We start from the raw sequence: 57671 nt of genomic DNA, 5'->3' as shown, positions 1-57671 counted from the left end.
CCTGTTCCGCTCGTATCACTGACATAGTCCGCATCGACGACGATATGCCCTTGGTTTACCTTGAGATAGCCAAAAGGCGGCTCATACGGGGTGCCGACCCATTCTGCGCCTTTGTGTGTGGACAAAACCTCGTAGTCTTCCTGGAAGACTTTCTCCGCGAGATTTTTTGCTACGACGTACACTTCATCCTTGTGCTTCACCCGCACGTAATCGAGCTCTTTGTTAACAGCCAAAGCCACGTTGGCTGGAAGTGTCCATGGCGTCGTCGTCCACGCGAGGAAGATGTCATCGCTTGTCTTGCTTTTGAATTTGACCGTTGCGCTCAAGTCCTTCACGTCTTCATAGCCTTGCGCCACTTCATGGGAGCTGAGTGTCGTCTGGCAATCCGGGCAATACGGACTGACACGATGCCCTTTGTACAGCAGTTCTTTTTTATGAATGTCAGAAAGGATGTGCCAGACGCTTTCGATGTAGTCGTTGGTCAAGGTGACGTACGGATGCTCCATATCTGTCCAGTACGCGATGCCTTCCGTCAGCTCGCGCCATTGTTTTTCGTACTCGAAGACGCTGTTTTTGCACTCCTCGACGAACTTGGCCACCCCGTAGTTTTCGATTTCCTGCTTGCCGGAAATGCCAAGTCGCTTTTCGACCCCAAGCTCTACCGGGAGACCATGTGTATCCCAGCCTGCTTTGCGGACGACACGGTAGCCAGACATCGTTTTGTAGCGTCCGATAAAATCCTTGATGACCCGTCCGAGCACGTGACCGATATGCGGCTGTCCGTTGGCGGTCGGAGGTCCTTCATAAAAGACGAAATTAGGCTTTCCCAGCCGATTGTCCATCGACTTGCGAAATGTGTCGTCTTCCCTCCACTGATTCAGGACGCGCAACTCTCGTGTCCTTGCTTTTTCTTTTACGTCTACTTTCCTCATCATGTACACTCCTTCTTCTGTAGTTTGCGTAGAAGTGTAGGTTCATAGAACGCAAAAAAATCCCGCCCCCTAAGGGACGAGATTTGATCTCGCGATACCACCCTTGTTCCGAAATCTTCATGCAAGCATGTCAATTCGGCACCTCTACTACGTACCATCATACGCGTCCCTCGTAACGGTGGGATTCCGGGTCAGCTTACTCCAAATGCTTCAGCTTTCCTTCTCGGAGAGGATTTTCGGCTAAGTCTTGAACGTTGGCTTTCAGCACTAGGTCCAACTCTCTGGGGAACAAGGGGATTAGCTTACTCTTTCTCGTCAATGAATTTGTTGGTGTTCGATTCGTATACTCTTTTTACACTGGTTTCAAGAAAATGTCAAGGAAGCGACTTTCCCTCAAGGTTTTTTAGCGTTTGCGTCTCGAACCCCTTGTTGTCCTTCCTCAATAACTTCACGCCACTCCTGATTGCCATTGTCAACGGAATCTCTCCAAAGCCCATTGCCTGTATCCACCGCATATCGCCATATTTCCTGCTTCCGGTCGATAATGGCGCTATCGGTATCCATAATTCCGCCTTTTCCGTTAAATCTCTTTTTCAAATATTCCCTGGCATCCAGCAATCTTTGTTTTTCTTCCTCCACCAACGCTTTTACTTTTTCCTTGGTGTCTTCCGCGAGTTTTTTCTTCGCTTCTTTTTGACTGAGTGCGTCTTCTTTGGCATTTTCCTTCCACGCGTACCAAGCCTGCTTGAGCTTGTCGTATTCGCCCTGAAGGTGCTTTTTCAAGGCCTCTTCATCCTGCACGGTTATGTATGTCCCCGCTCCCGCATCCGCCACTTGCTTGAGCATACGCTGCCCTTCGTTATCAACGTCAAATCCGATAATGTTCACTACGGTCTTTATGCTCGACTTGTTCAGTGCTTTGGCTGCTTCTACGGGATTTCCTCCGCATGTTTCGATCCCGTCGCTCACCACGTACACGAATGTTTCGTTTGTCCCGGCTGGAATATCTTCTTGCACGGCTTGCAGCGCTTTTGCAATCGGTGTCCAGCCTGCTGGCTGTACTTTGCCCAATGCTTGTTGAAACGATTCCTTCTGATAGCCCGTCTCCGAATAAAAGGTCTCTGTACTTGCGCATGATAACGCTTTGTCTTGGTCACTGCCGCTTCCTTTATGCCCATATACTCGTAAAGAAATCGTCGCGTTTTTGGGAAGGACAGACGCGAATTGGTCAATTGCCTCTCTCGCTGCCTCCATCTTCGTTTTTTTGCCGACTTTTCCTTTCATGCTGCCACTCGCATCAATCAGCAAGGCAAAATGCGTTTTTTGCGTTTCCGGCAAGGTAATCTCCTCTGTCGGACGCTGCAAGTGAACGTCTACACTGGAATCAAAATTCGCAAACGTAAGAACAAACGGGCGATAATCCTCTCCGAGTAATTTCAGCAGCTCCTCGAGATATTGCTCCGATGTGAGTGTAGCTGGGAGCTTATCCAATTCTTTTTTGACCTTCTCTTCATCGTAATTCCCGCCAGCATAGGTCCCTACCACCTGGTTTGCCAATGCGAGCTCAAATGCCGTCAACTCGCGCTTGACAGGCGGCAATGGCTCTCTAGCCTGCGTTTGTGTGGATGTATCTGAAGTTGTCTGATCAGGCGTTTTCGTCTGCTCCTGTAGGTTTGCGGTTTGTTGTGTCGCAGAAGTGTCTTTTTGCGCAGGATCAGAGTCCGTACAGCCCGTCATCACTAGCATAAGAAACACAATAAACGATGCCCATTTCTTCAAAAAGCTTCCCCCTCCTCTTGCTCCACCCTACATTATGCTAAATCATTCCAATTTAAACAAATTATAAAAGATGTAGGCCGTTTTTCCTATAACGCAAAAAAGAGCAACACAAAGCGTTTCCACACTTTGGCTGCTCTTTTCCATTTACAAAACTTCTTAGGCCACTGCCCGTTTCACGCTGCGACGGCTTTCCACCTGCGACAAGAACAAGCTGAGAACCAGGATAATCGCGCCGAACAAATACGGTGCATTCAAATGAACCCCGTACAGCGTACCTGCCACTGCTGGGCCAAAAATATTTCCTAGACTCATGTAGGCATTGTTCATTCCTGCTACGAAGCCCTGCTCATCCCCCGCTCGCTTGGAGATCAGCGTGTTGATTGCTGGACGCATAATCGACGTCAGGGTAAAGAAGATAACCGTCAAAATCAGCATATACCAGAAGTTACCGGACAATAGCATCATCACCATCGATACAGCAGACAAGAAGAACGTCCAGTTAATGAGCTTCTTCTCGCCAAAACGAGTAATGAGCTTGCCGATCAGCGCTGCCTGCACAATCGTACCGGCAAGAGCACCCACTGTGATAATGATGGAAATATCGCGCGGAGTATAAGCGAATTTCGCGTCGACGAACAGCGGGAAGATAACTTCGAAGTTCGCCAAGCCAAACGTCATCGTAAAGACCAGCACCAGCATGATGAAGTACGACGATTGAAACGACTTGCCGAGTTGTACGAAGATGTTTTCCTGTTTGTCTTTGGCGTTTCGTGCCACAAGCTGTTTTTCCTTAGGAAGGGATTCTGACAAGAAGAAGATGGAACCGAGTGTGGCTACCGCACCAACTGCCGCGGAAATGTAGAACGGCATACGCAAGCCAAGCTCTGCCAAAAATCCGCCAATACCAGGCCCGATAACAAAACCGAGCGACATGGCAGCTCCGAGCATCCCCAGTCCTTTTCCACGTTTATCCTCTGTTGTGATATCCGCTACATACGCCAGCATGGACGGAATCATCGCTGCTGCCCCAATCCCCCCGATCAGACGAGAAAGGTAGAGCACCCAGGTCTGTTCAGCCAAGGCAAAGACCAGGTTGGAGACCGTAAACAGGACGAGTCCCATTACAATCATGATTTTTCGACCGTACTTATCCGACCATTCCCCTGCAATTGGAGAAAAAAGAAATTGTGTTACACCAAAGGCCGCCACCAAGTATCCAGCCGTCTCCCCACCCGCGCCGAACTCTTTGAGAAATTCGGGCAAAATCGGAATAATCAAGCCAATTCCCAGCATGGCGATAAACATGTTGATCATCAGGAAGAGAATCGGTCGCTGACTATTCTCTTGTGTATTCATATTCATTTATCCATTCCTATCCTATAGATTTTTCTCTTTAGCCTTGCAGCTTCGCTTTCACACTCTCGATCACTGTGCGCCAAATAGCAGGGTCTGTAGATATCTTTTGCTTGAAGTTGCGGTACAACTCCTTTTGCTTTTCCTCAAAATCTGGAGCGTCTGCAGCCGGCAAGCCTGCACGGGCAGTCGTAATCATTTCCTGTACTTCTGGAGAACGCGGTCCCCACACTCTTGCCTCGTAACCCTCCTGGTCGAGGAAAATAAAGATCGGGATTGCACGTGCTGTGCCATTGGTCAGGTATTGATCCATCAGCTCCAAATTTTCGTCACGGATGAGAAAGCGCAATTCAATGTTGCTTTCCTCAGCAATTCGCTGAATGACAGGAACGCACAAGGAAGCATCCCCACACCAGTCTGCGGTTAGAACGACCCCTTTCCAATTGCGCTGGGAGAGCTCCTTCCAGACAGCCAGATCCTCTTCCGTAAATGTGAGCTGATCGTACACGCGAGACAGCTCTTCTTTGTTGACGTTCATGCTTTCTTTGTACGCAGCAAAGCTCATTCCCTTTTCAAACCAACTGTTCTGATTCACGTTAGACATACTCCGTACTCCTCCTGTATTGTGAAAAATTATTGCTCCCAAATAGCAGAAGTTCCCAAGCGATTGCGAATGGAAGAGCTTCTTGTTTTGCGGGCTTCTTTCCCTGACGTCTGTTTCATGGTGCTTGCCTTAGCAGTCAGGTCCATAAACCACTCTCTATCTTTGGTTGCGAGAGCGAGGTCGATCAAATCATGCATATGCTCTTCATCATCAAAAGAGCCTACTGGAATGCGTTCCATCCACTGTCTCGGAATCACCACCAGCTTGCCGATCGTCTCTTCGTTGTCGCATTGAACCACATAAACTTTCGCGGTACCTCGCAATGAATCATCTGTTTCGACGAAGCCTTGAACTAACTCGCCGAATTTGGTCTTGCCCAATACCCATTCACCGACTTCCAATAACTCATCTCGATTCATTTTCGTGCACCTCCTAATTGTAACGGAAATCATTACAGTTTCCATGTTAAAAATTTGTATGGTTACTGTCGCGAATTCTCCTGACATCCATGACGGACTTTATCTAATACAGTCTGGATCGTAATTTGTTCCAAATACTTCGTGAAGTACATCTCTGCTTCGGTAAAAATCTGATCCATGACTCCGTGCATATTCGCAGAAACCTGACACGCTTCTTGCGGATCTCCCGAACACCAGTGCGGCTTCAGTGTACCATTCGAAATCGAACGATATATCTCAGCCAAGGTGACCTCATTCGGATCGCACGCGAGGATATAACCGCCGCCAATTCCCTCTTTGGTCTTCACAAACCCGTTCTTACGCAGAATGCTCATGATTTTGCGAATTCTGGCAGGATTCGTACATACATTTTTTGCGATGAGCTCACTGCTTGCCATATGCTCTGGGATATGAGCCAACAAAGCCAAGCTGTGAACAGCAATGGTAAATTCACTATTCACGTCACAGACGGCCTCCTTGCGAAGAGTACTGTAATAATAATTCGTACAGTTACGAATGTCAACAATTGTGTGGGGGCAAACTTTTTAAAACCGGAGGTTGTCAATCTGCGGTTGTTGGAGGGAAGCGAAGGCACATGTTTTCCAGTCGCCTTTTTCCTCTCTTCGTTCGGGCGGTCTCCTTCCAAACATGTGCCTTCGCTTTTCGGACAGCTATTGCTTCTGCGGGGCTTTTTTAAATAAGTTTTTTTATAAAAAGGATTTCATCGCGGATTGGGATGCCATTTGCTGCGATTAGGGGGATTTCCGGTTTGATTTGGCGGGCTTTGTCCACAGCATTGATGTACAGCTCGTGAAGCTGATAACCTCTTTTTTGGTAAAATCCCATGGCGTGCAGGTTATCGTTGGTGGTGACGAGCTTCATGCGGTGGCAGCCTTTTTCTTTGGCGGTCTGCTCTACTTGCTTGAGAAGTGCGGTCCCGATTCCTTTGTGTTCAATCACACTGTCCAAGGAAATGATTTCACATTCCTGATCTTCGATTACATAGGAAATAAATCCCTGGATTGCTCCATCTTCCCCCTTTACTGCGTAGCCATCCAGCGCATCGCATTGGAAGACGCCACTGGAGATGACCATTTGCGGACTTCCCCAGTGTGTGATGAAAAATTCAGTGATAACGTTTTTGTCCAGTTCGCTTGTAGAAATTATCTGCATAGCATTCACCTCTCCAAAATGATAAAGCGAAAACCCTTGCTTGTGAGTCAGCAAGGGCTCCAAATCGTTACGAACGCACATCCAGCAGTACTTTTCCCGTACTCGCCCTGCTCTCTACCCACGCATGGGCGCTCGCTGCTTCTTCCAATGCAAAATGCTTGCCGATCTTGATGTTCAGCTGTCCATTCGCCAAATAGTCCAAAACTTGCTTGGCTGGATCCTGCAACAAGTGTGGGCGCAGCTTGCGTGTCGTACCAAAGCTGAAGCCTAATACAGAGCGGCAGCTTGCGTGCAAATCGATTGTTTTGATCTGACCGATTTCGCCGCTGGCATTGCCAAAATGGACGAGTCGGCCGTACCAGGCGAGGCACTCAAGACTACGCTCGCTCACCGCTCCGGAAATCGAGTCCAAAATAACATCGGCTCCCGCACCATCCGTCAACTCACGTACCTTTTCCACAAAATCTTCGCGATCATTGCAAATCACATGATCGGCACCGGCTGACAAGGCAATTTCCGCCTTTGCTTCATTACCGACTGTGCCGATGACACGACCTGCTCCGAGCAGCTTGGCTAATTGAATCGCCGTCGTCCCGATTCCGCCTGCCGCAGCGTGAATCAGTACGGTTTCCCCTTTGGCAATACGGGCTACCTTCGCCAATAGCTGGTACGAAGTAAATGACACGACTGGGCAAGCGGCTGCTGTTTCCGTGCTAATTTGATCTGGCAGCGCAAAGGTCAAGCTCTCATCCGCCACGATATACTCGGCGTATGATCCGTCGGCCGGAAATGCGATGACTCGTTGTCCCACCTTCAGGCTTTGCACCTCTGCCCCCACCTGTTCGATCACGCCAGTTGCATCGAGTCCCGGGATAAACGGCAGCTTGGCTGCTCCCTTTTTTCCATATCTGGATTTGATATCGGCAAAATTGACACTGGTCATCTCGACGCGGATCAGCACCTGTGCAGGTGACATGATCGGCATCTCGACTTCCGCATATTTCATCGTCTCCGGTCCGCCTAATTCCGTTACCAAGATCGCTTTCATGAGAACCCTCCAGACAAGAGTGGAATAGAATGTCAGTTTTGCAGAATGTTCATGATCGCAGCTTTTTTCGCTGCGAACTCCTCGTCGGAAAGCACAGGGGTAAACCCAGCTCGCGGAATATCCACTAAGAGATCATGCCAAGATTTGCAGCCTTGATAAGCAGCGTCAATCGGGATTTCTACCGGCTGCTCTAATCGATACATCCGCACGAACAAAATGTGCAGCGGCTGTTTTTTCTTCCAATGCAAGCGCACATCTGCGAAATTGTCCGTCCAGATGTGGAAGGGCGAAAGCGCGCGCAGCTTGGCTTCGTCCATCAACTCAACATCGTCGGTTACTTCGGCAAAATATTCGATCGTTACGGTCTTCTTGTCCATTGTCCAGCCTTCGAGGGTCGCGTCTAACAGGTGTTGGTAGTCTGCCTTAACCATGTCGCGCTTCTGGTGCTCATAGGTCGGATACAAATAAAATTGATTGTTTTCCAAGCGGAATTCTCGTGTTTCTTCGTATAACCCACCCTTGCGGATCGTGATGATCTGCTCACCTTCTCCAAGCGCTTTGACGGCGACAGCCCATTCCTTCAAGCTAAGGGGGGATAGCGGCTGTGCGATCGACTGCATGCAGCACGGCTCCCTTCTACTGTCAGAATCGTTTGATAACTTTAGTCTAGCCCAATTCCCGCTCGTTGAGAAGTCGTCTTCAACAGTTGATCGACATGCTGCATCGCTCCTTGCAGTCTCTCGGCATAATTTCCTCGCAGTGTCACGTACGTAATTCCCCGCTCATCCAGCATCTGGCGCAGCTTTTCATGATTGTGCAGGCGCACTTGCTCTTCTCCGTGCACACGCAGTCCATCATCTACCCATGCGACATCTGGCTCCATGAACAGCCACAAATCATATTTTTGCTCTTCGGCAATCTGGTCGAGAACAGAGAAGGTTTGCCCAGTGTACAGCTCAGAGTAAAATTGGGTGACAATCGCTTCGGTATCGATGAACAAGAGCTTGTTGGCTTTCTGGAGCGCTTCGTACTCTTTCATTTTGTGCCCATACGCGATATGCGGGAAATACTCCGGTGTCAAAATCGTATCGCAGCCCCCAACCTCTTCGCAGATTGTGCGTCCATACTCCTCGACAAACACGGTGTTGTAGATTTTCGCAAGATAACGGGTCAAGGTCGATTTCCCGCAGCTCTCTGTTCCTACGACCACTACCTTTTTGACGAAATAGGGCTGAACAACAGTCGGGATGTGCTGCCAATGGGTGTAGACCCCTTCGTTGCGAATTTGGGTAGCGGATATCGGCACTTGGCTACGCGATTCATCGAGAATGATATGCGCTGCCTCCGGGTATAAACGGCGAAAAATCGGATCATAGGCGGACTCGGAGCTGAAAACCAGATCGATTTTTTTCCCGATCTTGCGCTGGATGTCCGCTGCTCCCGCCTCCCAATCGTAGCTCTCGTCGCTATCCGCATGATCCTCGACTGCAAGCACACGGACATTTTCCATGTCCTTAACGAGCGTGGACAGCCATCTCAACCGTACTTCATAGGGCATGGGCTTGATCCCTGCCTCCTCACACAGTTTTCGGTCGCGAGTAGGGCTGTGCGAGAGAATGACGTACAGCTCGTCGCAGCGGCAGGCCGCCTGTGTAATCGCGTATACATGTCCCTGATGCAGTGGCAAAAATTTGCCGCCAATGAAGCCTACGCCCCCCATGTCTGCTCCTCCCTTTGCTTGCGGTACTGTCGAACCCAGTTCATCAATCCGTAGATGGCATTCACTAAATAAGCGGACCACATGACAAGCATCGAGATATCGCTTCCGTCCTTCAAAAATGCTACCAGCCACATGTAGATCGTGAACAAATCAATGATGATCCAGACCACCCACTGCTCGACCAAGCGCTTCACCATAAAGAGCATCGCGATGACGGAGAGAACAGCCGTCAAGGAATCGACAAAAGGCAAGGCCCCGCCCATTTGCTTCAATACAAACCCGTAGGCAACTGTTGCGATGATGCTCAAGATCGTCCACCAGATACGTGCTCGGTTGGACAAAACCGTAATCTTAACGTCATTTTGTTTCACTTCGGACACGCGGTTTTTGCGCCATAGGTAGAGTCCTATGAATTGCATCGGCAAAAAATAGAGAAGATTCAGCATGACTTCCCCATAATACTTTTGCCCATAAGCGACGAACGCGTACAAAACTACATTGATGATACCCGGGTAGTAGCTCCACGTCTTTCCTTTGGCAACAAGCACGACACTCAACATCCCTGTTAAGGAGGCAATCAAGCCGATTAATGTATCATCCAGTGCGAAATACAAATAGAGGGTTACCAGTGTAAACGAGATGAGCCATATTTTTTCAAACCAATTCCAGTCTGCTAACAAGCTGGTGCTTTTCGCATTCATGCGAATCTCTCCTTGAACGCTCGCAGGTTTTCCTGGCGCGCAGAATTGTCGTAGATGGCAAAAACGATGTGGTCAAAAAACTGTGCATACTGCTCCTCGATCAAAACAGACGCAAAGTAATCTGCTACGTCCTCCGCTTTGTTGCGGAATACTCCGCAGCCGTACGCTCCCAAAATGATCGTCCGGTGGTTATGAATAACTGCTGCCCGCAAAATTTTTCGGATGCGCTCCTTCATGACAGGGCCAATCTTCGCGATATTTTCCGGCTCTCGCTCACGAACAACCCCTGCATTCACAGCAGGCGCCGTAATAAAAGACAAGAGGTATGGCTCATGCAAAAGCTGATCGCTTTGGTCGCGAAGTACAGGGACCCGCGGTGAATAAATCATGTAATCGGAATAAAAGCAGGTTTTCAATTGGCGATGATAGGTGTACATTTCCTGCATTTGCACGATGCAAGGATACAGACCGGAGGAACGCGCCAAGCTCTCTTCTTGCGCCTGGCTTCCCCCTAGGAATCCTCCGCCCGGATTTTTGGCGGAAGCAAAATTCAAGCATATGGCATCTGCTCGTTTCTCGGAGACGACGAGGCGCTTGGCTGCATCCAGGCTGGATTCCGAGGTTACCTCGACCTTGGCACGCAGTTGTGCTGCCGTTGTTTGATGAGATGGATGTTGTACTGTTTCTGCAGCCAAATCATTTGGACGATACAAGACGGACTGGCTGATGGCAGCAGTGAGATCCTCCGTTATGGTCTTCTTTTCTCCCGCTTTGTTCACGTAGTAGCCCTGCTCTATGATTTGCAGCGTCTCTTGCGCGATTCGTACGCGCCCGCTTCGATTGTGTCCCTGATTCATTGTGATTTCCTCCCTGGTGCGGGGCTACGTCTGATCCATCCATTCCGGGTTAAAGCGGAAATACTTGGATGGTCGGTGCCCGGCATGTTTTCGATATTGATTCGTTTCCAGCACTTTGTCGGCTACCTTCCTGCGAAACGCCGCAGCCAACAGCTCACGTCCCAAAATCACTTCGTACACCTGTTGCAAATCACTTAGCGTAAACAGCTCCGGCATTAAGGCAAAGGCGATGTCCGTGTATTCAATCTTATTACGCAATCGCTCCAGCGCGTATTGAATGATTTTGGCGTGATCAAATGCGATATTGTTCGTCTCCACAATTTCGCGGGTCTCACGTACGGTGCGGCCCGTTACTGTTTTGGTAATTTTAATCGTGGCAGACAGTTCCTCTCTCTCGTGGACCAGTCGCAATTCCAGCCAGCTTTCAGTAATGGAGCCGTCCGTAGTCGCTGTCTTTGTTTCTTTCAGCCACCTGTCCTCGATGCGGTACCACTCCGCTTCCTCTGCATCCTCCCCTGCCTGCAGCTGTAAGGACGAGCTGTCTACCAAGGCCATGTACGACGTGCTGATAACCCAAGTCCGCGGATCTCTGCCCGCATCACCCCAGGTATAGAGCTGCTCCAAGTAAATATCGTCTACGTTTGTTTCCGTACGCAGCTCGCGTCTGGCTGCCTCCTCCAGACTCTCCCCAGGTGTAACAAACCCACCCGGCAACGCCCATTGGCCGATATACGGATGCTCACCACGCTTCACAAGCAATATTTTCAAAGACTTGGGCGAGAGCTTGCGGTAATTCTCCTCCAGCTCATCCATTACGGTGAATACCAGCATATCGACTGTCACAGACGGCCGCTCGAATTGGCTGACATCATAAGCTTCCAAGTACTCCTTTTCGGTTTGACCTTGTTTATTGACATGTGATTTTTCTTTCATCCAATCGCCTCTTTTAGCTGCTGAAATGTTGTTGCTTTTTTGTTATTAACAAAATGTTATTATCAAGTTGTTGGTATCATATTACTCTTTCCTGTTTTTGGTGTCAATAAAAAAATACCCAACTCGAGGAAGGGTATTTTAACCGATGTCACTTAATGAATTACAAAGTACATGAATGCCCATGTAACAATAGAAGGTACGCCTGCTATAAATGTATAAAGAGCCCAATTCATCTCTTTACTATTTGCCTTTTGTATTCGCTCATTATTATCATCTGCAACGAAGTTTCTCTTCACGTCTGGAGTAGCCATGGTTATCCGATCAACGCCAAGTGAAGATCCGAACATAAAAATGGAAATCACAATTAGTCCGAACCCCGTATAGCTTGAAAAAGTCAGTAAAGTGCTCGTTCCACGATCCCCCAAGAATGCATACAAAATCAAAAGCCCAAGAAGACCAAATCCAAAAATCAATGCTTTGATCATTTTTAATCAGCCCCCTGTCACCATCATTATAAAACGAACACCAATCATTTTGCATGTTGGCGTTCGTTCTACAAGTAATAAACTGTAGCTGAAAATTCTTATGTCCAAGTCGAAGATTTACGTTTCAAAGTATCCTTAGTGCTTACTCTGATTACACTTGCAATGTCTGTCACTGGTTTGCGAGAGGAAGGGGCATTTTATGAAAGGAATTAATTCTTAAAAAATGCATCACATACAAAAACGATTAAAGATTTTTGGGTTTGAAGCGCTACCGCCACTTTTCCACGCAATGCAAAAAAGCCCCCTGCCAGTTAAATTCACTGACAGGAGGCTTCTTACAAACCATTAATAGCTTAGATTAAGCAGCGCTTGGATCGGCTTTTACTGCCTGAACATAATTGTCTGCTTTCTTTTGATCGAACTGACCTTCCCAACGAGAGATCACGATTGCTGCCAACGCATTACCTACTACGTTAACAACTGTACGAGCCATATCCATCAAACGGTCTACGCCGGCGATGAAAGCAAGACCTTCTACTGGGAGACCTACAGAGCCGAGCGTAGCCAACAGTACTACGAACGATACTCCCGGTACACCAGCGATCCCTTTGGACGTAACCATCAGTACGAGCATAAGCGTGATCTGTGTGCTGATTGGCATGTGAATCCCATACATTTGCGCAATGAACAGAGCAGCCAGTGCCTGGTACAGTGTGGAACCATCCAGGTTGAAGGAGTAGCCTGTCGGAATAACAAAGGACGCGATCGCCTTCGGACAGCCCATCTTCTCCATTTTTTCCATGATTTTAGGCAGTACAGTCTCGGAGCTGGAGGTGGAGTAAGCCAACAACAGCTCGTCCTTCAGTACACGCAGGATGGAAGTGATTTTGACTCCGCTGATACGTGCGATGATGCCCAATACCACCAAGATGAAGAACACCATGGCAACGTGAACCAAAATAACCAGTTTCCCCAATGGAATCAAGGAAGACAAACCAAATTTGGAAACGGTAACACCAATCAGTGCAAAAACACCAAACGGAGCGAATCGCATGATGGTGTTCACAACCCAGAACATGGCGTCCGCGACTCCATTGAAGAAGTTGAGAACCGGCCTTCCTTTCTCTCCTGCTGCTGCGACACCAAGTCCAAACAGAACGGAGAAGAAGATAATCGCTAACATATCACCACGAGCAAGAGAATCAAAGATATTCGTTGGTACAATCTTAACGAATGTTTCCACCATACCGTGGCTCTGTGTTGATTCAGCCGTGTCTACATACTTGTGGATATCGGTCTTGGTAAGGACTGTTCGATCCACACCGACACCCGGTTGAAAGATATTGGCCGCCAAAAGACCAATGATAATGGCAATCGTGGTAACGATTTCAAAATACAGAATTGTCTTACCACCGATTTTGCCTAACTTCTTCATGTCACCTACGCCTGCTACGCCTACAATAAGCGTGGCAACAACGATCGGAACGACAATCATTTTAATCAATCGGAGAAAAATATCACCGATAGGTTGTAAATAGGTCGCCACTGCCGGGTTGCCGTAAAAAATAGCACCCACCAGGATACCCAGAATGAGACCGACGACAATTTGCATCGCTAATCCAAACCGCTTCATCCTGACACCTCGCTATGAAAGATTAAGATGTGACTCTCAAGTCGATATGCTGATACGCATCAAACTTGAGTGGTATATAGGTGAGCATCATATCATGACTTTTTGTGTTTTCCCCTTTTTTGTATTCTTTTCATTTATTTATTTTTTCTGATAATATCTATCGATTTCTTGCTATGATTGGGCTCATTGTGTTCGCTTCTGGAAAAATGATAGAATAAGGGAATCAATTTTCAGCGATTTTTTCATTCAGAATGGAGCGCAGTCATGACGATTCGGAAAATGATCATCCTGCTACTAGTTCTTGCAGTCGGGTTGTTTCTTTTACCTTACTCCGTCCCCTTTTTGCTAGCACTGTTAACAGCAATTCTGGTTGAGCCGCTCGTCTTGTTTCTTACCAAAAGGCTACGAATGAATCGGATGAGTGCGGTGATCGCATCCTTTTTCCTCTTCCTCATTTCATTTGGGATCGTACTGTACTGGATCGGTACGCAGATTGTGGTTCAGGGAATTGTTTTGGCTCAGAGATTACCGGCCTTTTCACAGCATATTTTTGAGTTGGTCGAGTCCTATTTGATGAGCTGGGAAACTTACTATGCGTCGTTACCTGCCGAAACCGTATCAGAAATCCAGAGTGTCTTCGCTGGGCTTAAAAACTGGGCGCTTACTTCAGCCTCCACGGTTGCCAAAGGTATTCTTGGTGTGGCAGCCATCGTTCCTGGCTTTTTGATCTCCACGATCATTTACTTGGTTGCCTTGTTTTTGATCAGTCTCGATTTGCCGAAATTGCGTGCGGGCTTCATGAGAATGTTCACGGTGTCTGCCCGTGAAAAGGTCGAAGTGGTCATCTCTCAATTGAACCGTGCCACCGTTGGGTTTTTACGTGCCCAGATCATCTTGAGCCTGATGACGTTCACGCTATCCTTTTTGGGATTACTTATCTTGCAGGTCAAGTATGCAGCCGTCATTTCGCTCATGATCGTGTTCGTCGATATTCTCCCTATCTTGGGCGCAGGCTCGTTCCTCGTCCCATGGGCTATTTACAACTTCTTGATGGGCAACTCTTATTTGGCGATCGGCCTGATCGTCATCTTCCTCGTGATTACGGTCGTCCGCCGTATTATTGAGCCCAAGGTACTCGCATCTAATCTGGGAATTAGCGCTCTAGCCGCTCTTGTCAGCATGTTCCTCGGATTTCAGGTGATTGGATTTTTCGGGCTGATACTCGGTCCAGCGCTCGTCATCATCTACGAGGCGCTGCGAAAAGCTGGATTCTTGAATTTCAAAATAGATTTTTGATGGGCACAAAAGATAGGCAGTACTGCGGCCGTTTTTTCCGGTAATGAATCGGAAAAGCGGCCCTTGATATAGAAAGAGCTGGGGGAGCGCTTATGTGTGCATACAAAGAACAGACCATCTCACAACGAACGATCATGACGCCGGGGCCCGTCGAGGCTGAGCCTAGTGTTCTTCGCGTGATGGGTTCACCCATATTGGGACAATTCGATCCAGAATTCACGAACATCATGAACGAAACAATGGAAATGCTTCGGAATTTGTTTCAGACATCCAATCATTGGGCTTTCCCTATAGACGGAACTTCCCGGGCGGGTATCGAGGCCGTTTTGTGTAGCATAATCGAACCAGGAGATCGGGTGCTTGTACCCATTTATGGACGATTCGGGCACTTGCTCACGGAGATTGCGGAAAGGTACGGCGCAGATGTGATTACGATGGAAACGCGCTGGGGAAGCATCTTTGAGCCGCAGGACGTGATTGCCGAAATCGAACGAATTCAGCCCAAAATCGTAGCAATGGTCCACGGCGAAACATCCACTGGCTGTGTTCAGCCTTTGAAAGAAATCGGAGAAGCTTGCCGCCGGATGGATGTCCTATTTGTCGTCGATGCTGTCGCTTCGATCGGCGGGACAGAAGTGAAGGTAGACGATTGGTATATCGACGCTTGTATTGGCGGCACGCAAAAATGCTTGTCTGTCCCCTCTGGGATCGCTCCTATCACGTTTAATTCTCGTTTAGAAGCACTCTTGCTCCAACGAAAAAAAATTGAGCGTGGACTCGCTGATCCCTCTGCTCCGAAATCTACGCAAACCCGAACGATCCGCAGCAACTATTTTGACTTGAGCCAGCTCATGGACTACTGGGGACCCGCACGGCTGAACCACCATACGGAGGCGACAACGATGCTGTACGCCTTGCGCGAGGGTGTGCGCATCGCCCTTACGGAAGGTCTGGAGGCGAGATTCGCCAGACATCGCTTGCATGAACAAGCATTGGTCGCTGGTGTGTTGGCGATGGGATTGCAGCTCTACGGCGATCCGGCTTGCAAGCTTCCCGTCGTGACCTGTATCAAAATTCCTGACGGGCTGGACGGAGAGTCAGTCCGAGATATGCTGCTCGAAGATTTTCATATTGAAATTGCCAGTTCCTTTGGGCCGTTAAAAGGGAAAATCTGGCGGATTGGCACAATGGGCTACAGCTGCCGGAAGAAAAATATTTTGCATGTGTTAGGTGCGCTGGAAGCGGTTCTCATCCGGCATGGAGCCCGTGTACACGCAGGGCGCGCCGTTCAAGCTGCGTTGGATATCTACGATCAGGAAAAAGTACAAAACAGCTAGCCCCTCTTAAACGGAAAAAGCCTTTGTCATCCCCACTCACTCAGGGATAGACAAGGGCTTTTCTTTTTGCTGCACACGCGCCAATAAATCGACGATGTGCACGGCTTCCATCTTTCCTTCCAGTCCCGCTCGATGAATGCCTGCTTTCATTTGCAACAGACAGCCCGGATTCGAGGTCACGAGAATGTCTGCTTGGGTAGCCGCTACATGATCCATTTTTTCATCCAAAAGGCTCCCGGCCATCTCAGACTGCACCAGATTGTAAATACCCGCAGAGCCGCAGCAGCGATCTCCTTCGCGAAGCTGTACGTATGTAGCTCCCGGAATGGCTTGCAGGAGGCTCACTGGCTCTTTTGTCACCTTCATCCCGTTGCGCAGGTGACAGGAGGATTGATAGGTGATTCGTTGCGGCAATGACTGCCACTCTTTTGGTTCGACGAGAAGTGCAAGTATCTCGCTAATATCCTTCACGCGTGAAGCGAACCAGTGTGCTTTCTCCTTCCATTCGGCATCTTTCTCCAGCAAATGGTTGTATTCTAGAAGCATCGCTCCGCAACCACCTGCATTGGATACAATGATATCCACATCAGCCTTGTGAAAAGCAGCCACATTTTTTCGCGCCAGATTGCGAGCCTGTTCACGCTCACCGCTATGTGCATGGAGAGCGCCGCAGCAAACCTGGTCTGGAGCGATGATGACCTCACAGCCTGCCTCACTCAAAAGCCGAACAGTGTTGCGATTCGTCTCATTGAATAGGACATCCATGATGCAGCCGTGAAACATGCCTACACGATACTTGCGCTCACCTACGGCTGGAATAACCGTGCCACCGAAAAAGTCCACGATACCTCTTCCAGATGCTTCAGGCATGATCGCTTCCATTTCCCGCATTTGTTTTGGCAGAATGGACAGCACCCCCAGCTTGCGAAGGACTTTTTGCACACCTGAGCGTTGATAGAAGCGCAAGAGACCGCCGAGCCGGTACATGTGCTTCTGATGAGGAAACAAGTGGAAAAACGCGAGCTTGCGGACGGCTTTGACCCACCATGGATGCTCCTGCACCTCTTCGATCGCTTCTCGCGTCTGCTCGATCAGTTGACCGTACGGCACACCTGCCGGGCATACCGGCTCACATGCCCGGCAGCCTAGACAGAGATTCATTTGATCGATGAAATCTTTGTCCGGCTCCATGACACCGTCTGCTACGGCTTTCATCAAGGCGATGCGACCTCGTGGAGAAGCCGCCTCATAGCCTGTTTCCCGAAAGGTCGGACATGCTGGCTGACAGAAGCCACAGCGCATACAATTGGACAGTTCATCGTAATCGAGTTTCTTTACCAAGGCCTCTTTAAGCACGCTGGACCACCACTCTGTTCCTGGACTGTTTGGCAAACATCTTGTCAGGGTTCAGGAGATTGTGAGGATCGAAAGCGTGCTTGATGCCTTTCATGATCTCCATACCTGCGGCCCCTACCTTCCACTCCAAATACGGTGCCTTGACGATTCCTACACCATGCTCTCCCGTAATCGTTCCGCCCAAATCGATTGCCGCCGCGAAAATTTCCTCGAAGGCATGCTCGACACGCTCGATCTCTTCCGTGTTGCGAGCGTCTGTCATGCAGGTCGGATGCAAATTGCCGTCTCCTGCATGCCCGAAGGTGCAAATTTGCAGTCCGTATCGCTCTGTAATCTCTTGGATCGCAGCGACCATCGGCGCAATTGCGGCGCGGGGAACGGTTGCGTCTTCCAAAATGGTCGTAGGACGCATCCGTGACAACGCGGCGAGGGCACTGCGTCTGGCCGTCATCACCTCATCAGCTTCCTCCGCTGTCGTCGCTACCTTGATTTGGACGGCTTCATTCTTCTCGCAAATCGCAGCGATCTGCTCCATGTCCCGATCGACCGTCTGTGGTTCTCCATCCTGACCGATCAGGAGGATCGCCGCCGCATCTGTCGGAAGCCCGATCTGTTTGAAATCCTCGACAACACGGATCGTGCCCTGATCGAGAAATTCCAGCGTGCCAGGGATAATCCGATTGGCAATGATATCGGAAACCGACCTCGCTGCCTGTGCCATATCTGCAAACATAGCGAGCATAACCCGCTGTGTTTGCGGCCTCGGAATCAGCTTGAGAATCGCCTCGGTAATGATCGCCAATGTGCCCTCGCTGCCGACCAAGAGCTTGGTCAGATCATAGCCCGCCACATCCTTCATCAGCTTGCCCCCGGTACGGATGACCTCTCCGTTCGGCAACACAGCTTCGAGACCCAGCACGTAATCCTTGGTAGTTCCGTACTTCAACCCGCGCAGTCCACCCGAATTAAGCGCAATATTCCCGCCAATCGTGGAGATGACCATACTGCCTGGATCGGGTGGGTAAAACAAACCAAGCGCCTCTACCGCCTGATGGATGTCGACCGTTCGGACCCCCGGCTGCACTGTTATCGTCAAATTTTGTTCGTCAATCTCTACGATCTGATTCATCCGACTCAACACCAAGACAATTCCGCCCCCGACTGGTATCGTTCCGCCGCATAGATTGGAGCCAGCCCCACGCGTCACAATCGGAATGTGGTGTCGTGCTGCAACTCGCATAACCTGTTGGATTTCGGCTGTGCTCTTCGGCATGACGACCACATCCGGCAATGCTTGCTGCATCGGCGTCGCGTCATACGAATAAGCGACTAATGCTTCCTGTTTGTCGAGACAGTTTTTCTCTCCGACGATAGCACGCAGCTCTTCGCGAATAGATTCTGGCAACATGGAATCTCTCCACCCTTTCCCGAAAACTTAGTCCAACTGCGAAATAGCTTCCCTGATTCTTCCATTGGTAACATTCAACATACGAGTGGCTTCTTCCCTGCTCGTTTCGGTTAGCTTCATGATAATGGCGGTCTTCGCATCACCGCCTGCCTGATCAGCCAGTTGCTCCGCTTCCTCGTAACTCGCTCCAGTTACTTCCATGATGATCCGCTTTACCCGTTCCTTCAGCTTGAGGTTGGTCGCCTGCACACTGACCATCAGATTTCCGTACACTTTGCCCAAGCGAATCATCGTCGCTGTTGTCAGCATGTTCAGCACCAGCTTTTGGGCTGTACCTGCCTTGAGCCTCGTCGATCCGGTCAATACTTCTGGTCCTACGACGACATTAATTGCTACATCTACACCTTCATTGATGTACGAAGGTTTGTTGCAAGAGACAGCAATCGTCTTGGCCTCGATCTTTTGTGCCTCCGCCAATACACCGCGTATATACGGGGTCCGTCCACTGGCTGCGATTCCTACTACCACATCATTTTTGGTCACACCGTATTTATGCACATCTTCTTGACCTAATTCAAAAGAATCCTCTGCTCCTTCTACCGCGCGTACCATCGCGGGTGGTCCGCCTGCAATCACACCCTGAACGAGCTCAGGCGGGGTACCAAAGGTCGGCGGGCACTCAGACGCATCCAAAATTCCTAAACGTCCACTCGTTCCAGCACCAAAGTAAAACAGTCTTCCGCCCTTTTCCAATGCGCGTGTGATAACCTCTACCGCATCAGAGACTTGATCGAGGACGCGCTCTACCGCATAAGGAACCTTCTTGTCCTCATCGTTCATCATTTGTACGATGCCTCGGACACTCAATTGATCCAAATTACTGCTGCTCTCGTTTTTTCCTTCAGTCGTCAATGCTTGCAAGTTCTCCAGCTTCATGCTCTTTCGAGGTTGATGCATAGTCAAAAACCCCCATTTATTAATTGACCGAAAATTCACTCCTATCATCACCCTCATTATATGCAGTAAAATTACACAAATCAATTTACATTAAGTAAATTTTATTTCATGATAAAACATTCAATAATTTCGTCCACAAACGCAAACAAGCCGAACCTCTTTCCCAAAGGCTCGGCTTGACTTCCTATTTAAGGATCGTATTATGCAAACAAACTGATCAGGTTCCCATCCGGATCTTTCACGATGGCATACCGTTGGCCCCAGAATGCATCCCATGGCTCACGGTGACTCTCGTAGCCTTGGGAAACGATTTTCGTGTACAACCCATCAAGCGCCGCAGCATTCTCACACAAAAAAGCCAGCTCAATTCGATGCCCGACAGGTGCTTCCCATCCTCCATACACACCCTTGGCAACTTCCATTGTATCAAAGGCGAGACGAACACCGTCCTGCGCAACCTCCACATGCGGCTCTTCATTTGCTCCCTCGGGAATATCGAATCCGAGTACCCGGTAGAAGTCCAACGCTTTTTTCATGTCCTGGACGACAATCCCTACCATATCAAGCTTGATTCCCACACCACTCACTCCTGTTCGCTCTTGATTTCTTGCTGGACGCGCTTGGGCAGTTTTTGGAGCACCGTTTCGTACGCATGCTCGATCATCCTTTCCCATAAGCCTTCGGGAATGTCAGCGTCCAAGTATACCGAATTCCAATGGGATTTATTCATGTGATAGCCGGGTACGATCCCTTCGTAGGTCTCGCGCAACTCCTCCGCACGCATCGGGTCGCATTTCAAGGTGAGGATGCGAACACCTTTGGAGTCGCCTCCGATCATGGCAAATATTTTGCCTCCAACATGGTAACGATCGCATTCCCAATCCATCTGATAGTCGTGGGTGGCACCGGGCTGCTTCCGGCAGTATGTATCTAATGTTTGTTCATTCACATGAATTCACCATCCTTTCATTAGGATAACGCGTCTCGCCAAAAGAAGATTGTAAAAAACGGACAACATTTCGAGACTATCAATTCGCACGATCTGGCGAGACAATTTTACTTGGAGCTACACCGTAAAAAGTGTGAAAGCTCTTGATCAAGTGCGACTGGTCGTAATAGCCACATTGGAGAGCGGCATCTGTAAACGAAGTGCGCGTTCCCTTCGCCAGCATTTGCAGCAGTCCTTGAAATTGAATAATTCGCCCCAGTTCCTTCGGGCTCATACCCAACTGCTGTTGAAACGTCCTGCGCAAGCTTCTCTCGCTGTAATTCACTTTCTCGGCGAGCGCGGCAACGGAAAGATTTCCTCTGTATTCATACAAATAGTTCATGCTTGTCAAAAGCAACTGATCTGCTGGGTTATCCATCCACAAGCGTTTGATAAGCTCCCGCTCCAAAAAAGCGAGCCGCTCCGCCGTATCGGAAGCTTCGAGCAAGCCTTCTATCACCTCATTTGCCTCTTTACCCCAGATGTCTTCCAGATTGGGATGATGTCCGTTGATCATGGCGATGGGGTAGCGCAAAAAGCGAGCCGCTCCCTCAGCGTAAAAACGAATACCGATCAAGGATTGTGGTTCGGTCAATGGGATTACCTCGTACGTCCTCATCAGTCCCGTTAGAAATGCCCCCGTCTGATAGGAAGTGGCACCAAGATTGAAAATGATATCGACGCATCCATCGGGTATGACTCGGCTTGCAGGTGCTATCCCTTTGCCGTCGTACTCTGAGGTCCAGTAGCAGGCGATATCGTTCACCAGACATTTGCTAGGCATGTACTCTTGGTAGTGATAGGCATTTTGGGCGCTCGCTCGTTGCAGAGTCGGAGGTTGCACCGGACGGAATTGCCGCATGATTTTCGCCATCCTTCTCTTATAATTAGAACATATATTCCCCCACAATCTCTTAACTCCTTCTCAGTCCTTGGCAATTTTTGAAAAACGCCCCTTGTCAAAATGAAAACGGTCGCGAACACTCCTGCATATGCTGGGACGAATGGATTTTTCGTAAAGTGAGGTGCGTGATGTGATCTCCTCCTCCAAGTGGAGCCTTCATCAGTTCTTTTCAAAAAGTCCTTACATTCGTCCTTACCTGCCGCCAACTGCTTTATATCAGCCCTCAAGCTTGGACTCGTATGTAGCGAAGTATTCTACCGTCTATATCAAACCGACGAGAACCCATATGGGGAAGGGCATTATTCGTGTCTGGAAAACGGATAGCGGGGGCTATCAATTTGTGAAGGAGCGCGGAGAGCCTATGCAGGCAGTTTCTTTAGCTGACTTGAAGCAGCGACTTGCCGCGCTGTGCACAGAAAAAAATTATGTCATACAAAAAGGGCTGGATTTAGCTGAGATTGACGGTCGTCCCTTTGACATTCGCGTCATGATGATGCGCAATGGCTTAGGCAAATGGCAGTATGCCGGCATGCTAGCCAAGGTAGCTGGTGCCGACAGCATTATTACTAATGTCGCTCGCGGCGGCGGATATGCCGTCACAGTCCCGCATGCCTTGAAAAAGTCGGGAGCTGTTACGCCCGACAAAATAAAAAGTATCGTCTCTCAGTTGATCCAAGTTAGTCACCGTGTTTGTGCCCACTTTAATAAATATCGGCACAGTGCTCAAATCGGCGTCGATTTTGCCATTGAGAAAGCAGGAAACCTCTCCATTATTGAGGTCAATTACGATTTTCCTTCCCACGGGCTGTTTGCCAAGCTCAAAGACAAGACCTATTACCATAAAATTAAAAGACTTCACTACCAGTATAAAAACCGCGTGAAACGAAAACAGAGGAAGGCATAATCGCCCTCCTCTGTTCGTTTGATTCCTGGATATGTCTTATTCGTGTGCCAGTGCTGTTCCTTTTGTATCCAGCATGGAGGTGCAGTTCGGGCAGCGCGTAGCCTTGATTGGAATAGCCGAGATGCAATGCGGGCACTCTTTTGTCGTTTCAGGTGCTTTCACCACTTCTTGCTTACGTTTGAAACGGTTGAGCTGCTTGATGACGATAAAAATAGAAAAGGCAATAATGACAAAATCAATCACGGAATTGAGGAACAACCCGTAGTTTAGTGTGGCAGCATTAGCTGTTTTTGCTTCGGCGATCGTCTTATAAGGAACTCCACTCAAATTGATGAACAGGCCGGAGAAATCCACCTTGCCCAGAAGCAATCCGATCAATGGGGTAATAATATCATTAACGAGTGAGGTAACAATTTTACCGAAAGCCCCACCAATAACGACACCGACAGCGAGATCCATTACATTTCCTTTTAACGCAAACTCTTTAAACTCTTTTAACATAATGATTTCCTCCTTACCTACCTAAAACATATTGTAAAAAATGACTGACAAAGCGCTCATGATCAACCTGCAAGCACACGTCCACATTCGGGGGCTGCGCTGGATGTTCCCGTCTGTCCCCAATCGTACGGGCATCACTCGCTCCCCCGGACGTATCTACGGCAACATGCATCGGGACTGACTTCACAAACGTCGGATCAATGACGACACCTACCGCCAACGGATCATGCAGACCGCAGCCGCGCAAATTGCCCACTGTCACGTAGGCATTCATGTACACCTCGCACATATCCGCAAAAACATGGCTCAAGCGTGTATCCTTCGTTCTCCATTCCTGCAGGTGTTCGCGGGTAAGCAGCGTTTGCATCGTCACATCCAGGCCTACCAGCGTCACGGGAATACCAGACTGGAAGACATACGCTGCGGCTTCTGGATCTGCACAAATATTCGCCTCTGCTACAGGTGTGCGATTCCCCGGCACCGTTACAGCTCCCCCCATCACGACCACTCGTTTGACAAGGGATACGATTTCTGGAGCAGCCATAATCGCCCGTGCCAAATTGGTCATGCTTCCGACGGTCACGAGTGTCAATTGGTGAGGATTTTCCTTAATCGTAGAGATGAGATATTGAGTGGCACACTGTGGCTGAGCCGTTGTCGATGGCTCTGGAAGGACGACATTTCCTAGCCCGTTTTCACCGTGGAACAGCCTTGCTTTTCCTGTAAGATCGCGAACAATCGGCTTCGATGCTCCCTGATAGACAGGAATCCCAGAAGCACCCAGCAGCTCTAGCACCTGTAAGGTATTGCGTGTTGCTTCCTCCACCGTAATATTGCCAAAAGTCGTGGTAATCCCACACACTTCAAGAGCAGGCGAGTGAACGGCATAAGCAATCGCCAGCGCATCATCAATCCCGGTATCTACATCCAAAATGATTTTTTCCATGCGCTTATACCCCTCCCTGATCCAAAACAGTTTGCAGCCAGCGCTCTGCCTCTGCCATCTCAACCTCAACACATACGACCGTATCGGTTCCTACACTCGGTTTCGCCCGTAGATCGGCTAGAATGGCACCGCGTGATAATTCACTCTTGCAATCGACGGAGAGCTTCATCTGCTCCGTCCGCATCTCATCAGGCGAGAGAGCCGCGAGCATCGCTACCCATGCATGGAGCGCACCAGCAGAAGCGGCGAACTGCACATCTGACATCGTCGTTCGATCGATTAGGCCAACTGCTTGTGCCAGACTCCCCAGCGTATGTACTTGTTCTTCCTTCAAACGAAACGTACTGGTTGTATCTAATGGAACGAGCACAAGTGGCAAGCGGGCTGCCAAAACGAGCGCAGCTGCTTCCGGATCACCATGCATGTTTGTTTCGGCAATAGCCGTTACGTCTCCTGGTACGCGTATCGCTCCACCCTGCACCACGATTCGCGTGAATTTACGCGCCAACAGTGGGTCACGCGCGACAGCCAAAGCTAGCGTCGTCAATCGGTCGAACGTCACGAGTGTCAAGTCACTTTCCTCATCCTGCGTATTTTCCACAAGGAGTCGTACACCTTCCGAGGTGGTCGTATCTACCGTTCCTGAGAAAAGCGGCTGCTTGGCACCTGTTACGATTGGAATTTCATAGCCTGGCTGTGCAAAATCAATCAACTTGCTAGCCAAGCTTGACTGCGATTCTCTGCAAATGATCCCTGCCACTTGAACATCAGGCGACCCCAATGCATACAGCAAGGCCAGCCCTTGACCAAATCCACCGCAAAACTCGATGATCAACCGGTGTTTTTTTGCCACAATCTCATCTCCCGCTTCTCGCTATTGCCATTTGTCAAAACCGCTTTTCCTATGCTATCCAAATCAGAAGCAACCGTCAAATATCCAAATGCTCATCTCTACCTTCTCTTCTCTTGCATCGAACGGATAACTATTTTACACTTATTCATAACTTCGACAAAAATCGCCATCACACAAGACTAATGCGCCAAGCCATGCAAAAGGAGTATAACGGTCATGCCTTCGTTGAACCGCTCAAACATGGATGCTATTTCTCTCGTGAAAAACCAACTGATCCAAGCGATTGTGCTGCACCAAACGAAGCCTTATCTGCCTGTTTGGGGAGAACTCTTTACAGCGTTGCGGGAAATCCAAAAGGCAGGCCAGCATTCACAGAAAAATATACACGTCTATTCCATTGAGCCGACAGGCGATCTCTGGTATTTGTACCGAGAAAATGTTTTTTCTGTCGATTTGCCTGGAATGGGCATCACGATTTCTCTCACACAGGAGCAATTTATTGATGCCTTGCTAAAAGGAAGCTTTCAACCTACCCTTTCGATAACAAAGCCGTCATGAGAAACGGCTTTTTTTCATGCATTTTGGACAAAAAAAAGCCCCAAGATCAAATCTTGGGAGAGAGTAGTACGTTATATTCACGTGAATAAGCTTATTTTATATCCCACTACTCACTCATTCTAGCTGTATATTCAGGTAATTGTACCTATTATATCCTATGCGCAAAAAAAAGAGGCGGCCCTTCTGCACGGATTGGGTGCCGCCATCCCGAACTTCCCCAAGTTCGTTCATATTCGAATTGTACTATGAAACAGCCCTATCGAAAAGTGTCAGGTTTTGTTTTCCTGTGAATTATTGCAAATCCCTGACGCCTGCTCGGGCCATCAGGGATCATTCTATTTGCTATCGTTGTTGAGCACATCAGCAGCTCTTGGTCCAAAAATGATATACAAATAGACATATTGGCTGACGCTAACTCGAGGAAAGACGAACGCCACACTGGTCTTGCCCTCTTGCTGTCTGACAAAATAACGCAATTTGCTTGTTTTGATCCTTTTCACAATGCGTGTCGCTTCTCGCCATGGTACGGAAAATTGAACGCTTTTTTCCATCAGCACCAACACCTCTCACGGCTAGTATGCCCGGATTGGTAAAATTACACACTCACTCATACCGCAGTGCGTCAATTGGTTTGAGCTGTGCTGCTTTTCTCGCCGGGTACACACCAAAAATAACACCAACCAATGTAGAGGTCAGAAACGCGTACATGATCGGCGACAGACTGATTGAGGTTGCCATCTGACTGAGCTTGCTAACCAAAAACGCAGCCCCTACCCCTAAGGCAATGCCAATCACTCCGCCAATCAGGCTAAGCGTAACCGCTTCGATCAAAAACTGACGGAGAATATCTCCCCGCTTGGCTCCGATCGCCTTGCGAATCCCGATCTCCCGTGTCCGCTCCGTGACGGATACAAGCATAATGTTCATCACGCCGATCCCGCCAACAATCAGAGAGATGGCGGCAATGCCAGATAAAAGCGCGGTCATCGAGCTGGATACTGACTGTGCCGTGCTTAATATGTCGGACTGGGACGTAATGCGAAAATCATCGGCAGCTTGTGGCCGTAGTTTGTGATTGGCACGAAGGGCTTGCTGAATATCTTGTTGAGCCTTCTCCATCAAGTCCGACGAAGCTGCCGAGACGTAGATCGAGCCCACGTTTTTGCCTCCAGTCAACCTGTTCATCGCAGTGGTAATCGGAATGATGATCCGATCGTCGTTGTTTGTCATGCCTGAACTTCCCTGGCTCTGTAATACGCCGATGATCGTAAACGGCATCCGGTTGATCTGAACGGTTTGCCCTACTGGATTCGCTCCTTTAAACAGGTTGCTGACCACCTCAGTCCCTACGACAGCCACGTTGTATTGCATTTTCACTTCAAAGTTGCTAAAGAAACGCCCTTGTCCTACTTCTACATTCCTCACCTGAGGGAAATCGGCTGACGTCCCCTCGAGCATACTCGAATAGTTATTGCTGCCCCAGACAATCTGCCCCCGCGCATTGACGCTGGGAGCGACACCCGAAATGGACTCTTTTTGCATCAAGGCTTCTGCATCTGCCATCGTCAGCGTATTCAGAGAGCCAGCCCCAAGGCTTACCCTGCCTTGTGTCGCCTGACCAGGTGTGACAATCAGCAGGTTGCTCCCTAAACCATTGATCTGCGAAGCAACAGACGTGGAAGTCCCTTCTCCGATCGCCACCATCGCGATAACAGCAGCCACACCGATGATGATTCCCAGCATTGTGAGAACGGAGCGCAAGCCATTTGCCCTGATGCTGCGAAATGAAATGCGTACACATTCAAGAAAGCTCATCTGCTCTACCCTCCATCGACACCCTCCTGCGATCCTCCACCACTTCATCCGAGATGATTTGCCCATCACGAAACCGGACAATCCTCTTGGCATACTCCGCAATATCAGGTTCATGCGTCACCAAAATAACTGTTTTGCCCGCATCGTTCAGCTTTTGAAAGATTCCCATGATCTCTTCACTCGTCTTCGTGTCCAGCGCTCCTGTCGGCTCGTCTGCCAGTAGAATGACGGGATCATTGACGAGAGCTCGCGCGATCGACACGCGTTGCTGCTGTCCGCCTGACAGCTCATTGGGCTTGTTGTTCAATCGCTCTGCCAGTCCGACACTCGTTAATGCCCGGATGGCTTTTTCTCTTCGCTCCCGTGCAGGCGTGCCTCCATATAACAGAGGCAGCTCGACATTTTCAACTGCGGTCGTACGCGGCAACAGATTGAAATTTTGAAAAACAAAGCCGATTTTCTGATTGCGGATGACTGCCAATTCATCATCATGTGCTTGTGATACAGGATAGCCGTCCAAAAAAAATTCTCCCGAGGTAGGCTTATCCAGACAGCCAATCACATTCATCATCGAAGACTTGCCTGAACCGGAGGGCCCCATGATTGCCACGAAATCCCCTACCTCAATCGACAAGCTGACACCCCTGAGCGCATATATCTCCTGGTCTCCGATGACGTACTGCTTTCTCAGCTCTTCTATTTGAATGACCGGTTTCATCTGCCTACCGTCCCCTTATCTGGACGCCCATTCCGCCGAATCCCGGCATACCGCCGCCCATTCGATTTCCATTTTGACTCGTTCCAGATGAAGTCTGAGTATTCACGAGGATGACGACACGCTCTCCTTCGGTAAGCCCCTCTGTCACCTCTACCTGATCGGCAGTGAAGTACCCCATTTTGATCGGAACAAATCGATACGGCATATTCGCTCTGCCCTCTTTGGCTCCACTGCGGTTGTTTGCTTGCTTCGCCTCAGCCTGATTCCCTTCAGTTCCTTCTCCAGCTTGTTGTGCAGCAGCATCCTTTAGTACATACACGCCATCCTTGCCATTTTGCGTTTGCAGCGCTTGCGCAGGTACCAGGAGCACATTTTTATGGGTTCCTCGTTCGATCGCGACATTCATCGTCATCCCGATCTTCAATTTGTTATCCTGGTTTGCCACAGACAAAAGCACATCGTAAGTGGTGACCCCAGCATCGGTTTTCGCTTCCGGATAAATCAGCTTTACTTTTCCACGGAACGTCTCGTCTGCATAAGAGCTCGTCGTAAATGTCACAGGCAAGCCTTCCTGCACTTTTCCGATGTCGCTCTGGCTGATCTGGGCCAACACCTCTAAATCTCCGCTATTCGAATTATCCATGATAATGAAATCATTGCCGGGTATTTCGCCTACATTGCCATTCACCTGGACGATCACTCCATCCATCGGCGCTTTCAAGGTGACAGCCCTCAATGCCTTCTGTGCTTGTTGCAGCCCCGCTTTTGCCTGTTCCACTGCTGCTTTGGCTGATAATACTGTGGCGGCATCCGGACCTTCATTGGCTTCCTGTAACGCTTCTTGCGCTGTTTGATACGCAGCCAATGCTTGCTCTACCTTCACACTCGCCTGTCCTGTCGTCTGTCCGGCTGTCAGCACGGCCGAGTTGTAATCGCGTTGGGCTTGATCCAAAGAGGCCTGAGCACTGTCGAATTCACTCTTGGCAATCGCACCTGCCGCGAACAAGGCCTGCTGGGAAGTGTACGTCTTCTTAGCACTCTCCAGGTTTGCCTTTGCCTTCGCTACGTCATTCGCCGCTTTTTTCCCGTCAATGTTTTGCTTTGCCAGCTCCCATTCGTTCTTGGTCTGATTGACGGCAGCTTGTAAAGAAGTGATTTCAGCAGGACTCTTGCGCTTTTGTGCCTCCTCTAGCTTGGCTTGCGCCGACAATAAATTCGCTTCCGCATTGGTTACCTGGATTCTCGCTACGGAATCGTCCATCGTCGCCAGAATTTGCCCTGCCTTCACCGCATCACCAACGCCGACCTGAATGGTAGAGATGGCATCCTTGGCTTCTTCGGCATCAGAAAACGAGAGAGACGAGCGCTTGGAAGCCTGGACAGTGCCTGATGCCATCACGACTTCTGAGATGTCTCCCCTTTTTACCGTCTCTACTTGAAAAGCGGCCTGCGCCGTTTGTGGGGTAAGAAACGACTGGTAGCCGAATACCCCACCTGAAACGATCACGGCCCCGACAGCCAAAACCCCAACGATCCACCTTTTCTTGTTGCTTCCTGCCTTTGAAAACAACTCTCTCTTTTTCTCCTTGTGAGTCACACTCAGTCCTCCTACCGTCTACTTGATTGAAGACTTGTCTTTTTGGTTGCGACCACTATACGGAATGAATACGTCAGGGAAAAGTCAGATGAAGACACAAAAAAACGACCTGAGAGAACCAGGTCGCTTTTTGATCATGCATGGATTATTTGCGTAAAATCAACGTGAAAGTGCTGCCTGACGCCGTACTCTCCGTCAGAATCAACATACCTCCTAATGCTTGGGCAATCATTCTGCTATAAGACAAACCAAGCCCCAGCCCACGGACGATGTGCTTCTTGTCCTCGCCACGGTAGAATCGCTCGAAAATCAAAGACTGTTCTTCTATCGGTATCCCGCGTCCATTGTCCTTCACGTCAATGCGAATTTCATCCGCTGATGCAGATAGTGACACGACGATCCGCCCCTCCGATTCCATCGCTTGTGCTGCATTGTTTAGGAGATTGTACATGATTTGCTGCACACGCAACGGGTCAGTATCAATCATGACCGGATCAGAGGTATTTTCGAGGTGCAGGCTGAGCTTCTCTTCTTCCTGCGCAATTTTCCATTGGTGCGTAATTTCTCGAATCAGCTCCTGCATGTTTTGAGGTTGCCTGCGAATGCGAATGTCACCGACTGCAAAAGAGTTAAAATCGAGCAAATCCTCTACCATTTTTTGCAGACGTGTCGTTTCCTTCGTACAAATATCCAAAAACTCCTTGGCTTCCTCACCGCTGACAACCTCTTCCCTCACGGCTTGCACCAGCCCACTGATGGACGTAACAGGTGTTTTGAGTTCGTGGGTTACCCCTGCCAATAACTCGGTACGCATCATTTCCAGCTGCTTCAATCGCTCTGCCATTTCTCCAAAGGAATGGATCAGTTCATACACTTCTTGTTCGCGCTTGTTTTTATCCAATTGAATCTCGTAGTTTCCCAGCACGATTTGCTTGGCTGCATCCGCCACATCCTTAATCGGCTGAGACAGCTTTTTCGTCAGCAAATAAATGACGAGCCACCCAAGCAAACCGAGCCCCAGAAGCATGGTCACGAGCAATTGGAATTCGGTCATGCTGCGTATCACCTGTTTTTGCGGGGTGAACAGCATGACCCATCCAACCACCCGCTCATCAACCTTAATGCTTTCCTTCACGAAAAGCACTTCGTCGCCCCGCGCAAGCTCAAACTGTGACAGGCTGTCATCCGCTTCCACCAAATCAGGCGCGATGCGCTTCAGTTCCCCAGAAAAAGGACCGGGTACGCCAAATACTGGTTGCTTGTGTTCATCTAAGATCATCATAATTGGCTTGTAATTGACTCCGAGTGACTCCTGGCGACTGTCCACAATACGAAACAAGAACGGAGCCATTTTTACCTTGCCTTCCACATCAACGACCCGATCTGCTATTTCCGCTGCCATCAGTCTCATAAAATCAAGGCGTTTTTGAGTCTCGCTATAAGAAATCCAGTAGCTGGATGCAATCCCGATCACGAAAAGGCCGATACACAAGATGATCAAGTATCGCGTCGTCCAGTACCGAAACAAAGAGGTGCGTTTTTTCTCACTCATATACGCACAGTTTGTAGCCCAAGCCACGATAGGTACGGATTTCCCCTTCGGATGTCGGCCAATTTTCCAAAGATCGCCGGATGCGTTTGATCGCGAGGTCTACTGCGCGATCACTTCCTTCGTAATCCATCCCCCACACTTGTTCGATGAGCTGTTCTCTGGTGAACGTCTGGTTTTTGTACTGCGCCAAAAAAAGAAACAGGCACAAGTCCTTTGGTGTAAACGCCAGCTCGATTCCGTACAGCATGACAGAATACGCCTTGAAGTCGACTTTCAGACTGCCAAACTGCTTCACATGATTGCCTTCTATCAATTGTTTCGAGCGACGTAATACTGCATGTACGCGAGCAACCACTTCATCGGCAATAAAGGGCTTAGTGATATAGTCGTCAGCACCTTGATTTAGACCCGCCAGCTTGTTATCTATTTGTCCCAACGCTGTCAGCATGATGACAGGACACGAGCTTTTCGCCCGAATATATTCGAGAATACTCCATCCGCTTCGTCCAGGCAGCATCACATCCAACAAGACAAGTGCAGGATTGAGTGAATCAAACTTCCGCTCTGCTTCCTCGCCGTTAAATGCCTGTTCAACCCGAAAGTTGTTTTTTTCCAAATACGCCTTCAATACCCGAGAGATGGGTAACTCGTCTTCCACGATTAAGATGTTTTGCATGCTTGTACTCTCTCCCCTCTGCTCGGACTAATCTTCCCTTTAGCGTAGGACATGAATATGTCAAGCAGATGTCTGGAAGGAAGCATACTTTGTAAGTAAAATAAAGAGGCCTGAATGCAAATAGGGAGGTTTTTCTCATGAAACGCTTAACCGCGGAAGAAAAAAACGGTTTGTATAAAGCCATTAGCAATCGTCGCGATATTCGTACCTTTCGCCCAGATCCTGTCGCCCCGGAAAAGCTCGCCATGATCTTGGCTGCTGCCCACCACGCTCCTTCTGTCGGATTCATGCAGCCATGGAATTTTGTCCTGGTGGAAGACGATGCAACCAAGCAAGCTCTCGCAGAATGTGCGGATAAAGAGCGCAGGGCGCTTGCCATCCACTACGAAGGGACGGGACGAGAGTCTACCTTTTTGGAGTTGAAAATTCAAGGGATCAAGGAAGCGCCTGTCACCATCTGTGTCACTTGTGATCCTACACGTGGCGGAGACCATGTACTCGGACGCAATTCCATCCCAGAAACAGATATCATGTCTGTCAGCTGTGCGATCCAAAACATGTGGCTGGCTGCCTACGCAGAAGATTTGGCGATGGGCTGGGTCAGTTTTTACAAGAAGGCCGACGTGCGTCGTATCCTGAACATACCGCCGCATATCGATCCTGTCGCATTGCTGTCAATCGGGTACACGGATCATTACCCGGAACGTCCACTCTTGGAGCTGCACCAATGGAGACAACGCGAGGATCTGCAACAGTTGATTTATCGGGAGCAGTGGGGAAACAAAGCGTAAGCCTTGACTCTGACTCCATACGAAAAAAAGGGCGCTGCAACTGCGGCACCTTTTTTTTACAAAAAAAAGACCGCCTGATGGAACAGGCAGCCCAGAGAAATAGAGGGGGTAGTACGTGATTCACGGTATGTTCCTGACGTGTCAGAACATGAAGAAGGTTTCACAATTGACGTGACTCACGAACATGGAACTAGCAAAATGGGAAATTTCACCTGACGCGAAGCCCTCCCTCTATGCCCGAATATACCTAGCGAATCGTTTTATAGGCGTGGACGTGTCCGGTTTGTCGGAATGGCCGCTAGCGGATCATCTGGCCAGTAATGCTTGGGATAACGGCCCTTTAAATCTTTTTTCACTTCAAAATACGCATGTGCCCAAAAGCTCGCCAAGTCCCGTGTCACTTGTACCGGACGATGAGCCGGCGAAAGCAGGTGCAATGTCAGGGGTACCCTGCCTCTGCCTATTCTCGGAGAGTCTTGCCAACCAAACAACTCCTGTAGCCGGACCGAAAGCACTGGTGCCGCTGAATCGCTGTAATCGACAGGAATTTTGGAACCGCTCGGGACAATCACATGAGTCGGAGCGTATTCGTCTAGTTGTCTGCGCTGCTCCCATGACAGCATACCCTCTAACAACGTCGTCACTGCCAGCGACTGCAGGTCTTCCTTTTTTTTGAAACCATACACATGGGGACCGAGCCATTCCTCCAAGGAAACAAGCAGTGCCTCATCTGCCACATTCGGCCAGCCTTCCTCCAGACGATGCATAAAGAGCAAGCGCTCCCGATACTGTCTCGCCTGCCGATTCCACGGCAAAATCTCCAAGCCTTCTTCCTTTATTCCGTCCAAGAGCGCTGTTAACACCTCATCTGGCGAAGCCTCCGCAGCTATATCCGCCAACAGGATCGACCCCAACCGTTTTTGCTTGCGGCTGCGAACTGCTCCTGCTGTATGCTCCCACCATACGTTCATTCGTTCGGTAATCTGCATCGCACAATCATTCAACAGCTCGCTTTCTTCCACGCTAGCCGCCAGTAATATCCGACTATCTGCGCCTTGGTCATCGAGTTCTGCTGCCACAATATATGGCGAAGCAGCCAGTGGCTGCTGCACGGAAAAAGCCGCCCCACGCCCATTGCGAAGCAAATAGCGTCCATCTGCCCTTCGCTGTGCGATCCGGTCCGGGTATGCAAACGCCAGCAGTCTTCCCGTCGCTTCTGTACGAGCGGACGTGTCACCAGGCTTGTTGTTTATCCAGATCCGTTTGAAGTGCGCCGCCTCCTTCCAGAGTCTTTTGCAAGCTCCTGCATCAATCGGCAGCTCTCCTGCACCACTCTGTTTGTTTGCTACCTGACGAAGCATTTCAACACGCGTACGCATATCCGCATCTGCTGACGCTTGACGCCCCCTCACAATATCTCGTTCTTCCAAAAGGACAGCCAGCTCGCAGGCCAGTTCACCTTCCCCCAGCTCATTCGCTTTCTGAATCATGTGGCCCAATCTCGGATGCACCCCCATCCCAGCCAGCACTCGTCCATGTGGTGTGATCTGCTTCCGCTCATCGAATGCGCCCAGCTGAAGCAGCAGCTCTTGAGCCTGTGCCATCGCTGGCTTCGGCGGGGGATTCAGCCAATCGAGTTCTTCCGGTGCCCCGACTCCCCACAGTGCCAGCTCCAAAGCGAGCACAGCCAGATCCGCTTCCATGATTTCAGGTGCCTGCTGTGGAACGAGCATGCGATCTTCTTGCTCTGTCCATAGCCGAAAACAGACCCCAGGCGCAAGACGTCCAGCCCTTCCTCGCCGTTGGTCAGCAGATGCCTTCGATACCTTTGCAGTCTCCAGTCTTGTCATCCCTGTTCGGGGAGAAAATCGCGGGACCCGTTTTAATCCACTATCAATCACGATGCGCACACCCTCGACAGTCAAGCTCGTCTCGGCAATAGTGGTAGCGAGGACAATTTTGCGCTCTCCTGTTTTCCCGGGCAGGATCGCCTTGTCTTGTTCCTCCTGCGGCAAATTTCCGTAAAGAGGCGCAATCCGTATATTCGAGCCCACACCGCTTTGTTCAAGCAACTCTTGCACCCGATGAATTTCTTTGGCTCCCGGTAAAAAGACAAGCATATCTCCCTCTTCTTGTCTCAACGCATGGAAGATCATCTGGACAACTGCTTCCTCCAGACGCCCCTCCATCGGGGAAGTCAAAAAGTGCGTCTCCACTGGAAACATCCTGCCTTTACTACTAATAACGGGAGCATTCCCCAGCAAGGCTGACACGGGCTCAGCATCGAGCGTAGCGGACATCACGAGAATTCGCAGGTCTTCCCGAAACAAGCCTTGTGCCTGAAGACTTAGGGCCAGCCCTAAATCCGCGTGCAAATTACGTTCGTGGAACTCGTCGAAAATAACAAGACCGACATTAGATAGCTCCGGATCATCCTGCAGCATTCTCGTTAAAATTCCTTCTGTAATCACTTCAATCCGAGTACCTGGACCGACTCTTGATTCACGCTTGACCCGGTATCCGACCGTTTGTCCAACTTCTTCCCCCAGCAAGGCAGCCATGTAGGCAGCGGCTTGCCGTGCAGCCAGTCGGCGTGGGACCAGCATCACAATTCGGCGATTGTGCAACCAAGCTTCATCACGCAAGGCCAGTGGCACTCGCGTCGTCTTCCCCGCACCCGGAGCAGCGACCAATACTGCGTTTGTCTCTTTGCGCAGCGTGTTTACCAGCTCGGGCAATACTTCATTTATCGGCAATGCATTCATATTTTCACCTCATACGAGCAATCATCCCTATTCATCATACACGATACAGGGATATAGGATGAGTGTGAATGCCCATTCCGGATATGATCCTGACGGAAAAAACACACTTGCAGCAAAAGCCTTTTACCAAACCGCCGACCATCGAGGCTTCGTCTGGCGAGTTTGACTCGCTCTATATCGTCACATCTATACTTGCACAACACCTTCCCTTTCTAGCACCGGATAGTATACTAGAAGGATAATCCTTACCATTTCATAGAAAAAAAGAGAGGAGAACATATGAAAGTCATCACGGTATTACTTGCACTCATTCTGGGGTTATCCGGTATTTATCCTGCGGTTACACATGCTGCACCGAAATTTCAAGATGTCGATCCAAAGAAATACGGTTGGGCCATGAATTCGATCTCCTTTATGGTAGATAAGGGGGTTGTTAGCGGTTATCCTGACGGTCGCTTCCAGCCTGAAAGATTGGTAGACAAAGCGGAAATGACTGTCATGATCTATCGCCTGTTTGATCGTTATAGACCGTATAAAGCTAACCAAAAGACAGATTACAGCGGCTATCGCATTGAGCGATTTGCCGACGTGCCCAAAAATCACTGGGCGTACACAGAGATCAGCTCGATCGTCACAAGAGACTGGTGGAACGCTGTCCGCTATTCGTCCAACGGCTACCTTTTTTCCCCAGACACGAAGCTAAATCGAATTGGTGCGGCAAACGTCCTGCCCGTCTTTATGTTAGAAAACCAAGACATTCCAGCGGCAGAGGTCTTACAAATCCTTTCTGGCATGCGGGATATTCCCATCATCTTGAGTCCGTATTCGCTTGACCCAAACTCGCCTGGAGACCTTTTCCAGGAGGATGGCCGATACAGCGAAGATGGGAGAGACCAAACGAACATCCTGTATCCGCTTCTCTTTGGCCAAGATGGTGATGAAATATTGTTTACGGATGACTACAGCGGAATCCTCGGAACCAATCTCGCCCTCTTGCAAAAAACAGGGATCATGACGGCATGGAATGGAAAGTTCGAGGGTGGAGAAATGCTGACTCGCGCGGAAGCTGTCACTATTTTGCACAGATTTTATACCTATTTGAAACAATCAGGAACACTCAGCCAATACTCGAGTAAATGAAAAACCTGTGGAAAGGAATGAAATGATATGGCGATCAAAAAACTGGAGCATGTAGGATTGATGGTAAAAGATTTGGAGGCCTCGATTGCCTTTTACACTGAAGTGATTGGGATGGAGCTCAAAGGAAAGCTCGCTCATTCCAACGGAGTCATTACGCTTGCTTTTCTTGGATTTCCGGGAAGCACAGAGACAGAGCTGGAGCTCATTCAAGGATACAGCGATTCACTTCCGGCAGAGGGCAAGGTCCATCACCTGGCGTTTGCTGTGGACAACCTCGAAGCTGAAATCGACCGTTTGAAGCAACTTCATGTAACCTTTATCGATCGGGAGATAACCACGTTGCCGAACGGCTCGCGTTATATGTTCTTCAAAGGTCCAGATGGAGAATGGCTGGAGCTGTTTGAAAGCACAAGAACGTAGAGGGAAAAGGTTCTCCTTTTCCTTCTACGCCCCCTCTGCTTCTATTCTACTTTGATCTCTTTTCTACGTCCCATATACCACTGAGAAAACCCTTCCGCCAACTCTAACGGCACATCTGTTACCCCTTTATGACTCACTGGTTTGGCCCGATTGACCGTTTTGATCGAAGCAAGCCCTAGCTGCTTTTGCAGGAGGCCTCTTTTGACGTTGACCTCAATAATCTTTTCTCGTTTGGAGACAAATAAAGTCGTAGTTAGGCTCCCTGTTTGGAACTGAATAAAATGATCATTCAAAGTGTATCGGGTGTTGTGGAATTCAATGACTTCGTAGGCCAGGATGAGCAGTGTCAACGTAATGGATATGATCCACCACGCTTGCTCCCACCCCCAAATATTCGGCTTGAAATAGGAAAGCGCATCTGTGCCTATGATCCAAATCCAGCTCGATCTGACCAAGCGAACCCATAACGATTTTTTGGGAAGACTCGTCATTTCTTCCGTCACTTCATAAGCAGGCAAAATTTCAGAGATCATCTCATACGCACGTTTTACCGGTAAAAATGGATAGAGTGAGCTGACATCCTGTTTATCTTTATCGGAATCACTATCCCCGCCGACAACCGTCAGCTTGACTTCTGCAAGACCCAACATGCGCTTTAACAAGGATTGCTTGATTTTAATCGCTTGCACTCTCTCTTTTGCGATGGAAAAAGCTGTTTCTTCAATGACTCCTTTAGCAATGTAAATCCGCTCATGATCCGACGAAATCTCGTATTTTCCGTAACGAATATAGGTCGTAACCATGCCGAATACGATGGATAGGACGAGTAGTCCAACGGCTGTCAGCGTGATAAATGTCCACGAGCTTGTAATCAGCGAATAAATGCCTACTACCTGCTCCTCCACGTCAATATATTCAGTTAGCTTGAAATACGCCCATACCAGTAACGTAATCATCCCGAGAAAGCTTAGAGAAGTGAAGGAAGCCTTGATAATCTCTTTTTTCGTTGGCGTAAAGTGAATGATTCGCTCAGGAGTGGCATACGGCTTACCGTTTTCCCCCGAAAAGGTCGCGTCTCCTTCTTTCCCTTCAGCTTCAGGCTCTTTCCCTAATCGCATTCCCTGTTTCGTGTAAGCCTCCAGTCGATCTGCTTCGTTCAGAGAAATCACCGCGAATTCCACGGAAGAATCATCCCCAACCATCCCTGTTTCAAATCGGATAGAAGTCACTTTGAAAATCCGATGCAGCAACGTCGTATGTCGATTGACGTTTTGGATTTTGGTAAAGGGAATGGTTTGCTTTTTCTTCGTAAAAATCCCTTGGTAAAGATGGAAAGCCGTCTCATCCAGCCGATACTTGTACGAAACCCATTTCAGAAGCAGATAGACCAGCATCCCTGCTACATAGATGTAAAAAACTATTCTCCCGTACGTAATGAATGCGTTCGTCGAGTCATAATTGAACACAAACAAAATCAGTGCAGGAAAAAACAGATGCTTTACTTGGATGATGAGATCAAAAAGGATAGTTAGGGGGTGGTATCGTTTTGCTTCCATCACTACTCCACTTCCTTTAATTTGGCGTAGTGAGCAATCTGTTCTCTTAATTGAGCAGCGATATCCCCCGGCAATCCTGGAATTTCGTGCGAGGAGCCCATCGTTTTTATCGAGATGGTGTACAGTCCGTATTTTCGTAAAATCGGTCCTTGTTTCGTTGAGACTGCTTGGATTTTCGTCATAGGGACAAGGAAATGTCTCTCTGTGAGCACCCCGAATTTCATTTGCAGGAAATCCTCATCGATATCATACCGCCAGCTTTTATATAAAAAATACGGCTCTACAAAAGACCAAATCGTCGCGATCACACCGATAACGAGCAATCCGTGCAGACCCCATCCGATCCATTCCTTCCAGGCAAAACGATTATCTAGATAATAAAGAAGGGCCAAAATAACAAGCCCGATCACAACCGTAATCGCCTCGGTAATAAGCTGTACCTTGAATGCATCCTTTGACAGGCATTTTTGCGGTGCGCTAATTGGGGATGGCATATCATCACTCCTGTATGTTTATTCCGCTGTCCATTCGCTCTTTATTTCATACGTAAAACAATCCGCCCGGTTTCTACGGACGAGTCGTCAATTTTTCGCACAGCAAGCGAATACTCTAATGCCGTTCGAATCATACTAAATAATGGTTAAAACGTCTTGTAAAAATTATCACATTATAATCATTATAAAAAACTTGACTTACTGAATCATTTATTAAATAATAATCATTGTAAATTATATTCAAGCATGCCTCGTTACGGTATGTCCTGAATATGTAAATACAAAAAACATATAAAGGAGCTAACACTATGTCACTCATCGGAACTGAAGTATTGCCTTTTAAAGCACAAGCATTCCAAAAAGGTAAATTCCTCGAAGTAACTGAAGCAAACTTCAAAGGTCAATGGAGCGTAGTTTGCTTCTACCCAGCAGACTTCACTTTCGTTTGCCCTACTGAACTCGAAGATCTGCAAAACCAATATGCAACTTTGAAAGAACTCGGTGTTGAAGTTTACTCCGTTTCTACAGATACTCACTTCACTCATAAAGCATGGCACTCCAGCTCTGAAGCAATCAGCAAAGTAGAATACATCATGATTGGCGATCCTTCCCATGTTATCTCCCGCAACTTCGACGTATTGATCGAAGCGGAAGGTTTGGCAGATCGCGGTACATTCATCATCGACCCAGACGGTGTCATCCAAGCTGTTGAGATCACTGCAGGTGGCATTGGCCGTGATGCAAGTGCTCTGATCAACAAAATCAAAGCAGCACAATATGTTCGCAACAATCCAGGTGAAGTTTGCCCAGCTAAATGGCAAGAAGGTGGCAAAACCCTGAAACCAAGCCTTGATCTCGTAGGCAAAATTTAAGGTTGTGATATAAAATGGCCCTTGACCAAGAAATCAAAGCGCAACTAGAACAATATCTCGAGCTCTTGGAAGGCGATATTGTACTCAAAGTCAGTGCAGGCACGGATGAGGCATCCTCTGAGATGCTTGCACTGATTGATGAGCTAGCAAGCATGTCTTTGAAGATCAGTGTGGAGAAAGCAGAACTCACTCGCACACCTAGCTTTAGCGTAAACCGTGTCGGCGAAGATACTGGCGTTGTTTTTGCCGGTACTCCGCTGGGTCACGAATTTACTTCCTTGGTATTGGCTCTCTTGCAAGTTAGCGGAAGAGCTCCAAAGGTCGAGCAAAGTGTCATTGATCAAATCAAAGACCTTCGTGGTGAATATAAGTTCGAATCTTACATCAGCTTGAGTTGCCACAATTGTCCAGATGTTGTCCAAGCTCTGAACTTGATGAGTATCTTCAATCCTGGTATTACTCATACAATGATTGACGGTGCCGTATTCAAGGACGAGGTAGAGAGCAAAAACGTGATGGCTGTGCCAAGTGTTTTCCTCAATGGTGAATTTTTCGAAAGCGGCCGTATGACCGTGGAAGAAATTCTCGCCAAACTGGGTTCTGCTCCGGACGCATCCGAGTTTGAAAATAAAGACCCTTATGATGTGCTTGTTGTGGGCGGTGGCCCAGCAGGCGCTAGTGCCGCGATTTATGCAGCACGCAAAGGGATTCGTACTGGTCTCGTTGCTGAACGTCTTGGCGGTCAAGTCAATGACACATTGGGCATTGAGAACTTCATCAGTGTAAAATACATTGAAGGTCCTCAGCTCGCAGCCAACTTGGAAAAGCAAGTAAAAGAGTACGGCATTGATGTCATGAAGCTGCAACGTGCCAAGCGTTTAGAGAAGAAGGATCTGATCGAAATTGAACTCGAAAACGGCGCTGTTCTGAAGAGTAAGACAGTCATCTTGTCGACAGGTGCTCGTTGGCGGAATCTGGGTGTACCAGGTGAAGCAGAGTTCAAGAACAAGGGTGTAGCTTATTGCCCTCACTGCGATGGTCCTTTGTTCATCGGCAAAGATGTCGCAGTTGTTGGCGGCGGTAATTCAGGTGTGGAAGCAGCGATTGATCTCGCAGGTATTGTGAAACATGTAACCGTTCTGGAATTCTCGCCAGAGCTGAAAGCTGACGCAGTATTGCAAAATCGTCTTTACAGTCTGCCGAATGTCACTGTGCTCAAAAACGTTCAAACCAAAGAAATTACGGGTACGGATAAAGTAAACGGCATTTCTTACATCGAACGTGAGACAGGCGAAACCAAGCATATTGAATTGCAAGGTGTGTTTGTACAGATCGGTCTGGTACCGAATACAGATTGGTTGGGCGACACGATTGAGCGCACTCGCTTTGGTGAGATCGTAGTAGACAGCCATGGTTCTACAAACATCCCTGGTGTTTTTGCTGCCGGTGATTGCACGAACAGTGCTTATAAACAGATCATCATTTCGATGGGATCTGGTGCTACTGCGGCTCTGGGAGCTTTTGACTATCTCATCCGCAACTAAGAACAAAGCCACTCCTCTTCAAGGGAGTGGCTTTGTTTTATTTATTCGGTTATGGGGTACCCACGTTGATAAACGGAGTAGCTCCACCTGTTACGTTCGGCAGCTTTCCATCCCATTTGCGGATGGCTTCGAGTTGGGCCTCGATCTGTCTGAGCTGAATCAGCTCTGGCGTAACCTCTTGCTTTTGCAGCCGCAACGCTTGTGCCTGTGCTTCTGCTCTCGTGATTTCTTGCTCTTTTTCGATCTTGATCCGCTCCAGGTCCAGCTTCGATTTGAGCGCTTGCTGCTCAGCTACCTGCTTGGATTCAATAGCGCGGTTGAATTCATCACTGAAAGTAAACTCGCGAATATTGATTTCGTCGAGGATGATGTTATAGTTTGCCAGTTTCTTATGCAGGACTTCTTTTACCTTTTGGCTGACCTCGGAACGCTTGGATACCAGTTCCTCTGCTGTGTATTGAGCGGTCACGGCTTTAAATGATTCGGCAATGGCAGGATCAACAATTCGGCTATTGTACTCCAATCCCACTTGCTGATACAGTTTATTGACATTTTCTGCATCCAAATGATGGTTAACAGCAATTGTCGTAGACACGGTTTGCAGATCACGCGAAGCGGAGGTCTGGCTCATTTCTGATTTTTGCACCCGCACTTCCATCGGCACCACGGTTTGGATAAACGGAATTTTAAAATGCATGCCCTCTTGCAGCACTTTTGGCTGTACCGCTCCCAGTTGCAGCACAACCCCACTATGCCCTGCGGAAATAATCGTAAAAGATTGCGTGCCAAGCAAGACCAACGCAACCAGTATCACAATCGTTGCGATCAGCTTTCCTCCTGCTTGAAAGGGACTCATTTTTACAACATTTTTGTCGCTCATACTCGTCCTCCCTCTATCTATACATGCTCATTCATGTATACGAGAGAGTGGGCTGTAAGTTTCAAGAAATTTATGAAAAATACATGTCATGAGCGCTCTGCTCTCGAAGCTTCTAAAAGAACGTGGGCCATTCGCTCTGCCTCGATTTTGCATAGCTCAAATTCAACTTCACCAGATACATGCGAAATCAATTGGATGACTTCTTCACACCCGTGATTACATATTAAAAACTGCCCCCACCGCACTTCCGAACGCGGTACCTTGCGGGCGGAAAAGCCACTCTGAAAACCGCCAAGACTCATGTCATTGCATCTCCTATCCGAAAAACAAATCTACAATATTCATCGTCGACGAAGAATTTCGTTTATACATCTCACTATAACCGCAATTCACGCAACTGATTACATCATACACCTGGTACTGGACATTCAACATGCGCGATAAGCCACCACCTGTAGCTGACATCTGTGTCACAGTTGTACTCGTGCAGCCACATTTTATACATCCTCTTCGTCCACTATTGCGATCTGACGAAGCTCTCCCTTGCCTTGTGCACCTGCACTGGTTGTTTTGATCGAGATTTTCATTGCATATTCCGCATGCTCTAAGCACCCTACCACCTCAGTTCATTCAATTAGCCACATCTCCCTCATCATACCCTTTATTTGGAAAAGGAAGCAAAGAAGATTGTTGAAGGAACTCCCCTTTCTCACTACTATAGAAACAAGAAGGGAGATGATTCAAATGCTAGACCCTTATGTACGAAGAGCGGAATGCGGCTCTGAGCAAAGAGTTCCCCTTGCTCTTGGTTCAGAGCCTTCCCAATATTGAGTTGAGGATCTCTTTGCTCACCTATATACGCACATCACGCTATATAGACAGGAGCAAAGCAAATGAAATACAAAAATGCACAAGACTTATTGCCAGACGATCTGCTGCGGCAAATTCAGCATTATGTACAAGGAAGTTACTTGTACATCCCGATTCACCACAAAAACAAACGACAATGGGGCGCCTCCACTGACACAAAGCAATGGCTAAGCGAGCGCAATCAGGCTATTTGGCAGGCATATCACGAAGGGGCTTCTGTCAAAATGCTCGCCAAGAAACATTACTTGACCGAGCACAGTATTCGGCGCATTATTCGTGGACATAAATGAGGCAGAGAAAAGGTCGACCGTGTGTCTGCTCTATTCTTGCGTTACACTCCTCTTTAAGATCAGTCAGTCAGGAGGGACAACGTATGAACCAGATTCACTTTCTCGCCATTTCGTTTATGTACAATGGATCTGCACAGGTCATTACCCCGGTGCTGTTGCAGGATGAGCATGAACTGATTCTTGTGGACTGTGGGTATCCGGACTTTTTGCCTCTGCTTCAGGAAGCCGCCCACAAGCAACAGGTTACACTCGACGACCTTACGAAGGTCATTGTGACACATCACGATATGGATCACGTCGGTTCTTTGGCAGCGTTAAAAAGAACCTATCCGCACCTCGAGATCATCGCCTACGAAGCCGAAGCACCGTACATCGCCGGACAAAAGACATCTTTGCGATTGGAGCAGGCGCAAGCAACACTGGGCCATCTGTCCTCGGATGAAAAGCAGCACGCGAAGGAATTTATTCGCTTTTTGCAGTCCATCGAGCCCACATCGGTTGATCGAACCGTAACGAATGACGAACGCCTTCCTTGGTGCGGCGGCATCGAGATCATTCACACACCTGGACATATGCCGGGACATATTTCGTTGTATTTGATCGCGAGCAAAACGCTGATTGCCGGTGATGCTGTTGTCATCGAAAACGGTAGACTCGAAATCGCTAATCCGTCCTATACGCTGGATATGCAGGAAGCGCTTCGCTCTGTCCGCCGCTTGCTCGATTATGACATCGAGCAGTTGATTTGCTATCACGGTGGAGCGTTTCGGGGGGACGTCAAACAAGCGCTGCGGGATCTACTCCAAGGCTACGACCCGACCCGGGAGGTTTTGCACGGATGAAACAGAACAAATACGATGAGCAAGGTTTTTTCACCACATACAGTCAAATGGCCCGTTCGGTTGAGGGACTGACCGCCGCGGGAGAATGGCACGCGTTCCGGGAGCTACTGCCTTCCCTTCGCGAGAAAAAAGTCCTCGATCTAGGCTGTGGCTTCGGCTGGCACTGCCGATATGCGCGTGAGCAGCAGGCCCGCTCCGTTGTGGGTGTGGACCTTTCCGAAAAAATGCTGGCGCGTGCCAAAGAGACGACAACGGACCCTGCCATCGAGTATCTTCGTCTTCCGATTGAAGACATTGATTTTGCTCCAGAGGAATTCGACGTCGTCATCAGCTCCTTGGCCATCCATTATGTGGAGCGCTTTGACTTGCTTTGCCAACGTGTTTATCACTGTCTTGCTCCTGGAGGTTCCTTCGTTTTCTCCGTGGAGCATCCCGTCTTCACTGCTCTGGCTGAACAGGACTGGCATTACGGACCCCAAGGCGAGCGCTTGCACTGGCCAGTGGACAACTATCAGCAGGAAGGCATTCGATATACTAACTTTCTGGGTCATGAAGTCATCAAGTATCACCGAACGTTTTCGAGCTATATGAACGATCTCCTTGCTGCCGGATTTCACCTAACAAAAGTCGCTGAACCTGGTCCTCCGGAAGAAATGCTGGACATACCCGGGATGCGAGACGAAATCCGTCGGCCGATCTTCTTGTTGATCGCCGCCAGCAAACCAGCATCCTAACCAAATAAAAAGCACCCCGTCCTCCACGTCATTTCCGTGTTTTGGACGGGGTGCTCTGTTATTCCCCAGCAGCCTCCAGATTTTTAAACTGGTTGTAAAACAATTGATAATAGGTGCCTTTTTGCTCGATAAGCTCGTCGTGACTGCCTTTTTCCACGATTTCTCCCTGATCTACGACCATAATCGTGTCGGCATCCCGAATCGTGTTAAGCCTGTGCGCAATGACAAAGCTCGTGCGCCCGTCCATAATGGTGAGGAGCGCATCCTGGATGTTCAGCTCAGTCCGTGTGTCAATGCTGCTTGTCGCTTCGTCGAGTATGAGCAGCGAGGGCTTGGCGAGTATGACGCGGGCAATCGCCAAAAGCTGGCGTTGTCCCTGACTCAGGTTGCCCCCATTTTCCGTCAGCATCGTATCATAACGCATCGGGAGCCGATTGATGAACACGTCCGCATTTGCCATTTTCGCAGCGGCTACTACCTCCGTATCTGTCGCATCCGGCTTACCGTACATAATATTTTCCTTGATGGTACCGGAAAACAAGTATGTATCCTGCAAAACAAAACCAAAGCTGCGCCGCAAGCTGTCACGCGAGTATTCTCGGATGTCTTTTCCGTCCAAATAAATCGTACCCGAGGTCACATCGTAAAACCGCGTGAGCAAATTCACAATGGTGGTTTTGCCTGCACCCGTCGGTCCGACTAGCGCGATAGTGCTCCCTGCCTGTGCCTCAAAGCTGATATTTTTCAAAATCAGTTGGTCTGGGCGATAACCGAAGCTGACCTGATCAAAAAGTACGTGACCCTTGGGCTGTGCAAGCACAGTGGCACCCGGAGAATCCAATGGCTCCTCTTGTTCATCCAATACCTCAAACACCCGCTCCGCCCCAGCAACACCGGATTGAAGCACATTGAAAATGTTCGCGAGGTCGTTCAACGGACGGACAAACTGGCGGGAATAACTGAGAAAGCTCGCAATCACACCGACTGTAATCCATCCTTTTACAGCGAGAACGCCTCCGACAATCGCTACCATGGCAAAGCCGAGGTTGTTGATCACGTTCATGATTGGCATGAGAAAGCCCGTCCAGACTTGTGCCTTCATCCCGATCTTGCAGAGCCGATCATTGATCGTCGTAAAGTCCTCAATGGCCTTTTGCTCATAATTGAAGGCCTGCACTACCTGAATGCCTGAAATCGTCTCTTCAATGTGCCCGTTTAGCTTGCCCAGCTCCATCTGCTGATTTTTGAACAGTACGCTCGTTCGTTTGGCAATCGTTCGTGTGAGCAGGAACACAAGTGGTACCGTGATCAGACATGCGAGTGTCAGGATCGGGGACAAGACGAGCATCATCACCAGCGAACCTAGTAATACGATCCCTCCTGACATCAGCTGCGTTGTAGATTGAGAGATGGAGTTGCTGACGTTGTCGATATCATTCGTGAGCCTGCTCATTAACTCCCCATGCGTACGCGCATCGAAATAAGCAATCGGCAACTTTTGCAGCTTGTCAAAAAGGGTTTGCCTCAGGTTCGTAACGATCCGTTGCGAGATGCCTGCCATCAACCAGCTTTGTAAAAACGTCAATGCCCCATCCAAGATGTACGAGCCGAGCAAGGCAAGAATGATGATAGACAAAAAGCTAAGAGCTTCCTCGCCACCTGTCATCGCATCAATCGACTTTCCGATCAAATAAGGCGCAGACAGCATGAGGAGTGCATCGACAAATACAATGACAAATACAATCGGCAGCAGCTTTTTTTCTTTGCCAAAAGCTTGCCAGAGCCTTTTTAGCGTACCCGAAAAATTCTTGGGCTTACTCACAGGACCTCTGGCAGCACCATGTCCAAAGCCTCGACCAGGTCTCGGTGAAAAGACAGGCTGTTGCTTCTGTTGACTCACCTTACTTCACCTCCCTGCCGACTTGTGACTGAAAGATTTCCTGATATACCTGACAAGAGGTCATCAATTCGTCATGCGTACCGATGTCAGCGACTTCCCCATTATCTAGCACAATGATTTTATCCGCATCCATGACTGACGTGATCCGCTGTGCGATCAGGATGCAGGTAAGGCCAGCCGCATAGGCTCGAATCGCATCCTTAATCTTCCCTTCTGTCGCCACATCTACCGCACTCGTGCTATCGTCGAGAATGAGGATTTCTGGCTTTTTCACCAAGGCTCTGGCTATGGAAATGCGCTGCTTCTGTCCTCCAGAGAAGTTGACTCCTCCCTGCCCTACGCGTGTCTCATAGCCTTCAGGAGTAGCGGAGATGAACTCGTGAGCCTGCGCCATGCGTGCCGCCAGCTCGACCTCCTCGTGGGTCGCCTCTGCCTTTCCCCAACGAATGTTTTCCAGCACCGTGCCTGTAAACAGCATTGTTTTTTGCGGCACAATCGCCATTTTTTCGCGCAACCGCTTGGGCTCGATGTCTCGTACATCCATGCCATCGACCCGAATCGTTCCTTCCGTTACATCATAAAACCGTGGAATCAAGCCAACCAAACTGCTTTTTCCAGCTCCTGTCGACCCGATAATCCCGACGGTCTCCCCAGGCAGACAAGTAAACGAAATCTGCTTGAGTACCGGCTGGCCGCCCTCTCCATCATACGAGAAGCTGACCTGCTCGAAGTCGATGCGTCCCTTTTTGCCTGGAAGCTCGTGAGGTTGTCCCTCTTTCCAGCTCATTTGGTTTACCTCGGCAAATACTTCCCCGATCCGTCCCGCTGATGCTTTAGCCCGCACAAACATGTTAAATACCAAGGAAATCATCATGAGTGAAAACAGGATTTGCGTCATGTAGTTCGTAAACGCGATGATATGTCCGACTTCGATGCTTCCTTGTTCTACGCCAAGCCCCCCAAGCCAGAGGACCGCGACAATTCCGAGGTTCATCGTCAGCATGATCGCTGGACTAAAGATAGACATTACCCGCGTAGCCGATACCGATTTGGATTGCAGCTCCTCGTTTGCCCGTGTAAACTTGCCACGCTCAAAATCAAAACGATTGAATGCTTTAACGACTCGTACGCCAGATAAATACTCACGCATCGCACCGTTCACCCTGTCGAGTGCTTGCTGTACCTTCAGGAAGAACGGGAAACCGATTTTCATATTCAAGAAAATAAACAATCCCACAATGGGTACGACAATTGCGAGAATCACAGCCAAATCCGCGTTCAATTGGGTTGCCATAAACAACCCGCCAATGCACATCAACGGCGCTTTGACGAATATTCGCATCATGCCGTTTACAAACATCTGCACTTGATTGACGTCATTGGTCAGACGCGTCACGAGCGAGGCTCTATCGAACTTGTTCAAGTTTTCAAAGGATAAGGACTGCACTTTGGAAAACAAATCTGCGCGCAGCTGCGCACCGAAGTTTTGCGAGACGTATGTGGCCAGCACATTGCGGATCGATGCCGCAACGGCACCGAGCGCCGTAACGAGCAGCATCAGCCCGCCTGTCTTGAGCACGTAATCCATATCCCTGTTTGCTACACCCGTATCGATAATGTGCGACAGGATCGTCGGCTGCAAAAGATCACATACCGCCTCCACAGCCAAGAAAAACATGGAAATCCCGGCGACTACGCCGTATTTTTTTATGTAGGTTAAGTAGAAGCGCATCCGTTCACCCCATCTGTGTTCCTACGTACAAGATAACGCTTAGCTAGCGAAATGTCACGAGTGATTGTCAAAATGAAAGTGTAGGACTAACAGGTTTTTCCTATCATCGTCGTCGAAATGATTGGCAATAGATTTTTAGTCGAATGGGAGAGGAAACGATGGCTCAATCACTGTTAAAAGGCATGGAAGGGGTTTTTATACCTGTGAAGGACCCCGATGCCTCTGCAAAATGGTATGAAGAAAAGCTTGGGTGCATACCTTTGTTTGTGGCAGAGGAGGCGGTCACGATGCTGATTTCCGATGAATCAAGCACCGTTATTTGTCTCGTCCGCGTAGAGAACCATCAGCCTATGACATTTCCGGAATGGGAATCCGCTTGGAATGTGCCAGTATTGAATGGACAAAAAGGGCAAAAAGCTGGAATCACTTTTACGATCCCATGCTTTTTGCCCTCATTTCGTTTACTCGGTCTTTTATTCCTGTGGAACAGCGCCTTGATCCATATACAAGAACTCCCACAGATGGCCATCCAAATCTTGAAAGCTCCAGCTGTACATAAAGCCGTGATCAACCGGGTCATTCGATGGAGTTGCGCCCGCAGCTAATGCTTTGTTTACAATCTCATCGACCTGCTCTTTACTGTCCGCAGATAACGCGACAATCACTTCGGTGCTTCTCGTTGTATCCGCCAGCTCTTTTTTCGTAAACGTTTGGAAAAACTCTTCCACGAGCAGCATGGCAAAAATGTTTTCGCCGATCACCAGGCATGCTGCATTTTGATCCGTAAATTGCGGGTTGAATTCATAGCCAATTGCTGTAAAGAAGTCGATCGATTTGTTGAGGTCCTTCACCGGTAAATTGACGAAAATTTGTTTGGATTGCAAAGCCATGTGTGATTCCTCCTCGGGTTTGTTTTTGCTTGATGTCTATATCCTAGCATTATCGATCGCCCGAGGCTTCTTATGGATTGCTATTTTGCCAGGAAGGTATGTGGCTTTCCGATTGAGCTTCTGTGCCGATGAACGCTTAGGGCGAGACCGAGGACGGTGAAATGAGCCAAAGAAGTCCCTATGTTGCCATAGCTGAGAAAAGGAATCTCTAGTCTCACGATTGGCAGCATGCCGGTTGACATCAGCAGTGGCCAAATGAAGAACAGGGAGAATAAAGGAACGATACTGACAACGAGATGCTTCCCATACGGCTCGTCCACTTCCTTGACGACCCGAGCCAGTCTCATTATAAACAGAGCAACGGCTAACAAGATCAAGATTCCCGCAATCCAGCCATAACTATGGATTAAGTACGTAAATTTGAAATCGGAGTCTAAATAAGGCATGCTCGGTAATGGAGCATTGAAACCCTTTCCCCAAAAACCTGCCGAGCGAATTGCTTCCATCGACGTTAGATATTCATATCCCCTTCCGAGCGGCTCTTTGGTCGGATGCACCCAGCCCAGCACCCTTCCTAGCGTGTATCTATCCAATAAACAGGCACCTGTCCAAACAAAAGCAGACACAATCACTAAATAGAGTTTTTCTTTCCGGGCGGTTTTCGTATACATCATGAGTATCATGAATCCAAATAGGTAGAGCATGAGGTCCATAAACGATCCAGCCATAACAAAGAGGCAAGCTGGCAACAAAACAAATACGGTCAGCTTGGAAGCTATGCTTCGAAATCGCCACGTCCTAGCAAGCAGCATACCCGCAATGCTTATGAGAAACAAATACATGGACATTGCCACAAAATCGATCTTAATCGAACTGCTAATGTACATATATGTTTTTCCATTCATTGTATGGCCGTACGCAAGAATGAGAAAAAACACGCCCACAGTCAACACGTACAAATGCAACGAGTACGGCAAAAGCTTCCGATAATCCGTGAAGGTAACAGCGAGCATCACCCCGATACCAAATAAGGTATAGAACCAGTATCTGTCCAGTTTAAACTCGATAAAACTGACCTGCATTCCATACATCGTAAACAGCCCAACAGCCAGGAAAGCCATCACATATACCAGAAGCCTCCACTCCACTTTGGGCTTATAAATCTGATGCAGCTGCTTCCCAATCGTAGCAGAATCCCCCATTTGCAAAATGGCTTGCCTTACCGCTTCTTCCTCTCCCAACCCCTCGTCCATCTGCTCATCCATCAACTCTAGCAAGTGACTTTCCAGCTCATCCCGAATTCTGCGATGCATTTCCGTTGCCCGCACATGTCGACATACTTGATCGAGATAATCTGCAATCAATGGATGTGTATTCGTCTGCTTCATGCTCTTCCCTCTCCTAACACCCGATCAATCCCATCGCGGAACGTATGCCACTCGTGCTTTTTCTCCTTCAATTGCCCGCGGCCTTCTGCCGTAATCCGATAGTATTTACGCTTCCTCCCATCCTTCTCATCCCAATACGCTTCCACATAACGCTCCGCTTCGAGTGCATGCAAGATCGGATACAACGTCCCTTCTTTTAGCGTAAACAGACCATTTGACTCCTTCTCGATGGCTTTCGCGATTTCGTACCCGTACATTTCCTTTCGATCCAGCATCGTCAAGATCAGGATCACGGTACTGCCTTTTAAAAGCTCCTTATTGATTTTCATAGTGCCTCCCGATTTAACCGCAAATACCTAGATAAACAATGCATCATAAATCTATGCATGTAATTATATCATCCAAATCTTGTAAGATCAACACATATGTAACATCCAGCTTTCGAGAAACGTCTACCTTCTACATACAAAAATGGAAAGAGAAAGTGATTTCACCTATGAAAAAGACCAAATACGCCAACATACTGCTAGCTCTAAGCCTTACTCTATCAATCGTTCCTTCTGTCGCACATTCCGAAAATGCCATCCGTTCAGATAGACCGGAAACGACAGTACTCAAGTACGTTCCGACAGAAAAAGAGATTCAGGTACCACCTGGACTAACGGAACCATTCTTCGTACCATTTGCAGGATCGAGTCCGAATGATCCCTATTACAAAGAGTTCAAGCAGAAATGGTTCCCTCATTTTGCCCTTGTTTCTCCTACCGGGAAAGTAATCGATCAGCAGGAAGCGTTATTATATCCAGGCTACATCAGTCCATTGCAAAACGGATATGGCTTCTTTCATATTATTACCCACTTTGGTAACAGCTCGTTTATTATTTTCGATCAACAAGGCAACACACAGGAAATAACCACCTATAACGATTCCTTCACGCAAATAGACGGAGAGTGGTTTTTGTATTCTCCCACAAGCTATACCTCTTATCTGTACAATGCTCGTACGAAAACATCCAAACAGATCACGGATGGGGCAATATTCACGATGACAAGTGAGCAAACAGGAGTAACAACTTACGACATTCATCACTACCCTTTTGTCCAATACAAGAAAAAGGATGGTATGATTCTCTCCTCCAAATTAGGATTGAAAGACATGAATGGCAAAATACACGCGAAGCCGTTCTTTGATGAGTACATGGGATACAGCGAAGGATTACATCGCGTGAAAATCAATGGCATGACCCACTTTATTACGCACGAAGGGAAAGTCGTGCTGAAGCCTTCACGAAATTACAAGGTGGAATCTAACTTCCATTCCGGTGTTTTTATCGTGTCAGGCAAAAAGGACAACGAAGAATTTTACTTATTGATGAATAAAAAAGGGACATTCGCTTCGAAAAAGTACGCTTTTTTGAAAGAGACGAGTGACGGACAGTTTATTGCTGTGTCGAGAACAAAGGGCGGTTATTTCTTCCAGAAAATCAATGCGATGGGCAAACCAACCACTACTCTCCCTTACAAGCTGGATAAACCAAATCAGCTCAAGCAATTGAAACAGACTGGCAAGCTTTTTCATACAGATACACAAATCCTTGCAGACGTGGCGAACAAGCAACCATTTCCGTTTCCGCACAAGCTGCTCACGCCTCCTAGAAAGGAAACCGTTTCTATGGAATATACGGTAGGCGGCAAGAAATATATCGGTACGTTTACGCATGATGGAACGAAGATATATGCCAGAGAGCTGAAATAGCTGCTGGATTAGCTCGGTTCCCGATTCTACTAGACGAAGGGACGTTATTTTCGTGAAGCCAACTATTCTCACCCGCGAGGAAACACTCGTAATTGGTATCACTTTTACCGCGAGTGTGACAGAAGAGTTGGACAAAAAGCTCTCCGCTACTACCACTGAAGCTTTGCGAGCTAGAAAAAGCGAGATTCACCATCAGGTTGGTGAGGGCGAATACCTGATCCAAATCTATCCTGACAAAGATGACTTCGATGCAGCGATAGATCCTTTTACCACAATTATTGGCGTCGAAGTTTCCAGCCCGGCCGATATACCTGAAGGGATGGTCAGCCACACGATTCCCACGGGGACATTTGCAAAAGTAACACACAAGGGACCTGAGACAAACTTGGGCGAGACGTATGGTTTTCTTTACGGGTCCTGGCTCTCTGAATCGGGATATGAGTATGCCGGATTTGATTTTGAGTATTGGGACGAGCGCTACAAGCCAGAGCAGGAAGACAACGAGATTGATATTTATGTTCCGCTCTTCAAATAAGAGACATAGTGAAAAACCAGGGAATCCTCTCCCTGGTTTTTCTGTTGTTTCGATGTTATTAACTACGCACCCACTCCCCTGTCAGCGCATCCACCATATAGAGCGGTGTGTCGTGATAATAAATATGATAGACGAGACGCGGTTCTAATTTTCCTGTAGTTGGATTCTCCATCAGCTTGTAGACCAATCGGAGCGGGCGATGGGTGACGTATACACTGGTCGCGTCTTCCCGTGACATTGCCTTGCTTTTGTCAGGAAGCTGCTTAGACTCCATCGTATACGTAGGATCGACCCCGATCACCTGTTTCCTTTTCACATCAAAATGAACCGTATACCCCCCTATAATCGGTACTCCCTGATGGGACTTGAAGAATTGATAAGTTTCGATGTTGCCTTTTCTAGCGGCAGAACCAAGTAGCAGTTCTTTGGTGTCTAACGGAAGATATTTCTGAAATTGCTTTGCTGCTTCTTGTACATTTTCCAGCTTCGGATGAGGGAGCTTTTCCTTTTTCCCATGGATATTTTCATACCGATAGTTCAGAATTTTTCCTGTATCTGTTACTACGGTCAGTTCTATTTTCTGTTTGGTTCGCGTTTCCATTTTGTACGTATGTACTACGTCTGAGTCTTCTTGAATAACGAAGGAAAACGGCGGCTCGAATCCCCACTCCCGAAAAAGTCTATCTGCTTCTTCGATGTCGGGAGCTACCAGCTTTATGCCTCCCGGTTTCACAGGAATTGGCGGCATATCTACTAGACTGTAATCGGGATGATAGCGTTCTGTGGGGTAAATTTCTCCTGTGATAGCATCAATGTCACCTGAAAAAGGAAACTCATATTGCAATCGCCCTTCCCACTCTGAATAGAGCAGCCGGGCGCTCTGTCCAAAAATTTGTTCTGCCTTTTTTACTGGCATTGCCTTTTTGGGATCAGGAAAGACCATGCCTGTCGTATCATTTGTCCGTACTTCTTTTTTATGATTCCTGCCCGCCTGGTCAATTGTAAATGTATATTGGTCTTCGAGAATCGGTATGTTGTTCACCGTCTTGTTCATCACGACGACACCTGTATCGGTATTGGATAACATACCATTCACCGCATATTGGCTTGCATCTCGCCCTGCCAATTCTTGCAGCAGCTTCTTCGCCTGCTCATATACAGGATGGGCGGGAAGCTGCGGACTACTTGTTGCCGTCACCTGAGGGTCCATGAGTTCGTTTTGCCCCATCCCAGCCATGATATACAGCCCAAAGCCAAAAGCGATCACGACTGCTGTCATCCCCGCTGTCAACGGATTCATGAATAGCCGTCTCCTCTTTCCAAGCCGACTCGTTTCTTCTTCCAGTACGTTACGTAAACTCTCTACAAACTCCTTACGTGGGGGTGTACTTTTTTGCAGAGTCGCTAACCGTTCCAGCATATCTCGTTCATTTTGCCAATCCACTGTACAACTCCCCCTTCTTCGTATGCGACAGTTTGCCATGCAACAGCTTCAGTGCCCGGTGCATCGTCGTTTTTACGTTTGACTCTGAACACCTCAGTATTTCGGCAGTCTCTTTGACGCTGTACTCTTTAATGCCACGCAGTATGACAACCATGCGGTAATGCGGTGGCAGTTCCTTGATCGCAGCGATCAATTCCTGCTCGTCCTCCCGGCTTTCCGCTTCCTGTGCCGGATTCCCTTGCGAGGCTGGCATCACGACAGACAGCCAGTCTCCTGACAACAGCTTTTGCCACTTGCGTTTTCGATAGTAATTCATCGCTGTATGCTTCGCGATCGCAAACAGCCATGTCTTCATTTCGGATCTCTCTTCAAATCGTTCAAGCGAGCGAATCATACGCAAAAAAACCTCCTGCGTCAAATCTTCTGCATCATTCTGACTACCGGCAAAGTACAGCAAAAATTGATACACATCATGATAATGCCGCTCATAGATGGCCATGACCTGATGTTTCATTTCTTCATACAAAGAAGCTCCTCCATTCTCTTGCTGTCGGCTGATCGACTACTTTTCTATGCGAAAATTTTCTTGGATACCCATTAGTGTCTTGCGCAGGAAAAAGGTTACAGCAGAATGTTTGAAAATGTTCAGGAATGCAACAGCGACGGATGGATCGGGTAGCCTATAATTTACATGAGTCCTGCTACTTTCCTGATAACACAAGAAGTAAGAACGGAGTGACCTGTATGTATAAACGGCTACTAGCTATCCCGATTGCCGCTTTGCTCCTCGTCCTGTCAGCCTGCGGCAATGGTGGACAAACGGGCGATTCAGCGGCATCGAAACCGACCAGATCGATCAATTACCTAGGCAACACTTATACAATTCCAGCCAGAACCAAAGAAATTGTTTTCGTTGGCTTCCCTGCTTCGTATGAAGATTCTTTCTTGCTGGGAATCCCGCCTGTCGCAGCTACGGTGGATAAAAACGGAAAGTTTCCTGCGGAATATCAAGCCATGATCAGAAATGCCAAGCATCTCCCTTATCATATTGCAGATAACGTAAATGAGCTGGTTGCCCTCGAACCTGACGTCATTATGACAACTGACAAGACCTCCAAGGAAGACTTGGCTAAATTGCAAACCGCTGCATCCGTCATTCCCGTATCTACCAACGGAGCTGATTGGCAAGAAAATTTGCGTCTGCTTGCTGATGTTCGTGGAAGAGACGACAATTTGGATACCTTTATAGGTAAAGTGAAGCAAAACACACAGGAGCTCCACGACAAGCTCGCCGCACTTCCAGAAAAGAAAGTGCTGACGCTGTGGTTCCAGGAAGGCTCCTTCTACGCCTATCCAAAGGAAGAACGGTACAATTATCTGTTATATACGGACTTAGCCCTGCCTGTCCCAGATGTCGTCGCGAATATTCAGGAGCGTACCGCTCTCTCTATGGATGCTTTGGCAAAAGAAGATCCCAACTACTTGTTTGTGATGGTCACCAAGGAAGACCAGCCCGCTTTCAAGCAATTGCAAGAGCAGCCTGCATGGACAAACCTAAGCGCAGTCAAAACAGGTCAAATGTACATGAATGCAGTTGAACCCGGGTTGGCTGGTGGCACGGCCTACAGCAACCAATCGTTTTTAAATGCGATTCGAAAACAGATGCTAAAGATGAGTGAATAAAAAGATGGGCTTCGCTCATACTATTCTCATCGAGCTCGGTGGTGTGTTTTCAATCATGCTGTAGTCCTTTACGGAGGCGATGTGCCATGGATGATTTACACGATCACCTAGTGAGTAAGGGAAACCGTACACTGCTTTAAGCTTCTAACTTCATACTGGAGGTAGATGCGTCGCACGTGATGATCGGTAGCACCTCAAAACTAACGAGCTCGATATATGCCGTCTCCTTTATGGAGGCGGTTTTATTTCTTTTAAAACACGTTTGTCGGGCGGTAGTGGTGGGGAGGAAACAGGAGAAAACGCTCAGCTTCTTGTCCCACCCGCTGGGGGATTCACTGCCCGACTCCATGCAAAAAGCGAAACCGCGTCCAAAGTGGCCTTTCAGGATGTCTTCTCAGAGGTGGACGCTTAAAGGCGTGTTTCGCTTTTTGCATTGCGTCTCGGTCGGTGTACCAAAGATCTTCGCTTTTTTCTCCTGTTTCCTCTACGAGCTTTCCGTGTTAAACGAGTTCTAAAAGCCTTAAAAGATGGAAGAATGTGATCTGATACGACAGAGAAGAATATTTCCAGACGGAGCGACTTGTGAAGTCCTACCAAGCGGAGAAGGGATTTGCGGGCAAAAGAAACGCAACCGTGCCCACGCGACGAAGCGGCTACCACTTTTGCGTTTCCCCGCAAATCCCTTCATGAGCGGACAGTCTCAACCCCCAGCAGGACGGAGCCTGGAGCCTAGACTGGAAATATTCTTCTCCCCACCGTAGCTACATAATTAGTGACCTTAAGTTGTTGCTGTAGTGCTGGGGAGGAAACAGGAGAAAACGCTCAGCTTCTTGTCCCACCCGCTGGGGGATTCACTGCCCAGCTCCATGAAAAAAAGCGAAACCCGCGTCCAAAGTCGCCCATTCAGGATGTTCCTCAGAGGTGGACGCTAAAAGCTTGTTTCTCTTTTTTTCATTGCGCCTCGGTCGGTGTACCAAAGATCTTCGCTTTTTTCTCCTGTTTCCTCTACGAGCTTTCCGTTTTAGACGGGTTTTAAATGCCTTAAAAGCTTGAAGAATCTATCTGTTACGCTTGAGAAGAATATTTCCAGACGTAGCGACTTG

59 protein-coding genes and 1 other annotated feature (1 of these 60 running past the window's edge) are annotated in these 57671 nt (G+C 48.5%); of the genes, 16 read left to right on the top strand and 43 right to left on the bottom strand.

Annotated features, from left to right (window positions below; genetic code table 11):
* From ileS to C7R94_RS01730, 15 genes are all read right to left on the bottom strand, one after another.
* Nucleotides 1-932, bottom strand: the 5' end (the start) of a protein-coding gene (gene ileS, locus C7R94_RS01800; protein WP_106778215.1) for an isoleucine--tRNA ligase. 2149 nt of this gene lie to the left of the window's left edge; the window shows 932 of its 3081 coding nt (coding positions 1-932); it begins with the start codon at nucleotides 930-932; its stop codon lies beyond the left edge, outside the window.
* A gap of 69 nt (nucleotides 933-1001) precedes the next feature.
* Nucleotides 1002-1260 (bottom strand) — a binding site (T-box leader).
* A gap of 65 nt (nucleotides 1261-1325) precedes the next feature.
* Nucleotides 1326-2711 (bottom strand): VWA domain-containing protein, encoded by a 1386-nt coding sequence (locus C7R94_RS01795; protein WP_233220447.1) that lies wholly within the window; start codon nucleotides 2709-2711, stop codon nucleotides 1326-1328.
* Between the two features lie 156 nt (nucleotides 2712-2867).
* A complete protein-coding gene (locus C7R94_RS01790; protein ID WP_106778214.1) occupies nucleotides 2868-4073 on the bottom strand; it encodes an MFS transporter in 1206 nt (401 codons plus the stop codon).
* Nucleotides 4074-4104: 31 nt separating this feature from the next.
* The gene (locus C7R94_RS01785; RefSeq protein WP_106778213.1) at nucleotides 4105-4668 is read right to left on the bottom strand and encodes a thioredoxin family protein; all 564 of its coding nucleotides are present in this window, start codon (nucleotides 4666-4668) and stop codon (nucleotides 4105-4107) included.
* A 29-nt stretch (nucleotides 4669-4697) separates the two neighbouring features.
* Complete coding sequence (locus C7R94_RS01780) at nucleotides 4698-5087, bottom strand: IDEAL domain-containing protein (RefSeq protein ID WP_106778212.1); 390 nt, start codon at nucleotides 5085-5087, stop codon at nucleotides 4698-4700.
* A gap of 62 nt (nucleotides 5088-5149) precedes the next feature.
* A complete protein-coding gene (locus tag C7R94_RS01775; RefSeq protein WP_106778211.1) occupies nucleotides 5150-5587 on the bottom strand; it encodes an RrF2 family transcriptional regulator in 438 nt (145 codons plus the stop codon).
* A 232-nt stretch (nucleotides 5588-5819) separates the two neighbouring features.
* Nucleotides 5820-6299, bottom strand: a complete 480-nt coding sequence (locus C7R94_RS01770; protein WP_106778262.1) for a GNAT family N-acetyltransferase — start codon at nucleotides 6297-6299, stop codon at nucleotides 5820-5822.
* Between the two features lie 67 nt (nucleotides 6300-6366).
* Nucleotides 6367-7347 carry a quinone oxidoreductase family protein gene (locus tag C7R94_RS01765; RefSeq protein ID WP_106778210.1) on the bottom strand — a complete coding sequence of 327 codons (981 nt, stop codon included), beginning with the start codon at nucleotides 7345-7347 and terminating at the stop codon, nucleotides 6367-6369.
* Nucleotides 7348-7379: 32 nt separating this feature from the next.
* A complete protein-coding gene (locus C7R94_RS01760; RefSeq protein WP_106778209.1) occupies nucleotides 7380-7967 on the bottom strand; it encodes a DUF1802 family protein in 588 nt (195 codons plus the stop codon).
* Nucleotides 7968-8008: 41 nt separating this feature from the next.
* The gene (gene nadR, locus C7R94_RS01755) at nucleotides 8009-9067 is read right to left on the bottom strand and encodes a multifunctional transcriptional regulator/nicotinamide-nucleotide adenylyltransferase/ribosylnicotinamide kinase NadR (RefSeq protein ID WP_106778208.1); all 1059 of its coding nucleotides are present in this window, start codon (nucleotides 9065-9067) and stop codon (nucleotides 8009-8011) included.
* On the bottom strand, nucleotides 9055-9768 hold the full coding sequence (pnuC, locus tag C7R94_RS01750; RefSeq protein WP_106778207.1) for a nicotinamide riboside transporter PnuC: 714 nt from the start codon (nucleotides 9766-9768) through the stop codon (nucleotides 9055-9057). Before pnuC ends, nadR begins: the two co-directional genes overlap by 13 nt.
* Nucleotides 9765-10625, bottom strand: coding sequence for a TIGR02452 family protein (locus tag C7R94_RS01745; RefSeq protein ID WP_106778206.1), 861 nt, complete (start codon nucleotides 10623-10625; stop codon nucleotides 9765-9767). The genes pnuC and C7R94_RS01745 overlap by 4 nt, the downstream gene beginning before the upstream one ends.
* A gap of 24 nt (nucleotides 10626-10649) precedes the next feature.
* On the bottom strand, nucleotides 10650-11558 hold the full coding sequence (locus C7R94_RS01740; protein ID WP_106778205.1) for an NUDIX hydrolase: 909 nt from the start codon (nucleotides 11556-11558) through the stop codon (nucleotides 10650-10652).
* 152 nt (nucleotides 11559-11710) lie between these two features.
* Nucleotides 11711-12043 (bottom strand): hypothetical protein, encoded by a 333-nt coding sequence (locus C7R94_RS01735; RefSeq protein ID WP_047070831.1) that lies wholly within the window; start codon nucleotides 12041-12043, stop codon nucleotides 11711-11713.
* Between the two features lie 358 nt (nucleotides 12044-12401).
* A complete protein-coding gene (locus C7R94_RS01730; RefSeq protein WP_047070829.1) occupies nucleotides 12402-13676 on the bottom strand; it encodes a cation:dicarboxylate symporter family transporter in 1275 nt (424 codons plus the stop codon).
* 264 nt (nucleotides 13677-13940) lie between these two features.
* Between C7R94_RS01730 and ytvI the strand changes: the two genes are divergently transcribed.
* Together ytvI and C7R94_RS01720 are read left to right on the top strand one after the other, a co-directional pair.
* The gene (gene ytvI / locus C7R94_RS01725; RefSeq protein WP_047070827.1) at nucleotides 13941-14972 is read left to right on the top strand and encodes a sporulation integral membrane protein YtvI; all 1032 of its coding nucleotides are present in this window, start codon (nucleotides 13941-13943) and stop codon (nucleotides 14970-14972) included.
* A gap of 92 nt (nucleotides 14973-15064) precedes the next feature.
* On the top strand, nucleotides 15065-16309 hold the full coding sequence (locus tag C7R94_RS01720; RefSeq protein ID WP_106778204.1) for a pyridoxal-phosphate-dependent aminotransferase family protein: 1245 nt from the start codon (nucleotides 15065-15067) through the stop codon (nucleotides 16307-16309).
* 36 nt (nucleotides 16310-16345) lie between these two features.
* Here the strand turns inward: C7R94_RS01720 and C7R94_RS01715 are convergent, their stop codons facing one another.
* From C7R94_RS01715 to C7R94_RS01690, 6 genes are all read right to left on the bottom strand, one after another.
* Nucleotides 16346-17665, bottom strand: a complete 1320-nt coding sequence (locus C7R94_RS01715; RefSeq protein WP_106778203.1) for a (Fe-S)-binding protein — start codon at nucleotides 17663-17665, stop codon at nucleotides 16346-16348.
* Nucleotides 17658-19073, bottom strand: coding sequence for an FAD-binding oxidoreductase (locus C7R94_RS01710; protein ID WP_106778202.1), 1416 nt, complete (start codon nucleotides 19071-19073; stop codon nucleotides 17658-17660). The genes C7R94_RS01715 and C7R94_RS01710 overlap by 8 nt, the downstream gene beginning before the upstream one ends.
* Before the next feature lie 27 nt (nucleotides 19074-19100).
* A complete protein-coding gene (gene murQ, locus C7R94_RS01705; RefSeq protein WP_106778261.1) occupies nucleotides 19101-20009 on the bottom strand; it encodes an N-acetylmuramic acid 6-phosphate etherase in 909 nt (302 codons plus the stop codon).
* Nucleotides 20010-20230: 221 nt separating this feature from the next.
* Nucleotides 20231-20608 (bottom strand): VOC family protein, encoded by a 378-nt coding sequence (locus tag C7R94_RS01700; RefSeq protein WP_047070819.1) that lies wholly within the window; start codon nucleotides 20606-20608, stop codon nucleotides 20231-20233.
* 5 nt (nucleotides 20609-20613) lie between these two features.
* A complete protein-coding gene (locus tag C7R94_RS01695; protein WP_047070817.1) occupies nucleotides 20614-20979 on the bottom strand; it encodes an MmcQ/YjbR family DNA-binding protein in 366 nt (121 codons plus the stop codon).
* Between the two features lie 79 nt (nucleotides 20980-21058).
* On the bottom strand, nucleotides 21059-21892 hold the full coding sequence (locus C7R94_RS01690; RefSeq protein ID WP_106778201.1) for a DUF6597 domain-containing transcriptional factor: 834 nt from the start codon (nucleotides 21890-21892) through the stop codon (nucleotides 21059-21061).
* Nucleotides 21893-22043: 151 nt separating this feature from the next.
* On the opposite strand from C7R94_RS01690, the gene C7R94_RS01685 reads away from it, so the two are divergent.
* The gene (locus C7R94_RS01685; RefSeq protein WP_327970632.1) at nucleotides 22044-22826 is read left to right on the top strand and encodes a YheC/YheD family protein; all 783 of its coding nucleotides are present in this window, start codon (nucleotides 22044-22046) and stop codon (nucleotides 22824-22826) included.
* Nucleotides 22827-22862: 36 nt separating this feature from the next.
* On the opposite strand, the gene mscL is transcribed toward C7R94_RS01685, so the two are convergent.
* The 3 genes from mscL to C7R94_RS01670 are packed head-to-tail and all read right to left on the bottom strand — an operon-like array spanning nucleotide 22863 to nucleotide 25126.
* The gene (gene mscL, locus C7R94_RS01680; RefSeq protein WP_106778199.1) at nucleotides 22863-23327 is read right to left on the bottom strand and encodes a large-conductance mechanosensitive channel protein MscL; all 465 of its coding nucleotides are present in this window, start codon (nucleotides 23325-23327) and stop codon (nucleotides 22863-22865) included.
* A 13-nt stretch (nucleotides 23328-23340) separates the two neighbouring features.
* On the bottom strand, nucleotides 23341-24273 hold the full coding sequence (locus tag C7R94_RS01675) for a nucleoside hydrolase (protein ID WP_106778198.1): 933 nt from the start codon (nucleotides 24271-24273) through the stop codon (nucleotides 23341-23343).
* 4 nt (nucleotides 24274-24277) lie between these two features.
* The gene (locus C7R94_RS01670) at nucleotides 24278-25126 is read right to left on the bottom strand and encodes a nucleoside hydrolase (RefSeq protein WP_106778197.1); all 849 of its coding nucleotides are present in this window, start codon (nucleotides 25124-25126) and stop codon (nucleotides 24278-24280) included.
* 216 nt (nucleotides 25127-25342) lie between these two features.
* On the opposite strand from C7R94_RS01670, the gene C7R94_RS01665 reads away from it, so the two are divergent.
* Nucleotides 25343-25684, top strand: coding sequence for a hypothetical protein (locus C7R94_RS01665; RefSeq protein ID WP_047070806.1), 342 nt, complete (start codon nucleotides 25343-25345; stop codon nucleotides 25682-25684).
* 335 nt (nucleotides 25685-26019) lie between these two features.
* Here the strand turns inward: C7R94_RS01665 and C7R94_RS01660 are convergent, their stop codons facing one another.
* The 6 genes from C7R94_RS01660 to C7R94_RS01635 form a co-directional block, all read right to left on the bottom strand.
* Nucleotides 26020-26235, bottom strand: a complete 216-nt coding sequence (locus tag C7R94_RS01660) for a hypothetical protein (RefSeq protein WP_017250899.1) — start codon at nucleotides 26233-26235, stop codon at nucleotides 26020-26022.
* Nucleotides 26236-26287: 52 nt separating this feature from the next.
* The gene (locus C7R94_RS01655) at nucleotides 26288-27499 is read right to left on the bottom strand and encodes an ABC transporter permease (protein ID WP_106778196.1); all 1212 of its coding nucleotides are present in this window, start codon (nucleotides 27497-27499) and stop codon (nucleotides 26288-26290) included.
* Nucleotides 27486-28217 (bottom strand): ABC transporter ATP-binding protein, encoded by a 732-nt coding sequence (locus C7R94_RS01650; protein ID WP_106778195.1) that lies wholly within the window; start codon nucleotides 28215-28217, stop codon nucleotides 27486-27488. The genes C7R94_RS01655 and C7R94_RS01650 overlap by 14 nt, the downstream gene beginning before the upstream one ends.
* Nucleotides 28218-28221: 4 nt before the next feature.
* Nucleotides 28222-29814 carry an efflux RND transporter periplasmic adaptor subunit gene (locus C7R94_RS01645; RefSeq protein WP_106778194.1) on the bottom strand — a complete coding sequence of 531 codons (1593 nt, stop codon included), beginning with the start codon at nucleotides 29812-29814 and terminating at the stop codon, nucleotides 28222-28224.
* Between the two features lie 145 nt (nucleotides 29815-29959).
* Nucleotides 29960-31393 (bottom strand): HAMP domain-containing sensor histidine kinase, encoded by a 1434-nt coding sequence (locus C7R94_RS01640; protein ID WP_106778193.1) that lies wholly within the window; start codon nucleotides 31391-31393, stop codon nucleotides 29960-29962.
* Nucleotides 31359-32042, bottom strand: a complete 684-nt coding sequence (locus C7R94_RS01635; RefSeq protein ID WP_106778192.1) for a response regulator transcription factor — start codon at nucleotides 32040-32042, stop codon at nucleotides 31359-31361. The genes C7R94_RS01640 and C7R94_RS01635 overlap by 35 nt, the downstream gene beginning before the upstream one ends.
* Before the next feature lie 137 nt (nucleotides 32043-32179).
* On the opposite strand from C7R94_RS01635, the gene bluB reads away from it, so the two are divergent.
* Nucleotides 32180-32833, top strand: coding sequence for a 5,6-dimethylbenzimidazole synthase (gene bluB / locus C7R94_RS01630; protein WP_088906445.1), 654 nt, complete (start codon nucleotides 32180-32182; stop codon nucleotides 32831-32833).
* 260 nt (nucleotides 32834-33093) lie between these two features.
* Here bluB and hrpB read toward each other — a convergent pair whose 3' ends face one another.
* The gene (gene hrpB, locus C7R94_RS01625; protein WP_106778191.1) at nucleotides 33094-35598 is read right to left on the bottom strand and encodes an ATP-dependent helicase HrpB; all 2505 of its coding nucleotides are present in this window, start codon (nucleotides 35596-35598) and stop codon (nucleotides 33094-33096) included.
* A 68-nt stretch (nucleotides 35599-35666) separates the two neighbouring features.
* On the opposite strand from hrpB, the gene C7R94_RS01620 reads away from it, so the two are divergent.
* Genes C7R94_RS01620 through C7R94_RS01610 form a run of 3 tightly spaced genes read left to right on the top strand, consistent with a single transcriptional unit; the run spans nucleotide 35667 to nucleotide 37158 of the window.
* Nucleotides 35667-35840 (top strand): hypothetical protein, encoded by a 174-nt coding sequence (locus C7R94_RS01620; protein WP_233220445.1) that lies wholly within the window; start codon nucleotides 35667-35669, stop codon nucleotides 35838-35840.
* Nucleotides 35841-35877: 37 nt separating this feature from the next.
* Nucleotides 35878-36738 (top strand): S-layer homology domain-containing protein, encoded by an 861-nt coding sequence (locus tag C7R94_RS01615; protein ID WP_106778190.1) that lies wholly within the window; start codon nucleotides 35878-35880, stop codon nucleotides 36736-36738.
* Nucleotides 36739-36765: 27 nt separating this feature from the next.
* Complete coding sequence (locus tag C7R94_RS01610) at nucleotides 36766-37158, top strand: VOC family protein (RefSeq protein WP_106778189.1); 393 nt, start codon at nucleotides 36766-36768, stop codon at nucleotides 37156-37158.
* A 41-nt stretch (nucleotides 37159-37199) separates the two neighbouring features.
* Here the strand turns inward: C7R94_RS01610 and C7R94_RS01605 are convergent, their stop codons facing one another.
* Together C7R94_RS01605 and C7R94_RS01600 are read right to left on the bottom strand one after the other, a co-directional pair.
* A complete protein-coding gene (locus C7R94_RS01605) occupies nucleotides 37200-38714 on the bottom strand; it encodes a PH domain-containing protein (protein ID WP_233220450.1) in 1515 nt (504 codons plus the stop codon).
* A 2-nt stretch (nucleotides 38715-38716) separates the two neighbouring features.
* Entirely contained in the window at nucleotides 38717-39208 is a 492-nt protein-coding gene (locus tag C7R94_RS01600) for a PH domain-containing protein (RefSeq protein ID WP_106778187.1), read from the bottom strand.
* A 308-nt stretch (nucleotides 39209-39516) separates the two neighbouring features.
* On the opposite strand from C7R94_RS01600, the gene ahpC reads away from it, so the two are divergent.
* Complete coding sequence (gene ahpC, locus C7R94_RS01595) at nucleotides 39517-40080, top strand: alkyl hydroperoxide reductase subunit C (protein WP_016741021.1); 564 nt, start codon at nucleotides 39517-39519, stop codon at nucleotides 40078-40080.
* Between the two features lie 14 nt (nucleotides 40081-40094).
* Nucleotides 40095-41624 carry an alkyl hydroperoxide reductase subunit F gene (gene ahpF, locus C7R94_RS01590; protein WP_106778186.1) on the top strand — a complete coding sequence of 510 codons (1530 nt, stop codon included), beginning with the start codon at nucleotides 40095-40097 and terminating at the stop codon, nucleotides 41622-41624.
* A gap of 49 nt (nucleotides 41625-41673) precedes the next feature.
* Here ahpF and C7R94_RS01585 read toward each other — a convergent pair whose 3' ends face one another.
* The 3 genes from C7R94_RS01585 to C7R94_RS30485 form a co-directional block, all read right to left on the bottom strand.
* Nucleotides 41674-42504, bottom strand: coding sequence for a prohibitin family protein (locus C7R94_RS01585; RefSeq protein ID WP_047070781.1), 831 nt, complete (start codon nucleotides 42502-42504; stop codon nucleotides 41674-41676).
* 86 nt (nucleotides 42505-42590) lie between these two features.
* Nucleotides 42591-42806: a hypothetical protein gene (locus tag C7R94_RS01580; RefSeq protein WP_106778185.1), complete on the bottom strand. Its 216-nt coding sequence runs from the start codon at nucleotides 42804-42806 to the stop codon at nucleotides 42591-42593.
* A 13-nt stretch (nucleotides 42807-42819) separates the two neighbouring features.
* Nucleotides 42820-42969, bottom strand: a complete 150-nt coding sequence (locus tag C7R94_RS30485; RefSeq protein WP_206767977.1) for a zinc ribbon domain-containing protein — start codon at nucleotides 42967-42969, stop codon at nucleotides 42820-42822.
* Between the two features lie 428 nt (nucleotides 42970-43397).
* Between C7R94_RS30485 and C7R94_RS01570 the strand changes: the two genes are divergently transcribed.
* The 3 genes from C7R94_RS01570 to C7R94_RS01560 all read left to right on the top strand — a co-directional run bounded on the left by C7R94_RS01570 (nucleotide 43398) and on the right by C7R94_RS01560 (nucleotide 45240).
* Complete coding sequence (locus tag C7R94_RS01570; RefSeq protein ID WP_106778183.1) at nucleotides 43398-43664, top strand: CD3324 family protein; 267 nt, start codon at nucleotides 43398-43400, stop codon at nucleotides 43662-43664.
* An 83-nt stretch (nucleotides 43665-43747) separates the two neighbouring features.
* Nucleotides 43748-44506, top strand: coding sequence for an MBL fold metallo-hydrolase (locus tag C7R94_RS01565; RefSeq protein ID WP_106778182.1), 759 nt, complete (start codon nucleotides 43748-43750; stop codon nucleotides 44504-44506).
* On the top strand, nucleotides 44503-45240 hold the full coding sequence (locus tag C7R94_RS01560; RefSeq protein ID WP_106778181.1) for a class I SAM-dependent methyltransferase: 738 nt from the start codon (nucleotides 44503-44505) through the stop codon (nucleotides 45238-45240). The genes C7R94_RS01565 and C7R94_RS01560 overlap by 4 nt, the downstream gene beginning before the upstream one ends.
* Nucleotides 45241-45298: 58 nt before the next feature.
* On the opposite strand, the gene C7R94_RS01555 is transcribed toward C7R94_RS01560, so the two are convergent.
* The 5 genes from C7R94_RS01555 to C7R94_RS01530 form a co-directional block, all read right to left on the bottom strand.
* A complete protein-coding gene (locus C7R94_RS01555) occupies nucleotides 45299-47140 on the bottom strand; it encodes an ABC transporter ATP-binding protein (protein ID WP_106778180.1) in 1842 nt (613 codons plus the stop codon).
* A 1-nt stretch (nucleotide 47141) separates the two neighbouring features.
* On the bottom strand, nucleotides 47142-48872 hold the full coding sequence (locus C7R94_RS01550) for an ABC transporter ATP-binding protein (protein WP_106778179.1): 1731 nt from the start codon (nucleotides 48870-48872) through the stop codon (nucleotides 47142-47144).
* Between the two features lie 473 nt (nucleotides 48873-49345).
* On the bottom strand, nucleotides 49346-49762 hold the full coding sequence (locus tag C7R94_RS01540) for a VOC family protein (protein ID WP_106778178.1): 417 nt from the start codon (nucleotides 49760-49762) through the stop codon (nucleotides 49346-49348).
* 80 nt (nucleotides 49763-49842) lie between these two features.
* Nucleotides 49843-51150, bottom strand: a complete 1308-nt coding sequence (locus C7R94_RS01535; protein WP_106778177.1) for an FtsW/RodA/SpoVE family cell cycle protein — start codon at nucleotides 51148-51150, stop codon at nucleotides 49843-49845.
* Complete coding sequence (locus tag C7R94_RS01530; protein ID WP_106778176.1) at nucleotides 51147-51479, bottom strand: PadR family transcriptional regulator; 333 nt, start codon at nucleotides 51477-51479, stop codon at nucleotides 51147-51149. Before C7R94_RS01530 ends, C7R94_RS01535 begins: the two co-directional genes overlap by 4 nt.
* 167 nt (nucleotides 51480-51646) lie before the next feature.
* Between C7R94_RS01530 and C7R94_RS01525 the strand changes: the two genes are divergently transcribed.
* Nucleotides 51647-52906, top strand: coding sequence for a hypothetical protein (locus C7R94_RS01525; RefSeq protein WP_106778175.1), 1260 nt, complete (start codon nucleotides 51647-51649; stop codon nucleotides 52904-52906).
* Nucleotides 52907-52958: 52 nt separating this feature from the next.
* Entirely contained in the window at nucleotides 52959-53441 is a 483-nt protein-coding gene (locus C7R94_RS01520; protein WP_158264645.1) for a GyrI-like domain-containing protein, read from the top strand.
* 58 nt (nucleotides 53442-53499) lie between these two features.
* Here the strand turns inward: C7R94_RS01520 and C7R94_RS01515 are convergent, their stop codons facing one another.
* Together C7R94_RS01515 and C7R94_RS01510 are read right to left on the bottom strand one after the other, a co-directional pair.
* On the bottom strand, nucleotides 53500-54885 hold the full coding sequence (locus C7R94_RS01515) for a hypothetical protein (protein WP_106778173.1): 1386 nt from the start codon (nucleotides 54883-54885) through the stop codon (nucleotides 53500-53502).
* A complete protein-coding gene (locus C7R94_RS01510) occupies nucleotides 54869-55411 on the bottom strand; it encodes an RNA polymerase sigma factor (RefSeq protein WP_106778172.1) in 543 nt (180 codons plus the stop codon). Before C7R94_RS01510 ends, C7R94_RS01515 begins: the two co-directional genes overlap by 17 nt.
* Nucleotides 55412-55629: 218 nt before the next feature.
* On the opposite strand from C7R94_RS01510, the gene C7R94_RS01505 reads away from it, so the two are divergent.
* Nucleotides 55630-56568 (top strand): ABC transporter substrate-binding protein, encoded by a 939-nt coding sequence (locus C7R94_RS01505; protein WP_106778171.1) that lies wholly within the window; start codon nucleotides 55630-55632, stop codon nucleotides 56566-56568.
* Nucleotides 56569-57671: the final 1103 nt, after the last annotated feature.

This window comes from Brevibacillus sp. NRRL NRS-603, from assembly GCF_003013445.1.
GTDB lineage: Bacteria > Bacillota > Bacilli > Brevibacillales > Brevibacillaceae > Brevibacillus > Brevibacillus formosus.
This window is presented reverse-complemented; position numbering and strand designations above follow the sequence as displayed.

Coding starts and splice junctions, on each gene's coding strand:
- C7R94_RS01790 (WP_106778214.1), bottom strand. CDS start 4,073: ATGAATATGAATACACAAGAGAATAGTCAGCGACCGATTCTCTTCCTG.
- C7R94_RS01785 (WP_106778213.1), bottom strand. CDS start 4,668: ATGTCTAACGTGAATCAGAACAGTTGGTTTGAAAAGGGAATGAGCTTT.
- C7R94_RS01780 (WP_106778212.1), bottom strand. CDS start 5,087: ATGAATCGAGATGAGTTATTGGAAGTCGGTGAATGGGTATTGGGCAAG.
- C7R94_RS01770 (WP_106778262.1), bottom strand. CDS start 6,299: ATGCAGATAATTTCTACAAGCGAACTGGACAAAAACGTTATCACTGAA.
- C7R94_RS01765 (WP_106778210.1), bottom strand. CDS start 7,347: ATGAAAGCGATCTTGGTAACGGAATTAGGCGGACCGGAGACGATGAAA.
- C7R94_RS01760 (WP_106778209.1), bottom strand. CDS start 7,967: ATGCAGTCGATCGCACAGCCGCTATCCCCCCTTAGCTTGAAGGAATGG.
- nadR (WP_106778208.1), bottom strand. CDS start 9,067: ATGGGGGGCGTAGGCTTCATTGGCGGCAAATTTTTGCCACTGCATCAG.
- pnuC (WP_106778207.1), bottom strand. CDS start 9,768: ATGAATGCGAAAAGCACCAGCTTGTTAGCAGACTGGAATTGGTTTGAA.
- C7R94_RS01745 (WP_106778206.1), bottom strand. CDS start 10,625: ATGAATCAGGGACACAATCGAAGCGGGCGCGTACGAATCGCGCAAGAG.
- C7R94_RS01740 (WP_106778205.1), bottom strand. CDS start 11,558: ATGAAAGAAAAATCACATGTCAATAAACAAGGTCAAACCGAAAAGGAG.
- C7R94_RS01735 (WP_047070831.1), bottom strand. CDS start 12,043: ATGATCAAAGCATTGATTTTTGGATTTGGTCTTCTTGGGCTTTTGATT.
- C7R94_RS01730 (WP_047070829.1), bottom strand. CDS start 13,676: ATGAAGCGGTTTGGATTAGCGATGCAAATTGTCGTCGGTCTCATTCTG.
- ytvI (WP_047070827.1), top strand. CDS start 13,941: ATGACGATTCGGAAAATGATCATCCTGCTACTAGTTCTTGCAGTCGGG.
- C7R94_RS01720 (WP_106778204.1), top strand. CDS start 15,065: ATGTGTGCATACAAAGAACAGACCATCTCACAACGAACGATCATGACG.
- C7R94_RS01710 (WP_106778202.1), bottom strand. CDS start 19,073: ATGTTGCCAGAATCTATTCGCGAAGAGCTGCGTGCTATCGTCGGAGAG.
- murQ (WP_106778261.1), bottom strand. CDS start 20,009: ATGAAGCTGGAGAACTTGCAAGCATTGACGACTGAAGGAAAAAACGAG.
- C7R94_RS01690 (WP_106778201.1), bottom strand. CDS start 21,892: ATGGCGAAAATCATGCGGCAATTCCGTCCGGTGCAACCTCCGACTCTG.
- mscL (WP_106778199.1), bottom strand. CDS start 23,327: ATGTTAAAAGAGTTTAAAGAGTTTGCGTTAAAAGGAAATGTAATGGAT.
- C7R94_RS01675 (WP_106778198.1), bottom strand. CDS start 24,273: ATGGAAAAAATCATTTTGGATGTAGATACCGGGATTGATGATGCGCTG.
- C7R94_RS01665 (WP_047070806.1), top strand. CDS start 25,343: ATGCCTTCGTTGAACCGCTCAAACATGGATGCTATTTCTCTCGTGAAA.
- C7R94_RS01660 (WP_017250899.1), bottom strand. CDS start 26,235: ATGGAAAAAAGCGTTCAATTTTCCGTACCATGGCGAGAAGCGACACGC.
- C7R94_RS01655 (WP_106778196.1), bottom strand. CDS start 27,499: ATGAGCTTTCTTGAATGTGTACGCATTTCATTTCGCAGCATCAGGGCA.
- C7R94_RS01650 (WP_106778195.1), bottom strand. CDS start 28,217: ATGAAACCGGTCATTCAAATAGAAGAGCTGAGAAAGCAGTACGTCATC.
- C7R94_RS01635 (WP_106778192.1), bottom strand. CDS start 32,042: ATGCAAAACATCTTAATCGTGGAAGACGAGTTACCCATCTCTCGGGTA.
- bluB (WP_088906445.1), top strand. CDS start 32,180: ATGAAACGCTTAACCGCGGAAGAAAAAAACGGTTTGTATAAAGCCATT.
- hrpB (WP_106778191.1), bottom strand. CDS start 35,598: ATGAATGCATTGCCGATAAATGAAGTATTGCCCGAGCTGGTAAACACG.
- C7R94_RS01620 (WP_233220445.1), top strand. CDS start 35,667: ATGCCCATTCCGGATATGATCCTGACGGAAAAAACACACTTGCAGCAA.
- C7R94_RS01615 (WP_106778190.1), top strand. CDS start 35,878: ATGAAAGTCATCACGGTATTACTTGCACTCATTCTGGGGTTATCCGGT.
- C7R94_RS01610 (WP_106778189.1), top strand. CDS start 36,766: ATGGCGATCAAAAAACTGGAGCATGTAGGATTGATGGTAAAAGATTTG.
- C7R94_RS01605 (WP_233220450.1), bottom strand. CDS start 38,714: ATGGAAGCAAAACGATACCACCCCCTAACTATCCTTTTTGATCTCATC.
- C7R94_RS01600 (WP_106778187.1), bottom strand. CDS start 39,208: ATGCCATCCCCAATTAGCGCACCGCAAAAATGCCTGTCAAAGGATGCA.
- ahpC (WP_016741021.1), top strand. CDS start 39,517: ATGTCACTCATCGGAACTGAAGTATTGCCTTTTAAAGCACAAGCATTC.
- ahpF (WP_106778186.1), top strand. CDS start 40,095: ATGGCCCTTGACCAAGAAATCAAAGCGCAACTAGAACAATATCTCGAG.
- C7R94_RS01585 (WP_047070781.1), bottom strand. CDS start 42,504: ATGAGCGACAAAAATGTTGTAAAAATGAGTCCCTTTCAAGCAGGAGGA.
- C7R94_RS01580 (WP_106778185.1), bottom strand. CDS start 42,806: ATGAGTCTTGGCGGTTTTCAGAGTGGCTTTTCCGCCCGCAAGGTACCG.
- C7R94_RS30485 (WP_206767977.1), bottom strand. CDS start 42,969: ATGTCAGCTACAGGTGGTGGCTTATCGCGCATGTTGAATGTCCAGTAC.
- C7R94_RS01570 (WP_106778183.1), top strand. CDS start 43,398: ATGAAATACAAAAATGCACAAGACTTATTGCCAGACGATCTGCTGCGG.
- C7R94_RS01565 (WP_106778182.1), top strand. CDS start 43,748: ATGAACCAGATTCACTTTCTCGCCATTTCGTTTATGTACAATGGATCT.
- C7R94_RS01560 (WP_106778181.1), top strand. CDS start 44,503: ATGAAACAGAACAAATACGATGAGCAAGGTTTTTTCACCACATACAGT.
- C7R94_RS01550 (WP_106778179.1), bottom strand. CDS start 48,872: ATGCGCTTCTACTTAACCTACATAAAAAAATACGGCGTAGTCGCCGGG.
- C7R94_RS01540 (WP_106778178.1), bottom strand. CDS start 49,762: ATGGCTTTGCAATCCAAACAAATTTTCGTCAATTTACCGGTGAAGGAC.
- C7R94_RS01535 (WP_106778177.1), bottom strand. CDS start 51,150: ATGAAGCAGACGAATACACATCCATTGATTGCAGATTATCTCGATCAA.
- C7R94_RS01530 (WP_106778176.1), bottom strand. CDS start 51,479: ATGAAAATCAATAAGGAGCTTTTAAAAGGCAGTACCGTGATCCTGATC.
- C7R94_RS01525 (WP_106778175.1), top strand. CDS start 51,647: ATGAAAAAGACCAAATACGCCAACATACTGCTAGCTCTAAGCCTTACT.
- C7R94_RS01505 (WP_106778171.1), top strand. CDS start 55,630: ATGTATAAACGGCTACTAGCTATCCCGATTGCCGCTTTGCTCCTCGTC.